Source organism: Agaribacterium sp. ZY112 (assembly GCF_041346925.1).
Classification (GTDB): Bacteria; Pseudomonadota; Gammaproteobacteria; order Pseudomonadales; family Cellvibrionaceae; genus Agaribacterium.
This window is the reverse complement of the sequence record NZ_CP166840.1, coordinates 1,843,734-1,901,404: the sequence shown is the minus strand read 5'-3', so window position 1 is coordinate 1,901,404 and position 57,671 is coordinate 1,843,734. Positions and strand designations below refer to the sequence as shown.

At 44.6% G+C, this 57,671-nt stretch carries 50 protein-coding genes (2 of these 50 cut by a window edge); 12 read left to right on the top strand and 38 right to left on the bottom strand.

Annotation, left to right across the window (positions count from 1 at the left end):
- The 5 genes from AB1S55_RS08305 to sodB all read right to left on the bottom strand — a co-directional run.
- Window positions 1–197, bottom strand: partial view of a 4a-hydroxytetrahydrobiopterin dehydratase gene (locus AB1S55_RS08305; protein ID WP_370981341.1) — the 5' portion only. 154 nt of this gene lie to the left of the window's left edge; the window shows 197 of its 351 coding nt (coding positions 1–197); its start codon is at window positions 195–197; its stop codon lies beyond the left edge, outside the window.
- Window positions 198–215: 18 nt separating this feature from the next.
- Window positions 216–1,736, bottom strand: coding sequence for a fumarate hydratase (locus tag AB1S55_RS08300; protein WP_370981340.1), 1,521 nt, complete (start codon window positions 1,734–1,736; stop codon window positions 216–218).
- Window positions 1,737–1,764: 28 nt separating this feature from the next.
- On the bottom strand, window positions 1,765–2,508 hold the full coding sequence (locus tag AB1S55_RS08295; protein ID WP_370981339.1) for a hypothetical protein: 744 nt from the start codon (window positions 2,506–2,508) through the stop codon (window positions 1,765–1,767).
- Window positions 2,509–2,555: 47 nt separating this feature from the next.
- Window positions 2,556–3,194: a urate hydroxylase PuuD gene (locus tag AB1S55_RS08290; protein ID WP_370981338.1), complete on the bottom strand. Its 639-nt coding sequence runs from the start codon at window positions 3,192–3,194 to the stop codon at window positions 2,556–2,558.
- A gap of 183 nt (window positions 3,195–3,377) precedes the next feature.
- Entirely contained in the window at window positions 3,378–3,959 is a 582-nt protein-coding gene (gene sodB / locus AB1S55_RS08285) for a superoxide dismutase [Fe] (RefSeq protein WP_370981337.1), read from the bottom strand.
- 328 nt (window positions 3,960–4,287) lie between these two features.
- Here sodB and AB1S55_RS08280 point away from each other — a divergent pair, with 328 nt between their 5' ends.
- Entirely contained in the window at window positions 4,288–6,237 is a 1,950-nt protein-coding gene (locus AB1S55_RS08280) for a winged helix-turn-helix domain-containing protein (protein ID WP_370981336.1), read from the top strand.
- 21 nt (window positions 6,238–6,258) lie between these two features.
- Here AB1S55_RS08280 and AB1S55_RS08275 read toward each other — a convergent pair whose 3' ends face one another.
- The 5 genes from AB1S55_RS08275 to AB1S55_RS08255 form a co-directional block, all read right to left on the bottom strand.
- Entirely contained in the window at window positions 6,259–7,341 is a 1,083-nt protein-coding gene (locus AB1S55_RS08275) for a formylglycine-generating enzyme family protein (RefSeq protein WP_370981335.1), read from the bottom strand.
- 209 nt (window positions 7,342–7,550) lie between these two features.
- Window positions 7,551–8,891 carry an ATP-binding protein gene (locus AB1S55_RS08270; RefSeq protein ID WP_370981334.1) on the bottom strand — a complete coding sequence of 447 codons (1,341 nt, stop codon included), beginning with the start codon at window positions 8,889–8,891 and terminating at the stop codon, window positions 7,551–7,553.
- Window positions 8,872–9,567: a response regulator gene (locus tag AB1S55_RS08265; protein WP_370981333.1), complete on the bottom strand. Its 696-nt coding sequence runs from the start codon at window positions 9,565–9,567 to the stop codon at window positions 8,872–8,874. The genes AB1S55_RS08270 and AB1S55_RS08265 overlap by 20 nt, the downstream gene beginning before the upstream one ends.
- Window positions 9,567–9,923: a DUF3019 domain-containing protein gene (locus AB1S55_RS08260; protein WP_370981332.1), complete on the bottom strand. Its 357-nt coding sequence runs from the start codon at window positions 9,921–9,923 to the stop codon at window positions 9,567–9,569. The genes AB1S55_RS08265 and AB1S55_RS08260 overlap by 1 nt, the downstream gene beginning before the upstream one ends.
- A 106-nt stretch (window positions 9,924–10,029) precedes the next feature.
- Complete coding sequence (locus tag AB1S55_RS08255; protein ID WP_370981331.1) at window positions 10,030–10,851, bottom strand: MipA/OmpV family protein; 822 nt, start codon at window positions 10,849–10,851, stop codon at window positions 10,030–10,032.
- A 178-nt stretch (window positions 10,852–11,029) separates the two neighbouring features.
- Between AB1S55_RS08255 and AB1S55_RS08250 the strand changes: the two genes are divergently transcribed.
- Both AB1S55_RS08250 and AB1S55_RS08245 read left to right on the top strand, forming a co-directional pair.
- Complete coding sequence (locus AB1S55_RS08250) at window positions 11,030–13,081, top strand: TonB-dependent receptor plug domain-containing protein (protein ID WP_370981330.1); 2,052 nt, start codon at window positions 11,030–11,032, stop codon at window positions 13,079–13,081.
- 90 nt (window positions 13,082–13,171) lie between these two features.
- The gene (locus tag AB1S55_RS08245) at window positions 13,172–13,834 is read left to right on the top strand and encodes a hypothetical protein (RefSeq protein WP_370981329.1); all 663 of its coding nucleotides are present in this window, start codon (window positions 13,172–13,174) and stop codon (window positions 13,832–13,834) included.
- A gap of 27 nt (window positions 13,835–13,861) precedes the next feature.
- On the opposite strand, the gene AB1S55_RS08240 is transcribed toward AB1S55_RS08245, so the two are convergent.
- The 13 genes from AB1S55_RS08240 to AB1S55_RS08180 all read right to left on the bottom strand — a co-directional run bounded on the left by AB1S55_RS08240 (window position 13,862) and on the right by AB1S55_RS08180 (window position 30,793).
- Complete coding sequence (locus AB1S55_RS08240; protein ID WP_370981328.1) at window positions 13,862–14,488, bottom strand: response regulator; 627 nt, start codon at window positions 14,486–14,488, stop codon at window positions 13,862–13,864.
- Window positions 14,481–15,602, bottom strand: a complete 1,122-nt coding sequence (locus AB1S55_RS08235; protein WP_370981327.1) for a sensor histidine kinase — start codon at window positions 15,600–15,602, stop codon at window positions 14,481–14,483. The genes AB1S55_RS08240 and AB1S55_RS08235 overlap by 8 nt, the downstream gene beginning before the upstream one ends.
- Window positions 15,603–15,621: 19 nt before the next feature.
- Window positions 15,622–16,065: a DUF2141 domain-containing protein gene (locus AB1S55_RS08230; RefSeq protein ID WP_370981326.1), complete on the bottom strand. Its 444-nt coding sequence runs from the start codon at window positions 16,063–16,065 to the stop codon at window positions 15,622–15,624.
- A 111-nt stretch (window positions 16,066–16,176) separates the two neighbouring features.
- Window positions 16,177–17,406, bottom strand: coding sequence for an ABC transporter permease (locus tag AB1S55_RS08225; RefSeq protein ID WP_370981325.1), 1,230 nt, complete (start codon window positions 17,404–17,406; stop codon window positions 16,177–16,179).
- Complete coding sequence (locus tag AB1S55_RS08220) at window positions 17,403–18,497, bottom strand: ABC transporter permease (RefSeq protein WP_370981583.1); 1,095 nt, start codon at window positions 18,495–18,497, stop codon at window positions 17,403–17,405. Before AB1S55_RS08220 ends, AB1S55_RS08225 begins: the two co-directional genes overlap by 4 nt.
- A 65-nt stretch (window positions 18,498–18,562) precedes the next feature.
- On the bottom strand, window positions 18,563–19,276 hold the full coding sequence (locus AB1S55_RS08215; RefSeq protein WP_370981324.1) for an ABC transporter ATP-binding protein: 714 nt from the start codon (window positions 19,274–19,276) through the stop codon (window positions 18,563–18,565).
- Window positions 19,277–19,321: 45 nt separating this feature from the next.
- On the bottom strand, window positions 19,322–20,443 hold the full coding sequence (locus AB1S55_RS08210; RefSeq protein WP_370981323.1) for an efflux RND transporter periplasmic adaptor subunit: 1,122 nt from the start codon (window positions 20,441–20,443) through the stop codon (window positions 19,322–19,324).
- A 191-nt stretch (window positions 20,444–20,634) separates the two neighbouring features.
- Window positions 20,635–24,549 (bottom strand): carbohydrate-binding protein, encoded by a 3,915-nt coding sequence (locus tag AB1S55_RS08205; protein WP_370981322.1) that lies wholly within the window; start codon window positions 24,547–24,549, stop codon window positions 20,635–20,637.
- A 933-nt stretch (window positions 24,550–25,482) separates the two neighbouring features.
- Entirely contained in the window at window positions 25,483–26,961 is a 1,479-nt protein-coding gene (locus AB1S55_RS08200) for a hypothetical protein (protein ID WP_370981321.1), read from the bottom strand.
- A 246-nt stretch (window positions 26,962–27,207) separates the two neighbouring features.
- Complete coding sequence (gene groL / locus AB1S55_RS08195; RefSeq protein ID WP_370981320.1) at window positions 27,208–28,857, bottom strand: chaperonin GroEL; 1,650 nt, start codon at window positions 28,855–28,857, stop codon at window positions 27,208–27,210.
- Between the two features lie 47 nt (window positions 28,858–28,904).
- A complete protein-coding gene (locus tag AB1S55_RS08190) occupies window positions 28,905–29,195 on the bottom strand; it encodes a co-chaperone GroES (RefSeq protein ID WP_370981319.1) in 291 nt (96 codons plus the stop codon).
- Between the two features lie 178 nt (window positions 29,196–29,373).
- A complete protein-coding gene (locus AB1S55_RS08185; protein WP_370981318.1) occupies window positions 29,374–29,796 on the bottom strand; it encodes an FxsA family protein in 423 nt (140 codons plus the stop codon).
- A 43-nt stretch (window positions 29,797–29,839) separates the two neighbouring features.
- Window positions 29,840–30,793: a DUF481 domain-containing protein gene (locus AB1S55_RS08180; protein WP_370981317.1), complete on the bottom strand. Its 954-nt coding sequence runs from the start codon at window positions 30,791–30,793 to the stop codon at window positions 29,840–29,842.
- A 108-nt stretch (window positions 30,794–30,901) separates the two neighbouring features.
- Between AB1S55_RS08180 and AB1S55_RS08175 the strand changes: the two genes are divergently transcribed.
- Window positions 30,902–32,500, top strand: coding sequence for an MFS transporter (locus tag AB1S55_RS08175; RefSeq protein WP_370981582.1), 1,599 nt, complete (start codon window positions 30,902–30,904; stop codon window positions 32,498–32,500).
- Here AB1S55_RS08175 and AB1S55_RS08170 read toward each other — a convergent pair.
- Genes AB1S55_RS08170 through AB1S55_RS08160 form a run of 3 tightly spaced genes read right to left on the bottom strand, consistent with a single transcriptional unit; the run spans window position 32,443 to window position 36,288 of the window.
- A complete protein-coding gene (locus AB1S55_RS08170; protein ID WP_370981316.1) occupies window positions 32,443–33,291 on the bottom strand; it encodes a histidine kinase in 849 nt (282 codons plus the stop codon). The two genes, AB1S55_RS08175 and AB1S55_RS08170, sit on opposite strands and share 58 nt — an antisense overlap.
- Before the next feature lie 26 nt (window positions 33,292–33,317).
- Window positions 33,318–33,872 carry a 1,6-anhydro-N-acetylmuramyl-L-alanine amidase AmpD gene (gene ampD / locus AB1S55_RS08165; protein ID WP_370981315.1) on the bottom strand — a complete coding sequence of 185 codons (555 nt, stop codon included), beginning with the start codon at window positions 33,870–33,872 and terminating at the stop codon, window positions 33,318–33,320.
- Between the two features lie 58 nt (window positions 33,873–33,930).
- Entirely contained in the window at window positions 33,931–36,288 is a 2,358-nt protein-coding gene (locus tag AB1S55_RS08160) for a DUF1631 domain-containing protein (RefSeq protein ID WP_370981314.1), read from the bottom strand.
- Window positions 36,289–36,513: 225 nt separating this feature from the next.
- On the opposite strand from AB1S55_RS08160, the gene AB1S55_RS08155 reads away from it, so the two are divergent.
- Genes AB1S55_RS08155 through AB1S55_RS08145 form a run of 3 tightly spaced genes read left to right on the top strand, consistent with a single transcriptional unit; the run spans window position 36,514 to window position 38,598 of the window.
- Complete coding sequence (locus AB1S55_RS08155; protein WP_370981313.1) at window positions 36,514–37,035, top strand: TIGR02281 family clan AA aspartic protease; 522 nt, start codon at window positions 36,514–36,516, stop codon at window positions 37,033–37,035.
- 22 nt (window positions 37,036–37,057) lie between these two features.
- Window positions 37,058–37,900, top strand: a complete 843-nt coding sequence (gene nadC, locus AB1S55_RS08150) for a carboxylating nicotinate-nucleotide diphosphorylase (protein ID WP_370981312.1) — start codon at window positions 37,058–37,060, stop codon at window positions 37,898–37,900.
- Between the two features lie 32 nt (window positions 37,901–37,932).
- Window positions 37,933–38,598, top strand: a complete 666-nt coding sequence (locus tag AB1S55_RS08145; RefSeq protein ID WP_370981311.1) for a hypothetical protein — start codon at window positions 37,933–37,935, stop codon at window positions 38,596–38,598.
- A gap of 166 nt (window positions 38,599–38,764) precedes the next feature.
- On the opposite strand, the gene AB1S55_RS08140 is transcribed toward AB1S55_RS08145, so the two are convergent.
- On the bottom strand, window positions 38,765–39,298 hold the full coding sequence (locus tag AB1S55_RS08140) for a pilin (RefSeq protein WP_370981310.1): 534 nt from the start codon (window positions 39,296–39,298) through the stop codon (window positions 38,765–38,767).
- Between the two features lie 282 nt (window positions 39,299–39,580).
- Here AB1S55_RS08140 and pilB point away from each other — a divergent pair, with 282 nt between their 5' ends.
- From pilB to AB1S55_RS08115, 5 genes are all read left to right on the top strand, one after another.
- Window positions 39,581–41,284, top strand: a complete 1,704-nt coding sequence (gene pilB, locus AB1S55_RS08135; RefSeq protein ID WP_370981309.1) for a type IV-A pilus assembly ATPase PilB — start codon at window positions 39,581–39,583, stop codon at window positions 41,282–41,284.
- A 3-nt stretch (window positions 41,285–41,287) separates the two neighbouring features.
- Window positions 41,288–42,502 (top strand): type II secretion system F family protein, encoded by a 1,215-nt coding sequence (locus AB1S55_RS08130; RefSeq protein ID WP_370981308.1) that lies wholly within the window; start codon window positions 41,288–41,290, stop codon window positions 42,500–42,502.
- Window positions 42,503–42,505: 3 nt separating this feature from the next.
- On the top strand, window positions 42,506–43,369 hold the full coding sequence (locus AB1S55_RS08125; RefSeq protein ID WP_370981307.1) for an A24 family peptidase: 864 nt from the start codon (window positions 42,506–42,508) through the stop codon (window positions 43,367–43,369).
- Window positions 43,369–43,965 carry a dephospho-CoA kinase gene (gene coaE / locus AB1S55_RS08120; protein WP_370981306.1) on the top strand — a complete coding sequence of 199 codons (597 nt, stop codon included), beginning with the start codon at window positions 43,369–43,371 and terminating at the stop codon, window positions 43,963–43,965. Before AB1S55_RS08125 ends, coaE begins: the two co-directional genes overlap by 1 nt.
- Window positions 43,966–44,043: 78 nt before the next feature.
- Complete coding sequence (locus AB1S55_RS08115) at window positions 44,044–44,238, top strand: DNA gyrase inhibitor YacG (RefSeq protein WP_370981305.1); 195 nt, start codon at window positions 44,044–44,046, stop codon at window positions 44,236–44,238.
- A 55-nt stretch (window positions 44,239–44,293) separates the two neighbouring features.
- Here the strand turns inward: AB1S55_RS08115 and mutT are convergent, their stop codons facing one another.
- The 11 genes from mutT to murG form a co-directional block, all read right to left on the bottom strand.
- A complete protein-coding gene (gene mutT, locus AB1S55_RS08110) occupies window positions 44,294–44,683 on the bottom strand; it encodes an 8-oxo-dGTP diphosphatase MutT (protein WP_370981304.1) in 390 nt (129 codons plus the stop codon).
- A 2-nt stretch (window positions 44,684–44,685) separates the two neighbouring features.
- Entirely contained in the window at window positions 44,686–45,903 is a 1,218-nt protein-coding gene (gene argJ / locus AB1S55_RS08105) for a bifunctional glutamate N-acetyltransferase/amino-acid acetyltransferase ArgJ (protein ID WP_370981303.1), read from the bottom strand.
- A gap of 14 nt (window positions 45,904–45,917) precedes the next feature.
- Window positions 45,918–48,791 carry a preprotein translocase subunit SecA gene (gene secA / locus AB1S55_RS08100; protein ID WP_370981302.1) on the bottom strand — a complete coding sequence of 958 codons (2,874 nt, stop codon included), beginning with the start codon at window positions 48,789–48,791 and terminating at the stop codon, window positions 45,918–45,920.
- A 72-nt stretch (window positions 48,792–48,863) separates the two neighbouring features.
- The gene (locus AB1S55_RS08095; protein ID WP_370981301.1) at window positions 48,864–49,793 is read right to left on the bottom strand and encodes a peptidoglycan DD-metalloendopeptidase family protein; all 930 of its coding nucleotides are present in this window, start codon (window positions 49,791–49,793) and stop codon (window positions 48,864–48,866) included.
- Window positions 49,794–49,980: 187 nt separating this feature from the next.
- Window positions 49,981–50,889 (bottom strand): UDP-3-O-acyl-N-acetylglucosamine deacetylase, encoded by a 909-nt coding sequence (lpxC, locus tag AB1S55_RS08090; protein ID WP_370981300.1) that lies wholly within the window; start codon window positions 50,887–50,889, stop codon window positions 49,981–49,983.
- A gap of 228 nt (window positions 50,890–51,117) precedes the next feature.
- Window positions 51,118–52,308 carry a cell division protein FtsZ gene (ftsZ, locus tag AB1S55_RS08085; RefSeq protein WP_370981299.1) on the bottom strand — a complete coding sequence of 397 codons (1,191 nt, stop codon included), beginning with the start codon at window positions 52,306–52,308 and terminating at the stop codon, window positions 51,118–51,120.
- 41 nt (window positions 52,309–52,349) lie between these two features.
- Window positions 52,350–53,576 (bottom strand): cell division protein FtsA, encoded by a 1,227-nt coding sequence (ftsA, locus tag AB1S55_RS08080; protein ID WP_370981298.1) that lies wholly within the window; start codon window positions 53,574–53,576, stop codon window positions 52,350–52,352.
- Window positions 53,577–53,579: 3 nt separating this feature from the next.
- Entirely contained in the window at window positions 53,580–54,392 is an 813-nt protein-coding gene (locus AB1S55_RS08075) for a cell division protein FtsQ/DivIB (RefSeq protein ID WP_370981297.1), read from the bottom strand.
- A complete protein-coding gene (locus tag AB1S55_RS08070; protein ID WP_370981296.1) occupies window positions 54,385–55,335 on the bottom strand; it encodes a D-alanine--D-alanine ligase in 951 nt (316 codons plus the stop codon). The genes AB1S55_RS08075 and AB1S55_RS08070 overlap by 8 nt, the downstream gene beginning before the upstream one ends.
- The gene (murC, locus tag AB1S55_RS08065; protein WP_370981295.1) at window positions 55,332–56,765 is read right to left on the bottom strand and encodes a UDP-N-acetylmuramate--L-alanine ligase; all 1,434 of its coding nucleotides are present in this window, start codon (window positions 56,763–56,765) and stop codon (window positions 55,332–55,334) included. Before murC ends, AB1S55_RS08070 begins: the two co-directional genes overlap by 4 nt.
- Window positions 56,762–57,671, bottom strand: the 3' portion of a protein-coding gene (murG, locus tag AB1S55_RS08060) for an undecaprenyldiphospho-muramoylpentapeptide beta-N-acetylglucosaminyltransferase (RefSeq protein WP_370981294.1). The gene runs 152 nt beyond the window's last position; the window shows 910 of its 1,062 coding nt (coding positions 153–1,062); the start codon falls outside the window, past its right edge; it ends in the stop codon at window positions 56,762–56,764. Before murG ends, murC begins: the two co-directional genes overlap by 4 nt.

Below are 57,671 nucleotides of genomic sequence, written 5' to 3'. Positions count from 1 at the left end.
TCGGCGACCAAGTTAGTAAACGCTAGAGCCTCTGCGAAATTGTCAAAGTCATAACTCCGACAAAGCTGATTCACCCCCAATTCATTGACAAGCAACCACTCAGGGATAGAAGGCAGCAACTCATTGAGCTGCTCCTGACTCAACAGTGGCGCACCAACTTGGCACGCCTCACAGCTTGAACTCACTAAGGAAGTCATTGGCAACCTAAAGTAAACTCAATCTAGCTTAAGCGTTTGTTCGGCTATTTTAGCCTGCCAAAGCTTAGGTCCACTTTGATGTACCGCATCTCCATGCACATCTACTGCCACAGTTACGGGCATATCTTTGACTTCAAACTCATAAATAGCCTCCATACCAAGGTCTTCAAAAGCAAGCACCTTGGCACCAACAATGGCTTTAGACACCAAATATGCAGCACCACCAACAGCCATCAAATACACGGCCTTGTTATCTTTGATAGCCTGAATGCCAGCCTCTCCACGCTCGGCCTTACCGACCATGCCTATCAGGCCAGTATGTTCAAGCACACTAGCCGTAAACTTATCCATTCGCGTTGCGGTTGTAGGGCCAGCAGGGCCAACAACCTCTTCACGCACAGGATCAACAGGGCCTACGTAGTAAATAAAGCGATTGGTAAAATCAACAGGCATAGGCTCGCCTTTATTGATCATATCCACAAGGCGCTTATGCGCTGCATCACGGCCAGTCAGTAACTTACCACTTAATAATAAGGTTTCTCCTGGCTGCCACTGCACTAAGTCGTCTTTGCTGACTGAGTTAAGATCAACACGACGCACTGAATCACCCACTTCCCAAGTAATTTCAGGCCAGTCATCCAAGCTTGGAGGCGTCTGCAGTGAGGCTCCTGAACCATCAAGGGTAAAGTGTGCATGGCGAGTAGCTGCACAATTCGGGATGATAGCCACAGCTTTATTCGCAGCATGGCTAGGGTAGTCTTTAATTTTGATATCCAAAACAGTGGTCAAACCACCCAAGCCTTGAGCACCAATGCCTAAGCCATTCACCTTATCGAATAATTCAAGGCGCAGCTCTTCGGCGCGATTTGAGGCACCGCGGGCTTGTAAATCATGTATATCAACAGGGTCTAACAAACTTTCTTTAGCCAACAGCATCGCCTTTTCGGCTGTACCACCAATCCCTATGCCCAACATACCGGGTGGACACCAGCCCGCGCCCATTTGAGGCACCATCTTTAAGACCCAATCGACCACAGAATCCGAAGGATTAAGCATCGCAAATTTCGATTTGGCTTCTGAACCACCACCTTTAGCGGCAACGTGGATATCAACGGTATTACCCGGCACCATTTTGTAGTGAATAACAGCAGGTGTATTATCACCGGTATTCTTACGCGCACCATCAGGGTCAGCCAAGATAGATGCACGCAGTACATTATCAGGGTGATTGTAGGCTCGGCGTACACCTTCATTAATCATGTCATCAAAGCTCATATCTCCTTCAACAACACAATCCATACCAACATTGACAAACGCAGTAACAATACCGGTATCTTGGCAAATTGGACGCTTACCCTCAGCACACATACGTGAGTTAATCAGGATTTGCGCCATCGCGTCTTTAGCCGCTTGGCTCTCTTCACGCTGATAGGCTTCATAAATAGCATCAATAAAATCTTTGGGGTGATAGTAGGAAATGAACTGCAGCGCATCCGCTACGCTATCAATAATGTCATTTTGCTTAATAATGGTTGGCATGGATCTGTCCTAAAACTGTGCAACACGCTTATTGCGTGCCGCCTTTTAATTCAAGTAATTGCTGGTTAACACTGCGGCGAAAGCCATTAATGGCTTCAATATCTTGCTCGGTATCACGTGCTTGTTGAGTCAAGGTGGCGATTTCTCGCTCAAGTTTCGCGTTTTTGTCGTTTATCACTTTAGCTTGTTTTGTCAGGTTGGCGTTTTCACGCTCGATCTTAGTCATCACACTCTGTTGCGCATCAACCAGATCACTGATCATCATTAGCTCCGATTTTAGCGGGTCGACCTTAGCCTTAAGTGAATTAGCTGTAACAGAAGCAGACTTTGCCACCTTGGCGTTCGCCGCTATACCCGCTTTGTGCTTACGGTAGGTCCCCCACAGCTTATCAATTTCAGAAAAATGGGTTTTTAAACTGTCGTTAATGGCAGCTACCGTTTGAGTCGATGAACTGTCGGTTAACTTCAGACTTTCTTCCAAGGCGATTAAACGCTGATTAGCTTGCTCCAAATCCATCTGAGCTTTCGTTAACTCCTGATAAAGCCAATAAGCTGCACCGCCAGCAGCCAAAGCACAAAATAAAGCCAATAAAGCCAGTAGCGAAAAGGATGAACTGGGTACATGGTGGTGCGCCGCAGATACCGGAGCCGCTTTACGCGCAGGCTTCTTTGCAGTAGGGCGAGCAGCACTGTGCTCAGCCCCATGCGCGGGTGTAGTGATTGATTCTTCCGGCTCAGGCTTTAAGCCGCCGATGGTCGGTTCTCGTCTCACAAGCAGACTCCAATATACTTAAACAACAAACGTGATAAAAAGAAAACTTACAAAAACAACAATAAGCAGAATACGGCTGCAGCAAAGGCAAGACTCATATGAATCACCCCACGAATCGTTGCAATTGGCCCCATCTTGCCAAACAAAGCGTTAAGCTCTACCAGCAAAACCAAAGCAGCGGCAAGCCAAAAGCCCAAACCAAGGCCATTGATAGCAACTAAATAGTCCGCACTGTAGCCAAGGTGAGACGAGGCCAGCATGCAAAACGCCATTGGGCCACTAAATAAGGTATTTGTACGCGAAGCGATCGCTGCCTTCGGAGCCGCAGCGGCAGCATCACCGTCAGTCAAACCAAGAACAATTTTTTGCTTAGGCCAAATAATAAGCCACACGTTTAATAACATCAGGGTGCCCATCAAAGAGCCCAGCAAAATGTATTCGTTAAGCAAACTGCTGTGGTGTAAGCCAACAAGTAAGATGACGCCTGTGACAAAGGTAAGCATGGCTGACCAGCGAAACCAAGCCAAGGCGCGAGGAGCCAGCTTAGCTTTGGCATCGCTTAAACCTTCGCGACTTGCCTCTTTAAAATATTCAGTCTGAACAAAGTTGAAATAGAACAGCAGGCCGATCCAAGCGATACCAAACAATAAGTGAGCCCACTTAAATAAGAAACTAACGATTTCCACGATATATACCTAATAATTTTATACGCCAAGTATCCCAAAAAAGCCTCGGTAGAGGAAATTAAGAGATCGCAAAGCAAGAAAAGAACATACATAAACGACAAAGAGCGACCTATTGGTCGCTCTTTGTACAGGCCAGAGCCGAATCAAGTGAAACTTGAAACGCCCCTAAAGCTGAGTGCTTACTTAAGCGAAGTTCGCGTTTACGAACTCCCAGTTAACCAAGGCCCAAAATGCGTCCATGTAAGCAGGACGAGCATTACGGTAATCGATGTAATAAGCGTGCTCCCACAAATCAACGGTAAGAAGAGGAGTAACACCTTCTTCAGTCAAAGGCGTCGCTGCATTTGAGGTATTAACGATAGCGACAGAACCATCGGCGTTTTTAACTAGCCAGGTCCAGCTTGAGCCAAAGTTGTTAATAGCTGAGGTGGTAAATGCTTCTTTGAACTTCTCGAAAGAGCCAAAAGCAGCAACAATTGCATCTGCAACCGCACCACTCGCTTCGCCACCAGCACTCGGAGCTAGGCAATTCCAGTAGAAGCTGTGGTTCCAAATTTGAGCAGCGTTATTGAATACGCCACCGCTTGAAGCTTTAACAACTTCTTCAAGGCTTTTACCTTCAAATTCAGTGCCCGGAACCAAGCCATTAAGCTTAGTAACGTAAGTTTGGTGATGTTTGCCGTAATGAAACTCAAGCGTCTCTTTAGAGATATGTGGCTCAAGTGCGTCCATTGCATATGGAAGTGCGGGTAATTCAAAAGACATGGAAGGCTTCCTTTTGAGTAGTGTAATGGGCATTCGCCCCGTAAAATTCCGGCGTAATAATAGCAAACTTATTGCGCTCAATCAGAATTGATTACAGCTATGTGCGATATAGCCCAAAGCAATCACATCACTTAACCTGCAGAAACTAAGCGAGACCAGCCGCACCAAGGCAGTGCAATATTTAACAAAACAGAACAGGCGCCCAGCTCATTCGTACTGTAATATGCCCAAACTCAATTGCAACAACAATCCGATATAGCTTAGGCATCACGAATACATTCCCATTTAGTCGATAAACATCGATTCAGTACTGAGTTAAATACTGTAAATGATCTACCTATTTGATAACTTTCGCTTCGACAGCAACAAACTAACGCTCTACAAAGATGACAAAATTGTAGATATGCGTAGTAATGAAGCGAGTTTATTAGCTTTTCTACTAAGTGCACCAGACACCATTTTGAGCAAGCAAGACATACTCGATACGGTGTGGAAAAACAAAATTGTCTCTGAGCAGGTTGTATTTCAAAACATCAGTAACCTTAGAGCACGCTTCGGCGAAGCGGCTATTAAAACCTACTCTCGCAAGGGCTATCAGTGGCAAATTCCTAGCCAACAAGCCAGCGAAGCCGATATTTCAAACAACGATAAGCCATTCACAACACTAGCCCCAAGATCAAACGCGGGCGGCGGTGAGCAGAATAAAGAGACAAGCAAGCTAAATGCAGGCATCTCCAAAAGCACGATTGCTATAAGTGTACTTGTTATCACTGTACTATTTTTGAGCGCTATAAGCTTAATTGGAATAAAGCTATACAATAATACAAGCAGCCAAACTCAAATAACTACGAAGATCAGCGTACTGCCATTCCTATATACATTTACAAACCCAGAAAAATCAAAAAAAGTGCAGCAAGAATGGCGACTATCGTTAGCTAAAGATATGCCATATACCGTGTTCACAGACAGTTCCGTCACAGGCAAAGAATTTAATAACGCCCCCGATGCTTATTTCAAAGATTTAAACAAAGAAAATGCAAGCAGCTTGATCTTAACGGGTTCATTACGTGAGAAAAAAAATCACTACATGCTCAACTTCAACCTATACGGCCGCCTAAACAAAATAAACGCATACATCTCGGCCCCGACAGCCGAGGCACTGAGCCAGAAACTTGAAACACAACTAAACAACTTAAGAAGCACCGGCATTGCAGAGTCTCTTAATGAGCGGCACGTATTAAATATCGCTCAGTTGCAATTGGCCTATGAAAACAATACAAGCAGCCTTATTTTACTCTCTCTATTTATAGATAGACTCATTCAAACAGAACAAAGGGACCGAGCCCTTATTCTATCGGAAGAATTACAGAAGCAAGCAACTAGCCAAAAAAACGCTTATTACCAAGCTATTGCTCAACTCAAGCAGGGCCAAGTACTTTCTGAAAAAGGCGTTTATGCCTCAGCAGATAAGCACTTACAACATGCTTTAAGCATCGCAACAACAGAAACCAACCACAAGCTGCAATCGGAAATATACACGGCAATCGCCACCTCCTTCCTTTTTCAAAAGCAATACCCAGAGATTAAAAACCATTTAATTAAAGCAAGCGCAAGTGCACAACAAGCAGGAGAAGAGCTACTTGAGATACATGCCTACGCTTATCTTTCTGTGCTTGCGATCAAACACGGTGAATATCAAGACGCTGACACATATCTTGAACAAGCAGAACTGCTCTTAAACAAGTATCGCCTGCCGCAAGAACATTACGCAGTCATCTACTTTTTAGAGGCGAGAAAAGCACAAAACGAACAGCAGCAAGAAAAGGCCTACCAACGAGCCCTCTCTCTTTTTACAAAAGATCAGCATTCTTGGGTAAAAGATGTAGCGACCATGGAATACACAGAGTTGTTAATTAGCCAGCAACGCTTTGATGACGCCCTAGCTCTATATGTCGACGAAAAAACCGGTAAAAACAATTATAGCGGTACTGAACACTACCTTTTAGCTCGCATTTATTACCAGCAAGCTAAGTACGAGCTTGCCAATTCACATGGTAAAGAAGCCTTTAAAGACATTACTTTAAATGGCAGAAAAACGTCCGCACTAAACTCAGCTTTATTGTTATTTAAAATAAACACGGCGCTAAAAAACAGCAACGAAACCTATAAATACAAAGCGTTTATTGAGAAAGAAGCCAACGATTTTTGGCTTAAATATAATAAAAAAACCCTAGAAGAGGCGGGGCTAGCTATCGAACAATTGCAAAGCGGCACTTAAATATAAGTGCCGCTTTGTGCTTTAGCGTTTTTTCATACGACTTAAGCGCTGCTCTGCCTGAGCATTAGCTAGACCTTGCTCAAAAAGCTCATTCTGTTTATCTAAACTTAATCCATTAGCATTAGGCTGAGTTTTATCACGCTTACCTATCACATTCACTGACTTGCTACTTTGCTCACCAACTAAATCAAGAGCCAATCGCGTCCCCTCCAGTGAGCCTATAAAATTAATTGGCAAATAATTAGTGCGTTCAAAAGGCCAAGGAGCCCAGTGCCAACTCCCCCCTTTCAGCCCCACTTTAGAGCAAACAAATTCACGCCGATCGGTTTGATCAGAGTTTAGATCACTAGCCGGCTCACAATCTTTTATATATTCCGTAATATTACCGAGCATGTCGTATAGGCCAAAAGGATTTGGTTTATACATACCAACAATAGATACAAAGCCGACACCATCATCACACGCCAATGTTGGGTTATTGTAAGTCTCCGTTTTATAGAGCGCGCCATAATGTAACCTGGCTTCACGCTCCGCGCTTTGCTCTGCAATATTGGCATAGTCACAAATTGCAGCGTCTTCCCCTTCATCTGTTTCGCCCTTAGCGCTGTGATAGAAGGGGTACTCCAAACCCGCACTTGCAGCATAGGCCCATTCATGTGCCGACAGTAAACGATAAGACTTGCCGGTAACCTGGCTCAACCATGCAGCGTAATCGCTTGCAGCCTGCCAACCAATACAAGTAACAGGGTCATAATCTTTTTTATTCAACGCGTTATTCGACCAACTTCCCTTAGTTGCCCCCAAGGAGTACCAAGTGCCTGTAATTTCATGTACACACTCAGTTGGAGCGGAATAAGCGGTGCTCGCTACAAATAAAGCAAACTCTTTATTTGTTAACTCATATTTTGACACCATAAAACTAGGGATATGCACTTTAGACTTCTCTTCCCCTGGTGCATGAGGCAGGCTCAAGCTACCTTTAGGAATCTTAACCAAAGCAGGCTCGATAAAATATGGGGCAGACCAAGACAACAGACTAACACTGAAAAAAAAGCACAGACTTAGCGCTTGAATATACAACTTAAACATAATGATTATTTCCACTTTTTAACCCTAAATGGCCGCTTGATGGCAACCACAACCATTTCGGAAAAGTAGATCAAAATTATTTATGCAAAGTCCTATCTCTTTTATATCTTCGCCAATATAGAAAAACAATAGAAGTATTAACAATACAGAGAACAGCAAGTCTTAGCGTTTGTATAGGAAAAGCAGGGAAATTTAAGTTAGACCATCTAGCACAGGATTTACGCTTAGCCCTTAAGGCCAAAACCTAAGGTCACTTGGGCTCCAGCTAAGGTCTCCGAGCGTGAAAAGTTCAAGGTAATACCATGCAAACTAGCTATACGCTCAACAATAGCCAAGCCCATACCGTGCCCCCCCTTATCACTACGCCAGAACGGCTTACATATGTGCTCTAGCTCATCAGGGTTAAAACCAGGGCCATCATCTTCAATAATGACCAACACCTTGTTCTTATTTACCTTGAAGCTTATATTCACCCGTGCTTTTGCAAAACGCACCGCGTTACCAATAATATTAACGAGCATCATATTCAAGTAAAACTTATCGCCATCAACCGTATAATCTGCGCTATTAACAGTGGTATCCAATTCAATCTGAACGTGTCTATTCTCATTGATGTCTAGCAAATAACGCTGGCATGCACGCTTCAAAAGCGATTTTAAATCTATTGGTTCAAGCGACAAAGTCAAAGCATGGTCGTCCAAACGAGCAAACTGCAATAAGGTTTCAATCAGCGATTCCATCGCTTCGAGATCTAAGTTGATACGCTCAAGATACTTCTCTCGTTGCTCTGCACTGTCACTTGAAGCCAAAGCCTCAAAACCAAAATGCAAACGCGCTAATGGCGTTTTTAAATCATGAGATACCGCTCTACTTAATAGCTTATTATCACTTAATAAGGCCTGAATTCGATCGGCCATACGATTAAACTCGCGCTCGAGTTCATAAACATAAGACCAAGAGTGACTCGACATACGCGTATCAAGTTGCCCTTGCCCATAAGCCTGAGCGCTGTCTTTTAAGTGCTTAAGGTCACGAATTAAAGGCCACAGCCACAATAAGACAACCAGCGAAATAGAACAGTAAAAAATCAAAGTAAATAATAAACGGGGGGACCAGTGTTGAGGTACTTCAGCAGGAGCCAAGGTAAGCACAAGCACCTCATTACTAGCAGCTAAATAATAATGTGCAAAAATGCCATCATCGCCTTCAAGCACCAAGGGCTGTCCTTGGTAGAAGCTCTTCGATAAGCTCTCTGGAATAGGGAAATCTTGCGCACTCATTAGATAAATAAACCACGAAGGATTTGCCGCTCCCTCATCAACCGGGGCAAACTCTAACGCGGCTTCACTTAGGCGCCTGCGCTCCTGCTCAGGCATAGCAGAAACATAAGCAGCAAGCTGTTCACCAAGCTCAATATAGTGCTGCTGGGAAGAGACAAGATCATCAGGCTTAGCAACACGGTCGTAGAGATAGTTCAAACCCAATCCCAACACCACACAAGCCAGTACGACAGTCAGTAATAAAGAGAAACTTAAACGCCTCATATTACCAAGGCTCTGCGGCAAACAAGTATCCCCGCCCCCAGACGGTTTTTATACGAGCACCTGCTCCAGAGCTGTCTTGCAGTTTTTTCCGAATGCGAGAAACACGAACATCAATCGAGCGATCAAAGCCGTCGTATTCAATACCCCGCAACTGCGCAACTAGATCTGTACGAGAAACCACATTGCCCGCATGCCGAGCTAAAGCCCACAATACATCAAATTCATTTGAACTTAAGGCTTTGTCCTCACCTTTTAAGCTTACCCTTTTCGACAGGGAGTCAATGTTCAAATCACCAAAGATCAAACTAGAGTCGAGCTGAGAAGAGTCCACATTAGAGCGGCGTAAAAGGGCTTTAATACGCGCAAGTAATAAACGCGGCCGCACTGGCTTTTGAATGTAATCATCGGCACCCAGTTCAAAACTTAAGATTTCATCGCCCTCATCACCCGATGCCGTCATCATTAAGATAGGGCTGCTATAAAATTCACGCAGGGCTTTACATACTTCAAAGCCATTCTTTTCAGGCAGACAAATATCCAAGACCACTAAAGCAGGCTTATCTTCCTCAACCAACTCAATCGCCAAATCACCTCGGTTAGCAAGGCTAACAAAAAAACCGTGCTCAGTAAGATAATCAAAAATCCACAAAGCTAAAGACTCATCATCTTCAACAACCAAGATATGTTGCTTTTCCATTAGAACAGTCTCCAGCCAGACGATATTTTTTTACTGCGTTTATACACCCAAACTAAATCTAACTCTGTACTTGCAAGTTCCTCTTTCGTTTCCATATCGACCAAGAAAAACCAACTACTTTGCTCTCCTGAAAACTCATAATGAAATTCTGCAGCCGCTTGTTTCTGCCAACACTTTAAGGATTTTTCATCGGCTAGGCCACCCTGCCTCATAAATAGACAAAAGTGCCCGGTGCGTGTACTTTTCCAGCGAAAAAGAATATCTTGGTAGCAGCGCTGACCTCGGTGCAAAGCAATACAACGCTGCGGATTTAACTCTAAGCTGACAGACTCAAACTCTGAGGCAACAAGTTTCACAGGCAGGAACAAACTACACAGCAATGCTAAGTAAGCACAAATAGAAAGCCCCCTCCTTATAAACACAAAGCGGCGAAAGTCGCTAAACAAGTAACTATGCATAAGCTTAAAAAAAGACATAGTTTAAAGTTAAAAAGGCGTAGCCTTGGTTGTAATCATCAACTAATGGGCTCTCGCGAATAGCATCGGGAAATTGCTTAGCCCCGGCATAAGCTCGAAATACAATTTTTTCACTTAAAGGGTAATCGGCACCAAGCTGTAGACTTAAGTGGGTAGACGCAGGCGCATAAAATTCGGGTAGCGATGACAAGTTTGACTGAGAATCAACACCATACCAATAGTTGTTTGTTTTTTCTGAGCTGTATTGAGCACTAACAATACCGTGAAACAACCAATTTCTGTACTGCCAAGCTCGCCCTGCGCGAAGGGTGCTGACCAAACCATTGTCTTGGTAAATATCATTTAATAAGCGGTACTGAAGTACATAGTCATTTAGATAATGAGTGACTCGAAGGCCTGCACCACTGTACAAGGTATTGCGCGCCAACGGGCCAGCATCGTCATCGATTAACTCCCCCGATATACTCGCTACCAGGAGATCAAACAACCAACTTTCGTTATTCCATAGATTAAAACCAATATTTAAACCATCCTCAGAACCCTGTGCAGCCTCGAGGAAAAGTCGCTTATAACGAAACTCACCAGCAAAACTTAAATCAAGAACCCAAGGCTCTTCATGCTCTTCATAGACTTTCTCGGGCGTACGAACATAACCTAAACCAACACCTAGCTCTAAATAGCCACCATCGGTAAGCTCATGCTGCCCCTGATTGCGCACACTATCGGCAATATCCTGAGCCACAAGAGGAAGGCTTAGGCAGGCGCCCACCAAAAGCAGTGTGGTGTTCAATAATAAAAAACGCAGCATATGCCACCCTTCTGTCTATATAGAAAACGCAGTGTAAATAAGCCCGCAGGGTAATTTGTAACAGATTGTAAACACGAAATAAGCAAAACGAAGGCTTACACACATGTTGTTACAATTTGCCAAAGGCAGTTTAGTTATTCTTTAAACCATACTGCAACCGTTAATAAGGAACTAAACCATGTTCAAAGCCCCGTTACAACTGATGAGCTTTGGCCTGCTTTGTAGCTTGAGCAGCTTCACTAAAGCTCAAGAAGATACGGAGTCCAATACACTAGAAGAAGAAACCATCGTGCTAGGAAGGCTGCGCCAAGGAGACTATAGCTTTATCACCGAAGATACAGAAAAACTAGTTGAAACAGCTGGTGCCTTAGGCGACCCACTGGGAGCCGTTTTTTCCTTACCCGGTGTTGTCTATGGCAGCCAAGGTCAAGAGCCCGCCGTGCGAGGCTCAAGCCCTGCAGACAATGCTTATGTTGTTGACTTTTTACCTGCCACTCATATCTTCCATGAGTTTGGTGTCTCGGTCTTTAGTGAATTTACCTTGCACAGCTTTGACATGTATTCAGCAGGTTTTGGCCCTGAATACGGCAACGCAACCGGAGCTGTATTTGACATCCGGCTACGCAAACCACGCCAGCAAGAGCTAAGCACAGTGATTGATTTCTCCATGCTGCGATCGGGCATTTTTGTTGAAAGCGCTGTCACAGAGAATTCTGCATTTTACTTCAATGTGCGCCGTAGCTTCCTTGATCTTTTTATACCCGCCGATGAGTTCTCGGATGAAGAAGAAGGCATAGTAATGAAGGCGGTGCCCAAAGATCAGGACTACCTACTTAAATACAGCTGGGACATTAACGAGTACAACAACCTCAGTGTCAGCGCTAATGGTGCTGGCGATAACGCTGCCGCAGAACTCACCGAAAATGCAGATTTTGTAGCAAGCAACCCAGACTTCGCCGGTGACGCCACACTAGACAACAGTGCACAGGGGCAGAGTATCGTCTGGCAGCGTCATGACGATCAGGAGCGTAAATTAATTCTGGCTGCAGGCAACCTAGATGATACCGAAAAACTGCGCTGGGGGGACGACTACAAGCAAGATCTCGACTACAGCCAGCAAACTCTGAAGGCAGATTATAGCCATCCACTTAACACTCAATTAGCCTTTAGTGTTGGCGGTCAGTACTCAAATAATGAAATAGCCTATGATGTCGACCAAATTCTATTTGTGTGCACGGAATTTGACCCCAACTGCGATGAAAGCAGGCGTGAGCGAATCAAAGAAAAAGACAGCCAAGGCTACATAGAACAATATTATTTCTTCGACACGCAATGGACTCCTGTTGAACGCCTAAGCATAGAAATCGGCGCTCAATACCAAAGTAATGACTACACCAATGAAGACTTTGTGCACCCTCGCGCCTCTGCAAGTTTTGCTTTAACAGACAGTACTCGCCTTAGTGCCAAAGCAGGTAGCTACAACCGCTTTCCCGACTTCGAAACCGTACTTCCCGAAACCGGTAACCCAGATCTCCCCTCACCCACAGCCCAACATTACACGCTGGGAGTCAGCCAAGACTTTGGTGATAACTGGAATTTAAATATTGAGACCTATTATAAAGAATTGGAAAATCTGCCCTTAGCCCTAGATGCAGACAGCGATACTCAAGACCAGCGCTATATTGCTGATACCAGCGGCACCGCTTACGGTGTTGATATCATGCTGAATAAAAACTTAAGCGATAATTGGTATAGCTGGTTGGCCTTAAGCATGGCCAAGAGTGAACGTACCAATGGCCAAACCCTAAAAACCCAAAATTATAACCTTGATACTCCATTAATTTTTAACTGGGTTATGAACTGGCAAGCCACAAGCGCATTAAACCTAGGCTGGCGCTGGTCAATACGAAGTGGTGAAGCCTATACTCCCATTGTCGGTGTACAAGAAAACCCGTATTTTGAAGACTCTGTCTTACCCATCTATGGCGAAGCATATTCAGAACGCCTGCCTAACTACAATCGTTTAGACCTAAGAATGAAATGGGATTTCCAAAGCTTTGGCAAAGACAGTGCCCTTATTGTCGACATTATCAACGCACTTAATACTCAAAACGTAGAAGAGCGAAACCTAGACTACAAAAAAGTTAACCAACCAGGCGATACCCCCATTACTGTTGACACCATTGGCCTTGGGTTAACACCCGCACTGACCTACCGCTTAATACTGTAAGAATCTCTTCCGCTAGATACTAGTGGCTTTCCAGAGTGACACAAATATTGCTATCGTGTCTCTCTGGCTTTTTTAGCAAAAACTAGCACTATGTTTATTAGCGTACACACTCAAGATCTACTGCTTTATCTTCCAGCAGGCTTAGCGGCCCCTTTACTGCTGTTTTGTTTATACAGAGCCCAGTGGCCAAGCTTATTCCAATCAAATGCTCGTGTGCACTTAGCAGCCGGTTCCTGCTTGAGCCTTGGCTTATTATGGAAAATGCTAGCTCTTAATATCAACGATATATTTCTATTAAGCTTAAACTTTGTAGTAAGCCTAAGTTTAATATTTGGCTTTTTCTTTACTATTATCATCGGTGCCATATCTCTATGTTTCCTGCACTTAATCAGCCCTCTTCCGTGGGAAAATATAGCCTTCCACTTTTTAATAAACGTTACCGTTCCTGCAAGCGTCGCGACACTGAGCTTAGTAATATTAGAACGCACAGCAGCTAAAAATCTATTCCTCTACACCTTAGGGTTAGGCTTTATCGGTGCCATGGCGGCAAGCCTTGCCAGCGGCCTTAGCAGTTTGGCCATTCTATATTCACTCAACTCCACCCTGTTCTGGCCAACGTGGGACCACGCGCAGTACTTTTTCCTGCTTGCCTTCCCACAAGGATTTTGCAACGGCATGCTAATTAGCGCCCTAGCGATATGGCAGCCCGAACTATTAAAAACCTTTGATGAAAAACGCTGGTTTGGGCACTAACCCCAACTTACTAGTGCTACCAATCTCTTAAATTAAACCGTGGTTAAGAGCAGTAAGCACCGCTCGGGTTCGGTCTCTGGTGTGCAATTTAGCGAGGATATTCGAGATATGATTCTTAACCGTGCCCTCGGCTAAAAATATACTCTTAGCTATTTCTTTGTTAGAAAGACCACCTGCAATAAGCTTTAGTATTTGTAGTTCTTTCTGAGTTAAATCTTCAATGGTCGCTGGGCGATCAAAACCTTGATTAAGTTCATTCATCACAACCGGCTCAGCAACAAAGCCGCCATCGGCAAGTGTTTTAACTGCATCAAGCAACTTAATAAGAGAGACGTCTTTTAACAGAAAACCATTAGCACCAGCTTCTAGACTCTGCATAAAAAGATTTTGATCATTAAAGGTGGTTAGCATCAATACAGCAAGCTGATTACCACGACAGCGCAAGATCTGAAGCAGCTCAATACCACTCATTTTAGGCATGCTAATATCAAGCAACATGACATCGGGCTGAGCTTCCTCTTTATTAAGTCTATCTAGCGCCTGCTCACCATTTTCTGCTTGCCAGAGAATATGAATATCCTCACTAAGATCTAATAAACCCGCAATGCCCTGCCTGACCAAGTGTTGATCATCGACTAGTGCAACCTTAATCATAAGAATCCTCCGCCTGAAGCCTTAACAGGCACCCCTGTTTGGATTCCGAACAAAGCTTCGCTTCTCCATTAAACCGAGCCAACCTTTCATTCATTCCTCGCAAGCCGCTACCTAGAGCAAGCTCATTATCTAAATTCAAACCAGAGCCATCATCCAATAACTCAAGCTTTATATGAGTACCATTTTTTTCGCAGCTTAAACTTAAGTTGCTCGCAGCACCGTGGCGAAGGGCATTACTAATCCCCTCTTGTAAACAGCACAATAACTGTTGATTCAAAACACTGGATTTAATCTCTACTTTAGATACAACAACTAGCTCTAAGCTAGGCAGTTGGTCAACTAAAGCCATCAAGCGCTCATATAAATCAAACTGCTCCTCATCGCGAATCTCTTTCACCACCTTGCGGACATCATTTAATAAATCCCTAGCAAGCAACACATTATCTTGTAGCAAGGCTTTATGCTCAGGTGCAACCTTATGACTAGCCACCTCTAAATTCAGCGACAGTGCCGTAAGCTGATGGCCGATAACGTCATGTAAATCCCGAGAGATACGTAGACGCTCTTGTCTTTTAGATGTCTCCTTTAGTATAAAGCGTGTCGCCAAAAGCTCCTGATTTAATAGGCTCAACTCTTCTTTTGCCCTTGCCTCCCTGAGCGCAAGCTCTAATGTTGAATAGCCAAAAAGCTGCAAGACCAAGTACAAAAGAACAGAAAACAAAGCATCCGCCTCATGAAACACATACAAAACAACAAGATGCGCCAAAGATATAGCAGCTATAGATAATAAAGCCTGTTTTCGATTTAGAACTATCGGCAATTGTGCTGCAATCAAGACAAACAAAATAGCAGAAAACTGAAACTGATCATTCGTAAGCAAAAATAGAACCAAAACAAGCTCTAAGACAATAAGCGCTTTATTTCGAGAAATATTCTCCCCTTGATTTGATGATACCAGCAGGGAAAAACAAACAAAAAATAGCAAAAAGGCAAACGCTCTAACTACAAATACACTATTAAGATCTAAGTTCTTTAGCACCAAAAAGCTTACGAGCAACCACGCCACAAAACCAGAAAAGTTTAATAGCCAATTTCTCTTAATATTTTCATACATCTTAGCTGCCTACCTTTACTTAAAATAAGGTGATACTGATGCTGGTGTCGCCGTCGACTGTGAAGCGTGACTTTTCATAACTAGGTTCACCAAAGCGCCCCTTGTTGTTACTAAAGCCATAAGCTTCTTTAGGGATAAACCCCGTTATATTGTAATCAAACTTATTATTATCATTCTCATCTTGATACATTTTAATCGCGTAGTCTCCTGAGGCCAACGCCTCAAAAACAACCAATTCTTGCTCACCCGCCACTTTAACCTTGGCATATTGACTAGCTGTATTCGATTTATACGAAGCTGCATCAGTGTACAGAGCCACCATCAAATGCCCCTGTCCCTGCTTAAGCCCGCTTACATTAACAGTTAACTCTGCTGAAGCAGCTGCTTGAGATAGACAAGTAATGCTAAAACCCATGAGAATAATATTGCTTAGCCTTGAAGATAAATATCCTATAATTTTCATAATAAGCCCTACTTTTGTCTAGTTAGTTAATACAGAGGAATCACCTCCACTGCAGAAAAAGTTTAACTAAGCATGTCTCTAAACGCAGGTGCCAAAAGTCACATATGAAAATTAGTCTCTTAGGGCATCAACAACCGATAAACGCATGGCTTTAATTGCCGGTAACAAGCCACCAATAATACCAATCAACAGTGCCAGTGATAGCGCTTTTAGCAGCAAGCTTAAATCTAGATCAAAATTAAACATTAACTGGCTTAAATTAACGGTATTGTGGGTTGTGGCTGTCCAGCCATCAAAAACGACATACAAAGGCACCATGCCAAATAAAGCCCCTAGAAAAGCAATAAAAATTGACTCGAAAAGTATTGATGCCGCTATGGCAAAAGGACCAAAGCCAATGGCCTTCTGGGTTGCTATTTCCTTACTTCGACTCGCAACAGCACTGTACATTGTGCTTAATGCCGCAACCATAGCGCCAATAGCCATAATAGCGGATACGGGGAAACCAATATAACGAACCAATCTTGTTAAACTGTCAGCCTGATCGGCAAAGAATACGCTTTCTGAAGTGACTCTAATATTTAAACGAGGGTCCTTAGCCCACTCCGCCCTGAGCGCATCTAAATGCTTTATATCTGTTAATGCTAACCTAATAGTTTGCACACTGGGCCCACGCTGATAATCACTCTGCAATACTCCAAGATCAGCCCATAACTCAGATTCAAAAGCACTATTTTGATCAGAGAACACACCAGAAACTTGCCATTGCGCCCCAGCTAAAGTAACCGTAGCCCCAAGCTTAAGGTCGGGGATACGCCGAGCGACCGCTTTACCTATGATGAGCTGCCTTAACCCCGGGGTGAAAAAACGGCCTTGCTCCATATTAAAACCTGGACGAAATTGCAAAGTGCTAAGGCTAAGACCTCTCAGTGCCAAGCTAGTACTTAAGTCATGCCCATCGCTGTCTTCATAGGCTAATTCTGCACTGACGAATAACTCAGCTGAGGCTTTTGCATGCCCCGACTCATCTCGAGCAACGCTTGCATTGTCGGCAAGAATCTTTAGCTCATTGAGAAACATAACACTTTGCAACTCGGATACGGACCCTGCACGCATTACCAAAACGGTATCCTCCATGCCTGAATGGTCTAAGGTTTTCATCATACCCTCGACCATAACAAGCACACTTAGAATCACTGCTGTCACACAGGCAATACTAAGCATACTGATCAACGATGAGCTAAGGCGTAAAGGAAAGCTACGAGCATTAGCCAACGTCAGCACGTACGCTTGCTTAATAAAACCACATACATCACGATCATAAGTATGCTTCATAGTCATAAGCCCTCGCCTAAAGACTGAGTAATTTTTAATTTTTTAATATTAAACGCTGTTAATAAGACACAAATTAAAGCTGTAATATTCACCAAAGAAAAAACAACAAGATAATTAAAGACAGAAATAGACATACCAGGTAAAAAACCATTGCTGTACGACGCAAAAACAACAATAGCAACATGAGCACTGAGCAAACCCCAAAAAGCAGCTGCAGTTAATAGCAGTAACGACTCTAAATAAACCAAACGAATTAAATCAAACGAACTAAAGCCCAAGGCTTTCATCATTGCCAGTTCATTTATCCTATCCCTGACTGACTGCCCAGTAGTATTGCAAACAATAAGCAATAACGTGAAAAAAACCGCTGCACTAACCAAGCGAATCAATACCGCCATATCAACAAACTGCTGAGCTTGCTCTTTTGCAAAAGCTTGCTCGGTAGAGCTTCTTGTTTCATAACTAGAGTGCATAAACTGTTTATCGACGATACTGACAAGCTGGTTGAGGTCCACACCATCATCAACCAGTGATGAAAACCAACTTGCTGTATAAGGCCCATATGCTCTTACGTCATCAAAGTAATCATGCCTTAACAAAACTCGCTCATCATTTGCCAAGTTATTATTCGCTTTAACCACTGCGACTATTTCAAAGTCCCAAGTAAAACTACCTTCTTGAGTCATCCATATAGATGAACCTAAACGCAAACTTTGACCAAGAACCCAACCATGCCTTTCTGCTAGAGCCTTACCAACAACAACACCATTACGTTTCTCTTGCCATCTTTGCAGCGAACCTTCTACAAAAAGGTATTCATCAAACACGTCAAAATAATTGCTATTATCTACAGCCAAAGCAGCCAATCGGCCTTTTTCATCTTTAAAGAAACCGCCAAACCAAGTTGAATATGTAACCAAAGACAAGCCATGTATTCTTTCTAACTTTTGCTTATAGTTAATAGGCAGGCTTTGGGACAGTGAAATTTTGTGACTTGTGATCAGCCTATTCCTATCAATATCTTCAAAACTTGCCGTAAGTGCAGTATTGATCCCAGACAAAGATGAGAACAAAAAAAACGCAACAAACACAGACATACTCGTTAAGGTGAGCCGCGACTTATTACGTTTATAGTTTCGCCAGACCAACATAATTAAACTCACTATCGAACAACCTTTTGATTCGCCTTAGCCTCTTTTAGGTAAGCTTCAAGATCAATAAGTTTTGATACATATTCACTCGCTTTATTATCGTGGGTGACCATAACAATGGTTTTACCAAGCACTTTATTTATTTTCTTAAGCATGGCTAAGATTTCATCTGCCGTTTCTCGATCCAAATTGCCTGTAGGCTCATCACATAGCAGTATCTTAGGGTCGCTCACAATGGCACGAGCAATAGCTACCCGCTGCTCTTGTCCGCCCGAAAGTTCTTTGGGGTAGTGGTTTTCTCGCTCTATCATTGAAACCAACTGCAAAGCGATTTGTGCACGCTGTTTACGCTGCTTGCTATTCAAATTAGTCAAAGCCAAAGGCAGCTCAACATTTTCTCTCGCTGTTAACACAGGAAGAAGATAGTGTGATTGAAATACAAAGCCTATGTTTTCCGAGCGCCACCTCGTCAGCTTTGCTTCACTGAAGGTATCGATTGCCACCCCTGACATCAGCACGTTTCCTTCAGTAGGCCGATCTAGACCTCCCATTAAATTTAAGAGGGTACTTTTACCCAAGCCTGAGGGCCCCATTAATGCGACAAACTCACCCGGCTCTATACGAAGGTTAATGTCTTTATGTACAACGACTGTCGTAGCACCTTTTTTATAACGCTTACAAACATCAATTAAATGAATGTCTGCAACATCTCGCTCTTTATTCATAAGGCTCACTTTTATCTAAGCTTGATATAATCCGACTAAATCGCTTTAGTGACTGTCGCTCAATAAAACTACATTTTCTGACTCATTTTTCAGTTTTATAAAACTGACCTTGACGCCCATATCAGGTAAAACCCTCGAATCAAAATCAGACAGTTTAATTCGAACTTTAATACTGGCTTTGTCACGATTAGCGGTTGGAATAATGGCAGTCACCTCACTTGGAATGGACCACTGAGGATAAGCGTCCAGTTTTACAAGCGCTTTCTGTGCAACAGAAATTAGATGTATGTAGCTTTCGGACACCTCCACTTCGACCTCCAAAGAACTCATATCAACTATTGTTGCCACCCCCGTACGAATAAAGCCCCCCGCTGATGAACCCGCAGAAATCAACTCACCTTCTTGAGCATTTTTACTTACAACCACACCAGAAAATGGCGCTCGTATTTTGTGCTGGCTAAGCTCGTAATCTGCAAGAGCCAATCTATGCTTAGCAAGCTCAACCACAGCCATCTTATTTTTTATCTGCATGCTTAACTGTTCGTGTTTAAACACGCTATTTTCTAACTGTTGAATACTGATCAACTGCTTGGCAGCTAAGACTTTATTGCGCTCTAAGGTCTTATTATGTTGATTCAAAAGAGATTGAAACTCTTCAAGTGCAGAACGCTTTGAGCTGAGCTCGGCCTTAGCTAACTGGTAAAAAATATCGGCTTTATGTTCATTAAGCTCAGCCAGAACCTGCCCCTCTTGCACGCTCTGTCCCTCCTCCACGTGAAGCTTAGTTAAGGTACCGGTTACACGTGACGACACTGTCGCCACCCGCCGCGCAACAATATGGCCACTTGCATCGAGAACCTTCTCTTGCGCCACAGATAAACCTAAACGCCCTAGGCCCTGCTCTTCTTCCCGCTGAATGGAATTTAAATGAAGCTGCTGAAGTGCAGGTGAGGATAACGGCTCATTTTCAAGTAAATCGCTACGATGACTTGCACCAGTACTACTTGGAAATAAAGAATAAACACCAAGAAATACGGAACTAAGAATTAATGAAATAACTATAGAGACGTTGATAATCCAAGATTGATAATCTCTGCTTTTCACCTTGTCTCGATGATGAATTACTAACTGAGAAACATCCAAATCGGGATGCTCGTGCTTAGACATATCATTCTCCTGTAGAAGTTACAAAAGAATAGATAAAAGCGGTAGCACACAACAGTGCCAAAAGTCATAGAAAAACCAAGCGAAAAAACGGCATTAATAAAGCCGATTCAGCTATCCCTCTAATAATTACGCGCATAAAAAAAGGGCCTGCAAAGAGGCCCTTCTAAATCTTTAATTTGGTTTGCTAGAAATTAGTGACCTAATTCCAGCATACCCCAAACTTCAAGATTATTAACAACCACAACTTTATCACCATTAGCATTGGTAGATAGCGTTAGAGGTGTGCTAGTACCGCCAGGCAAGTGCAAGGTGGCTGAAGTTAGCGCTTCTGGGAAGTAATCCGCAGGAATGGCAATTTCAACACCGCTTAGCGTTGGTGTTACACCACCAGCGAACGGACGGTTAACCAAGTGCAGTACATAAGGTGCGCTTGAGTTGCTCTCGTGAACACGAGATACCGCTGTCACTGTTTCATTTGCTTCAACACCGTTAATCGATACGTCAATAGCAATGCCATCAACCGTACCGCGCTGACCAAGATGGCGAACCTTGGCACCTTGAGCATCTAATACAGCTTGTTGCTCAGCAGTTAGGTAACGCAAGTCACCGTCGTAGAAGATGTGATCAAACTTATCAAAGTCTTCTTGACGAGGTACAACAGGGTAGCCTTCATCACCAAATACCAACATATCAAAGTTGATGTTATCGTAAGTGAGGATTCGAGTACTGGCTAGAATCTCATTACCACCATTAAGCAAGTTCGCTTTCATTGAAGAGTACATGGCGTGAACAACGGCGGCTTTTGAGTAAGACTCGTAACCATCAAATAATTGCTCATTGTCACGAACAAAACGATAGATGTCGGCATAGTTCTCAGCGCCTGGAGACCAAGTGTAAGCATCGGCAGCACCGATCCAAACGTTGGCAGGAATCGAGAATAAACCACCGTAGGCATAAGCTAAAGTTACCCAGCCACGACCATAACGAGGTGCATCGGCATCGCGAAGCTTGCTGAACTCAGAAGGATAAGGGAAGAAAGCTAAGGTCTTATCAACCGCTTCAGCAGCTTTAAGTTGAGCAATGATGTTGGTAGGCAACGCGGTAAGAGAGTTACTCATATCTAGGAACAATTCGTTCGCTAGGAAGGTAACATCTTCGTTAAAGAGATAACCACGTGACTCAAACAACTGAGTACTTGCACCGACTTCAATGTTAGGGCGTACGCTGCGGATGTAATCCGTAACTTCAGCAAACTTCTGGTTCCATACATCACGGTTGAAGTAGATGAAATCTTCTTGCATCGGAATGTCGGCATCGAGTGTGTTACCGGCGTTGGTCCACTGAGTATGAGTGATACCTTGGCCTCTTAAGAACTCGCCGTAGTCAAAGCTGTTGATATCAGCAATACCCATCGCAGAAAGCTGAACAGGGCCGTACTTCTTGCTTAACCAAACTCGGAAGTTCTCCATCGCGTAGTGCGAGAAATCACCACCAAAGGTACGCATATCTGTGGTACGCGTTGAGTTAGTTTGAGTATCAAACATTAACTTGTCTGGGTTGGCTTTAAGAAGTTGGTCAACCTGTGACTTCAAGTGTGGAACAAAGGCAGGGCTGTGATTACTTAACCAGTTGTTATTGAAGCCGTTGTAAGAAAGATAACCCATAAAGGTCATTCTTACATTGCGGTCATCAAGCGTTTTCACATAGTGAGGCTCTGAGTGAGTTAGGTATTCAGTTGCCCAACGGAAACCCCAGTCGAATTCACCGCGCGCGGTGTATTCAAGGCCCATGGCTTGGTAACCTTCAACTAGATCAGCCCACTCAACAATGGTGGTTTCATCATAGAAGTCGTGCTCTGGAGGATGACCCCAGAAAGAGCCAGTCGCACCAAATTCTTCAATGCTATAACCTTCCATCTCGTTGTTCTGAGGGTAGGTGTACCACACGTCTGATTTCAATACTTTGTTCGCTGCAGGAATTTCCGTAGGCTCTTTCAGGTACTGAAGGCCAATTGCAGGGCCGTCAACTTCAGAAAGCACATGCTCAGCAGGGTTGTATAGCGCCATTGGGCGTACAGTGTTATCGCCGACTTTAACAATACGAAGGCTGTCACCGCTCCACTGCCAGTTTGAACCACCAACTGCTTCGATGCGTACGTCGTAGGAACCGGCTTGCTCAATAACAAAGTCACCGCCGTAGAGTTCAATTTCAGCAGGAGACTCGTATCCACCAGTGTGGTCAAAGTAACCCCAAGCTGCAACGTAACCGTCTACGTCAACACGCACACCATAGCTACCAGCACTACCTGTTGCGGCAGTAAAGTACGCACGGTAAGTACCGGCTTCTGCAAACTCAACGTTGTTATAGTCACCCCAGTCGCCATTAGTTACCCAGCTAACACCGGTCGCTGTTGCACTGAAGCCTTCAACACTGTCACCACCAACGCGGCCGGTAGTGCCTGTTGCGTCAAAGTCTTCTAGTTCGATGTAAAAACCACCACCGATTCTGCGATTTGGATCGCCGTTAACCGTAACGTTACCTTTTGTATTAAAGATATTCGAGCTAAGGTCAGATGGGTGTACGAAGTTAGTACCACCGTCAACATCGATACCAAAACCGATACCGTCTACAGGGCCACTACCGCCATCGTCATTACCAAGACGTAGTTCAAAGTCGTGAGTACCTGGACTTAGGTTCAAGTTGGCTGTTTGAGACGAGTTTTCCCAGCTGTCATTCGAAAGTACTAACTGACCATCGATGTACAAACGAACACTGTCATCACTGTGCTCATAGAAAGAGATATTACCGTCGGCATCGTAAATAGTACCGGTGAAAATCTCGGTAGTCGCGCCTGCGATGGAATCTTCAGTCTCGAGTAGATCCGCAGTGATTTCGTAGTTGGGGTTTGCATCCGTTTCGTTCATTGCCCCAGCAACATAACCCCAAGATAAACCAGCGCCGTTGTGATTGTACGGATAGTCATCGTCACTAGGGTCACCACTTGGACTTGGTGATGGACTTGGGCTCGGCAACGGGCTCGGGCTAGCACTTGGTGAAGGGCTCGGGCTCGGTGAAGGCGACACAGATGGAGAAGGTGACGGCGATGGTGAAGGCGACACAGATGGTGAAGGCGATGGAGAAGGATCGGTCACAACTCCCTCATAGACAAAGCTAAAGCTATCTGCGTTCCACTGCCAAGTTTGGCTACCAGCACTTTGTAGGCGAACTGTATAGGTACCCGCTGTTGGGATAGAGATCTGACCATCTAAACTAAAGGGAAGGTATGTATCCCAACCACCAGTGGGAGATATTGCTCCACTCGCAGTAGAACCCTCTACACTGACACTGGCGTTTACATCACCCGTCATCGGTGTACCTGCAGCAAGTACCACACTGTAAGTACCTGGCTGCTCAAAAGTCACGTGGTAATCGGCCCAGTCTCCAGAGGTATTCCAATTAATACCTTGCGCTGTCACGCCAAAACCAAAGGTTGCATCACCGCTACCGTCTGTACCTGTGCTGAAGAAAGATTCAGCCTCTACAACAACATCATCGGTAGGCTCGCCTGGGTCTGGATCTGGATCTGGAACAGGAGTAAGAGAGGTCAAGGTCAACGCATCCATATTCCACTGCCAATTAGCTCCTGTGGCTTGAACACGGATTTGTGAGGCACCTGCTGGCAGCGTGACTTGATAGCTGGCAGCTAGAGGCTGGAAATCATCCCAGCTTGTGGTGGGAACGGCTGTTGTACCTAGGCTAACCCAAGCGCCATTTTCTTTTAGAAAAAATTCAATATTGGCATTTGCAGTCACGCTCGTGCCAACAAGATATTCAATATCATAAACGCCACCTGCGGCGTTTATATCAAAATCCATGTAATCGCCATTATTGACGAAATTTACACCGGTAGTACCGTTAACGGCGTAGATGTTGATGGGAGTAGGCCAACTGGGGTTACCATCACTGTAGGTGCCACCAAGGTTGACAAACGATTCAGCTTCAACGGTCAGGGTTTCACCAATAGCAGAGGTGCCAATCGCTAATAGCGACATTGAAGACAGTGCAACGCTGGCGCGACGCAAGGCCTTCTTGGTTTTAAGCTTCATAAGAGCTCCGCATTATTATAAAAATTTGGATTACGATTTCGCTATCAACCGTTAGCTGTCCTTTAAGAACACAGATAATGTATTTCGACGACCCAACCAATACTTATCACAACGCATCATTAAAAAACCACTCATTACCGAGTGAATCCCTTAACCAATTAGTAAACTACGAAAACCCGACTTACATCAGGTACACGCGAAAAATCACGTATATTTTCTAAGAAAACATCACGCCTAGATAACGTAACCATTTGACAAAAAACTATTATTTTTATTTTTCATACACAGCATGCAGATTGTCTACAGCGTGAAACACCAAATTAACACGAAGCAAAATTAAAAAACAAAGGGTATTTCACAAAAATAAAGGCCAATATGAAATAAAAACCCCATCGCCTTATGCATACTTGCTACAACAAAAGAATTAAACATAAAAAAAACACACACAACTGTGTAAGCTGCGTCATTTTCATGAGAAAAACAGTAACAAATATAAATAAATCCAAACTAAAGGACTAGTCCACCCACGGGTAAATATAAAACCCATATATAAATACAGATCTTATTAAAAGCAAGCAAGTGGTAATTTCAGAAATAAAAAAACCAAGCCTCACAACCCCACAAACATCGCTATAAAACAATTCAGCAATTAGATTAACTAATTTTAATTAACGTTTAGGCTTAGGGCTTAGACATAAACCTTCAGAAGAAAAATAAATACACGAAAAGACATAGCAATAAAAACCGAACCAGATCATGAAAGGAATACCACAAAGTACACTTACGGCTCAACACGTAAATACAAAAAGCATTTTAAGCACAACCACCGAGAGACTTCGCTCACCTCAAAGTATTTTTAAAAAAACGTTCCATAATTAGTCCAAAACCACGAAGAAAAGGATAGCCCAGCCCCATTTAAAGACAAGCATTTAACTAATACTGAAAACTTACCCTACCCACTTTATAAGGCGGAAATAAGGAATCTCTATTCATCTTTCGGCGCACGTAAGTTCCATTGCGCTCAATTGCGATGCCCCAATGCGGGCTAATATAAGGGGAAGAAAAGGCTGGGCCCAATTTCATAATACTAAAAACAGCACCAAAATCAGGGGCATCTAGTACATGAAAATACAAACCAACACCACTTGCCCGCTGCTGAATCTGGCCATTGCCTAAATTAATCTCATTTACTCGCCCCAAAGCAACCGAATCCCATAATAAGGACTTTGCTCGTTTAAGTGAGTATTTTGCAGCCCGAGAGTTATCTACCAATGAAAATAGGTCTAGCTTAGTTGAGGTATATAGCAAGTGCCCCTCATCAATAGATGGAGCCAAAAAGAATGAGGCATAACCTTTATCCAGCGGCCAAGATTGACCTAAGTGCAGGTCAGAGTTTTCAAGTCTAAGTTGTTGAATTTGATGTAGTGTCCCGTCAATGAGAGCTAAGGACTCTTTATTATTCAGTTTTTGATAATTCTTCACAAGCCCATCAATAAGCTGACGATGATTGGGACTTAATAAAACCCAAAATTCTGATGCATTCCTAGGGTCGTGAACAAGCCTTACTGCGGACGGTAAGTCATGCCCTGGAGCAACACTCTTAGAAGCGATACGCTTCATCTCCTGTGAGTTAATACTCAATATATCAACCCTATTAGCATAAGCATCTAGCACAGCCAATGTTCCTTTTGTATCTAAAGCCAATATATCGACATAAGAAGTTAAACCCAAGGGGTTGAGCGCCAAACCTTCCTGTAAATACGACTGCATTTTTACCGGATCACTAACGTCGACGACACTCAAACTTTGGGAGCCAAGAATATACAACTGGCCATCAGAGCTCAGCACACTAGTAACAGGGCGACTATCAAGTTCGATATCAATACGACTTAATAACGCAGGTTTATCTGGCGCGGATAAATGGTAGGAGCTTAACTCAAGACTATAAGTACTTGCCCCAGCTACAATGCCTTTGGGTTTTATCTTTTGGCTTACAATGTATAAAAACTGACTGCCCTTACTTATATGACTATACAAGGGGGCCTTATCTTTTTCTTTAATACTTAACCAGTCATCGTCAATACCTTCGTCTTCACGCCGGTTGCTACGAACCAATAAACTCTGTTCGCCTGCAGGGTCAGTAGCGACGACATAGTGGTGGCTATCAAAAAAATAGTTAGCCTTACCAAAAGGACTTTCAAGTATTAACTGATGCTGCTGAAGTGCCTGTAAATGAGTCGGTACACGGATTAATGGCTGCTCATCATAATAATATTCAACCTCAACACTGATGCCATCCATCGTTAATTTTGTTACACCTAAATTTTCACCTTTTAACAACAACCACTCGCCAGGGCTAATACGTTTATCACTGTATATACTCGGAATATCCCCCCCCTCAACAAGAGGCATGGACCCTAAATCCAAGATAGAGCGGATCTGTGGCTTGGCCTTAAGCTCAGGCTGAATTTTAGTAATAACTGGCTTTTCTTTGACTTCATTGCAAGCGGATAAAAACAACAATAGGAATATTAGAAAACAGCGCATAAGATTAAAAAGTAGAAAATATCAGTAAGATTCTGTGGTATGTGGCTCACACAAAAAAGGCTCCCGAAGGAGCCTCTAAAGAGCTTGGAAAGCTGGGCGAAATTTACATCGCTACATCATACCGCCCATGCCACCCATACCGCCCATGCCGCCCATATCAGGCATTGCAGGAGCAGCAGCGTCAGATGGCTTATCAGCAACCATAGCTTCAGTGGTGATCATAAGACCAGCAATTGAACCGGCAGCTTGTAGCGCAGTACGAGTTACTTTAGCTGGATCAAGAATACCCATCGCGATCATATCGCCGTATTCGCCGGTACCAGCGTTGTATCCGTAGTTACCGCTTTCTTTTTTGATGTTGTTAACCACAACAGAATCTTCATCACCAGCGTTAGCAACGATTTGACGAATCGGCGCTTCCATTGCACGAAGTGCAGCAGCAATACCGTGGTTTTGATCTTCGTTGTCGCCAGTAAGGCCTTCGATTTCAGCAGCAGCGCGAACAAGAGCAACACCACCACCGGCAACAACACCCTCTTCAACAGCAGCGCGAGTTGCGTGAAGTGCATCTTCAACGCGGGCTTTTTTCTCTTTCATTTCTACTTCAGTGGCTGCGCCAACTTTAATAACGGCAACACCGCCAGCAAGCTTAGCAACACGCTCTTGAAGTTTTTCGCGATCGTAGTCAGATGAAGTTTCTTCGATTTGAGCACGGATTTGATTAACACGCGCTTGAATGTCGGCAGCCTGACCTGCACCGTCAACAATAACCGCGTTTTCTTTAGACATAGTCACACGTTTAGCTTGACCTAAGTGCTCAAGTGTTACGCTTTCTAAGTCCAAACCCACTTCTTCAGAAATAACCGTACCGCCAGTTAGGATAGCGATATCTTGCAACATAGCTTTACGACGATCGCCAAAGCCTGGTGCCTTACAAGCACTTACTTTAACAATGCCACGCATGTTGTTTACAACCAAGGTAGCTAAAGCTTCGCCTTCAACGTCTTCAGCAACAATAACCAATGGCTTACCGGCTTTCGCTACGGCTTCCAATACTGGCAACAACTCGCGGATGTTGGAGATTTTTTTATCAACCAACAAAAGGAAAGGCGCTTCTTGCTCAACGCTCATGTTGTCTTGGTTGGTGATGAAGTAAGGGCTCAAGTAGCCGCGGTCGAATTGCATACCTTCAACAACGTCAAGCTCGTTTTCTAGGCTGTTACCTTCTTCAACAGTGATAACACCTTCTTTGCCTACTTTCTCCATTGCTTCAGCAATAATGTCACCCACGTGGGTGTCAGAGTTAGCAGAGATAGTACCTACTTGGGCAATTGACTTAGTGTCGGCACAAGGCTGAGCTGCAGATTTTACTTGCTCAACAGCTGCGGCAACGGCTTTGTCGATACCGCGCTTAAGATCCATTGGGTTCATGCCAGCAGCAACTGACTTTAAACCTTCATTTACAATGGCTTGAGCCAGAACGGTTGCAGTCGTAGTACCGTCACCTGCGTCATCAGAAGCTTTAGAAGCCACTTCTTTAACCATCTGCGCGCCCATGTTTTCGAACTTATCTTCAAGTTCGATTTCTTTGGCAACAGATACACCATCTTTAGTTACGGTTGGAGCGCCAAAGCTTTTATCTAAAACAACGTTACGACCCTTAGGGCCCAAAGTTGTTTTAACGGCATCAGCCAGAATGTTTACACCCGCAAGCATTTTTACGCGAGCGTCATTACCAAATTTTACTTCTTTAGCAGACATGTTCTTTTCCTTTGATTACAAGGTTAAATTCAGGAGACCGAGGTGTATTAAGCTACAACAGCTTTGATATCGCCTTCGCTCAGGATAACTAGCTCTTCACCATCAACTTCAATGGTGTCACTACCTGCGTACTTACCAAAAACAACGATGTCGCCAACGTTTACGTCTACAGGGCGAACGTCACCGTTATCCAGTACGCGGCCATTACCAACAGCAATGACTTCACCTTGGTTTGGTTTTTCTTTAGCAGAGCCAGGAAGAACAATGCCACTTGCAGTTGTTTGTTCTTCTTCCTTGCGACGAACTACTACTCGGTCGTGTAAAGGACGGATATTCATGGATTCTCTCCGTAATCATGAGGCCAACATGGCCAAAATTTAAGCAATACCGCAACACAAGTGCGCTGCGGAGAATTTCTGTGAAAGCAAGATGGGGTTGGCTTTGGGCTTTTCAACACCCCAAAGGGAAAAAAACTAATTTTTTAACTGATTTACTTGCTTACACCTGCGTGACAGCCTATTCGCGCCAACTCTCTCCATCAATCGTACGCCCTTTCTCTTCTCTATTAGGGCGCTGTGAATTCGCTCGCATTAAAGAAGGCTGAATCAAGTTAAAAAACAGGGTTTGACGCAGGCCAGGTATAAGCAGCGCAAAGCCTATGGTATCAGTTACAAAACCAGGCAATAAAAGGAATACGCCCGCAATCGCCAAACCAATGCCATCGAGTAATTCACGCGCGGGTGTTTCACCAAGAGCCATTTTCTGCTGTGCGCTCATCAAGGTTTGTACACCCTGAATACGAATTAAGGCTAAACCTATAACGGCGGTTAGAACCACCAAAGCAACCGTGCTTAAACCTCCAATGGCCGAGCCCACACGAATTAAGACCAAAAGCTCAACAAGTGGAACAATAATAAAAAGTAATAACAGGGCGCGCACGGCAACTCCAATATAAATTAGGCAAAGAAACTAAATGGGGGCGCTACCACTTAAAACCAAGGCCCACACTTAGACGAGAATCTAATTTAGCAACACCGTCTGGAGGTAAGTTGTCATAGTTGTAGATAAAATTAATATCTGCGGTTACACCACCAGCTATGGGCATAGCCAAACCCGATTCTGTATTCCACTTCCACTCTTCTTGATCGCGTAAAGCTTGTAGCATTTCAACTTTAGAGTAGAGCTTTATCTCGCGTGGAAGCTCAACTCGACCATCCATAGCTAAACGCCACGTTGCATATTGCTCTTTGGTTTTCATTGAACTGTCTTGAGAGTCTGAAAGCTGTTCTTGTAGATACTGAGGCCCGGTTTCAATAGAGAGGGCTGAACGCTGACTCTCCCAGAACTGATAACCCAAACCAGCACCTAAACTCGCTCGCAAATCGATTAATCGCAGCTCATCACGAAGTACACTAGCAGAAGACGTTAAATAGGTCTGAGGCGCAAAAAACCAATCAAACTGATAGCGTGGCTCCCAGCGCTGGTAAAGTTTATCGTCACTATTGGACGATTCCGCACGAAACTTATAAGTTAACGAATGACGCATATCTAAATGGCGAATATTGATACCCGCCTCAATATTCCAGTCCTGCTTAGTCACTTGACCAGCTTCTTGATAGCCCGTAGCCCGCAAGTAACCATTGTGGTCAAAAGGCGCTAAGGCATAACCTTCGTACATTAAAGCTTCTTTAACTTCCAGAAGCTCCAGCACAAAATAGTTGCCACCTTCACATTCAAAGGTGACACGTCGCTGCTCAAACCCAGCCCAATAACAAACCCCATCGTAGCCGCGTAACTTCATTGGTACTGAGCTTACTAAGTCAACAACACTGTTTTTAGGTACGGTGATTTCACCAAACACTGGTGATGCCCAGACAATCCCCACTGCCGTAATCGCACTCAGCTCTCCCTCAAGATGATCACCGTTATCCAACACAAGCTCACCCGCATGGGATAAACTGGCGCAAACCAAGTAAAAAAGAAAACATGTGTGTGAAATTAAACGCATGAAGAGCAATAACAAGTAAAACTAGCGAGCGACAATATCAAAAGCCAGATCAAAAATACATTAAGCGCCTATAAGGACCGACGAATAGCCAGTGTATTCTTACTTGGCATTGCCAGTGGTTTACCTTGGGTCATGACTGGTTCAGCTCTAACTCTCTGGCTTAAAGACAGCGGGGTCAGCCGCAGCGCTATTGGTTATGCCGGCCTTATTTTTAGTGTGTACGTGTTTAATTTCCTGTGGGCACCACTGATTGACCGCTTCCACCCCTTTAAGTCTATCTTAGCTCATCGCCAAGCGTGGATTACTCCGTGCTTATTACTTATCTGTGCAGCCTGCCTGTTGATGAGCCTGCAAGAAAGCAGCTCCGCAACACAAACCTTGGTGCTCATTGCCCTTGTTATTGCCGCCTCTTCGGCCACTCAAGATATTGCCATTGATGCCTATCGCATTGATAGCTTTGCCAGCGAAGAACAAGATAAGCTCGCCACGGCTTCTGCGGCTGCAACAGCAGGCTGGTGGACGGGCTACGCTGCCCTAGGTTTTGTACCTCTTGCGCTATCGGATCACGGCTGGAGCTGGCCCCAACTCTACACTCTGCTGGCAGCCCTTAGTGCCATTATTGCTCTGCTTAGTACCCTACTGCCAAAACCCGAGTTTGGACAGAGCAACCCCAATAAAGCCAAAGAAGTGCAGCGCTGGTCGGCAGCATCGGCAGCACTAGGAGCTAAACGTAAAACAGTATTGCTCCTACTTTTGTTAAGCCCTATTGCACTGGTGACTTGGAGCTTGATGGACATGCCAGGTGCGCCCAGTGAAATAAGCACACATGCGGCGACGGTGCCTCTATTAATTGCGCTTGGCTTAAGCCTTGCCGGCGCTACGGCCCTATTCTTAGCCCGCTCCTTACAGGGCACAAACAAGCAAGCGGCAACGAACTACCAATACGGAGACAAAGCACTCGGCCATATTCTGGCTGGTGTCTGCGCTCCGATTCAGGACTTCATTCTTCGCAATGGCTTAAAACTGGCCTTACAAATCCTTTTGTTTATGTTTTTATTCAAAATTGGAGAGGCCTTTCTCGGGCGAATGAGCATCGTTTTTTATAAAGAGGTCGGCTTTAGTAATACCGATATTGCCAGCTACAGCAAGATGCTCACATGGTGGGTCACCATAGCAGGCGCCCTTTTTGCCGGCGCACTAAATGCTCACTTTGGTGTTATTAAAGGGTTATTGTTAAGTGGTATTGCCATGGCCGCAAGCAATCTTATGTTTGCTTGGATAGCTCTTGTTGGCCCTAGTATCCCGCACTTTATTGCGGCGGTGGTGATCGACGGCTTAGCAACCTCATGGTCTCTTGTTGCTTTTGTCGCTTTTATTTCAGCACTGTGTAACCACCAATTCTCTGCCACACAATACGCCCTGCTCGCATCGTTAGGCAACTTAGGGCGCACGACGCTCTCTTCGCTAAGCGGTCAACTGGTCGATACTCTTAATGGCAACTGGACCCTGTTTTTTGTTATTACCTCACTAATGGTGATACCGAGCCTTGCCTTATTGTTAAAGCTTGCCAAACAACTTCAAACAAACAATGACCACAACGCGGCTGCGGCGATCCAAAACCATAAGGAACGCTGAAAGAGCTTACTCATAAGGGTGAGTTCTTTACGAGTCACTTCACAGCTTTGTTCAAGGTCATCACGAACGGAAAGCGCCCCCAAAATCATAGGGCTCAAAATATCTATCGTACGACGTCGTGCACACAACACACAGTCACGCCAGTGCTCCATGCAGCCAGAAAAGTTGCCTGTAAGGGCAAAGGTCAAACCCAACAAACGAACTGCCGGCCACTCTAACAACCACAGCCAGCGCGCTGCCAACTTCTCATTTGGATTCTGCTCACCCTGTATAAATACCAAGCGGTACATAAGCGCTCCCACCGGCCCCAAAACAAAGAACCAGAATAGTACTGCAAACATACGTTCAAACCCCCGATAACCGGCTTGATCCAACACATGCCTATGCAAGCTTGACCAATCATCTTGCTCTAGGTGTTCAACATCAACCTGAAAACGCTGAGCACGCTCACAGGCACTTTCCCAGTCTTCTATATAACAAGCCTGAGTGTATTCACGAACAATTTCAAAAAACTCACCTCGGCCGAGGCTATAAAGCAAAACCAACACCGCTACAGGTAAAACAATCCACGGGCTCTGCCAAAGTAATAACTGAAAGACGGCTGAAAATAATAACAGCGGTACAAAAACGACAAGGAAACTATAAAGTTCCCTCGGTGGCGATGCCCCCCCCCCTAGCTTCTCTAAAGCAAAACGAGACCAAGCTCGAAACCAACCATCGTGATGCAAGGGGTTTCTTGCTCCCCAAACCTGCAGAAAGGCAAGCGCCAGTACAACAACAATAATTTCCATGTAAACGCCTTTTTATTAGTATGTTGCTACTCGTTATTGGCTAGCAGTTGTCGAAAATAAGACCAGTCAAATAAAGGCCCTGGATCAGTCTTGCGCCCCGGCGCGATATCACTATGGCCACATATGCGCTCAGGGCTAATATCCGAATAATAACTCATTAAACAGCGGCTGAGCTTAGATAATGCAAGATATTGTTCATCTGTATAAGGCTTAGTCTCACAGCCTTCAAGCTCAATACCAATAGAGTAGTTATTACAATCGGCCACACCATCAAAACTTGATTGGCCAGCATGCCAAGCCCTATCACCTGTAGCAACAAACTGGACAATATGGCCAGAGCGCTCGATAAAGAAGTGCGAGCTCACTTGTAGCTCTGAGATTTTCTGGAAATAAGGGTGGGCAGAACAATCTAAAGAATTGCAAAAGAAGTCCCTGATCCAAGGGCCACCAAACTCATTGGGCGGTAAAGAGATACAGTGAACAACAAGCAAAGAAACAACAGCCCCTTCTGGACGCTGATTAAAATTAGGGGAAGCAAGCTGCTCGGCAGGCGTAAGCCAGCCGCTATCTAAGGAATACATGCCAGACAAATGGCCTTCAACGCGGAAAGGCAAATACTAACCCGCTAAGACACAGGCCTCAATGCGCTTGTTTTCTAAGGCCAGTAACAATGGTCTCTAGGGCTCGATCAAATAGAAGGCCTGTATCTAGGGCCTTTAAACGTTCCTCAGCTAATAAGGCGACCAAATCTTCTTCAGTGAACTCCGCAACCTTCTTACCGCTCCTATCCACAAAGATATATTTGCCCGTAGGTTTAATAAACGCGGCCAGACGAGCGCGCAAGCTACTGTCTTCAACAGCAAGCTGTAATTCAAACCACGCCCCCTGAACAAAAGCCTTAACCTGCTCACACAAGACATTCATACGCTGAGCTTCCGCGATAGCCTGCTCTTTTTGTAAGCGCAGGGCTTCTTGCTCAGCTTTAGAGGGTGTTGAAGAGCCTTTATCCTGTTGAATCTGCTGCTGAACCTGAGCAGTCTCGAGCTTAGACGGCACTTTTTTCACATCAAGTGAGCTTGCTTTAGCAGTGACAAGCTCTTGCCCAATACCTTTATCATTGGAACGAAACCTTGCTTTAACAGGACTTTGCCCACGAATACATTGCAAGTGAACCGCTTCAAGGCCTTTAAAAAGAGCCGACATTTCATAAGGATTGTAAGAAATGGTATCTAAGCCTTTGCGTATCTTTTTCAATAAGGGGGGGACCGACTTAATTAACGCAGTACGTTGAACACTGTCACTTGGCGTATGCAGACTAGCAACAAGTTGCTCTAAAGTAATTAGAGCCTCATCCCACTCGTCGCTCTGATAGCCATGTTTTAAAGCGCAAACAAACAAAACATTATTCCACGCCTCGTTAATTAGCTTATCGATGGCATCGGGAAATTGATATTCTGCACAACGGATTTCAATTTCAATAGCTACAGTAGTCCTCGCTAGCTCAGCCTTAGCCTTACCGCCCTCAGCATCAACAGTTCTGCGCTCGAAAAGGGCAACGCGCTTGCGCTCCTTCTCCAAGAAGGCGGTAAAATCTGCAAGTAGCTCACTATAAGTCTCTAAGCTACTGTCACCTTCAGACACTAAACGCTTAACAATGCTATTGATCTTGCTGTAAAGCGGATCACGCTCACGACTACCTTTTGCCGACCAACCAATAGCTGCTGTCGCCATTTCATTCAACAAGCGGCGCGCAACATGGCCGCTCTTAGTAAAAAAAGTCTTATCTGCGATCGCCAACTTAATGATTGGAATTTGCATACGGCTAATGAGGGTCTTCATTAAAGCCGGTAAATTGCCATCATCGAGTATCACATCAAACAAGCTGCTGACTAAGCTCATCACTTGCTCGTCTACAGAGTTCACGGAACGCGAACCCGCTTTCTGCTTTAAACGATCGATTAAAGTGCGCAAGCTCTGCCCAGTTAAAACACCGTCACCTTGTAAAGCTGGCATTTTCTGTGCGACATTTAACAGCTGCACGACTTGACGATTCGATAATTGCTCCGAATCAACAAACAGCTCCGATTCATCAAGCACATCACCACCAAACAACTGCGCAAGTGAGTTTTGCGCTTCACGGCTCAAGCTTAGTGCTGGGGCAGCCTCAGACTTAGGCCTCTGTCCAGCAGGCCCAGACTGACGCGAAGCAAGCATAGGGGCGCGACGCTCCTCTCTTACTATTCGATTCGAAGCAGCACGGTTCGATAAGGAGGGCAAAATATTATGCTCAATAAGCACTTGGTTCACAGCTTCGTACAAGCCAGACAGTGCTTGCACAACAATACGATCAAAGAGGTTAAATAAAACCAGCTTAACTTTAAGGTTAACGTCAAGCACCCTAACCTGGTCCATAAAGGCTTTACAGACCACATCAGCACCAAGAGGCATGTTCTTTTGATAAACCTTGACGGGTAAGAGGCTATCCAAGCGCAATGATATAAGCTGCATTGCCTCACCAGCATTAGCATTGGCACGCGCCACAGCCGTATCAACAGCAACCAAGGTGTCGAGATCCTCATTTTCAACAAGCGACAACGCATCCGCTTTAATACTGCTGAAGCTTTCTTGGCGGGCAGAGTTGGGGTCGGTTAGTACTGCAAAGGCTTGTATTAGTGTGTTATGGAAGCGCTTTTCCATCTGTACACGACGCAAGCGCAATTCACGCATAGATTCAAAATATACGTTCTGCTCTTCGTTTGTAGCTGCCTTATCGGCCAACTCAAACAACCTATCATCGGCTTTATCGAAGTATTGACGAAACAGCTTGGCAAACTGCCTCAACGCCTCATCCTTCACTGCTATAACAGGCGCAGGTAAACGACTCAAGCGAGAACGCAACTGTGTTTCGGTATCAGCATCCAGTGCTACAATTTTGTCATCCATCAGGGTGTCATTTGATGAGTGCGCTGAGACCGGTTTGTTAATCTTTTGAATCACCTTAAATCTCCTCAAGCCGCGCATTTATGAATCTTATTAACATCGAGTATAAGAAACAGCCAAACCAGAGGAAGCACTTTCAGCTCAAAGTGTGAAACTGGTCCGTTTTAACACAATAAAGCCGTGTTTAAGTCAAAAGAATTGCGTTATGAATTAGAGTAAAAGAACCTGTAAATTTGAGCCACTATTCGATACAGTTATACGTCCCTCTTACAAGCCAATAATATGAGTAACAAGCCTGAATCAACACAACGTGCCGGTCGATTTATGCTCAGCATATTCTGGGTCTTGGTACTAATCAGCCTTAGCTTCGCCTTTGGCTTCTGGGAGGAAAAACAGTACAACCCAAATCAAAATGTAAGCTCAGAACAAAGTGATAGCCAACGAATAGTCAAACTAAAGCGCAACCGAGCTGGCCACTACGTCGCATCAGGAAAAATCAACGGCCACGATGTGCGCTTTATGCTCGACACTGGCGCCACTAATGTTGCCGTTCCAGAAGTGCTAGCTAAACGCATAGGCTTACTAGCAGGACGCCCTCACCAAGTACACACCGCCAATGGTATAGCTACAGCCTACCAAACCAATATACCCAGCTTGCAACTTGGCAGTATTCAGCTAAAACAACTGTCAGCCTCAATAACAACGGGCATGAAAGGTGAAGATGTTCTACTCGGCATGAGCGCACTAAAACAACTCGATTTCAGCCAAAGCGGCGATGTACTGACCTTAATTCAGTACAAATAGCTAAATCAGATACACTGGACCCATGAATATTCAACTTAACGATATTAAAGACGACATTACTCGCGCTGTTCGTGAAGCCCTTGCAGAAGACATCCGCGATGGTGACATTACCGCCTTACTGATTCCCGAGCATGAAATTAAAAGCGCCCATATCATCACTCGGGAAGACTGCACTTTGTGTGGCGTCGAATGGTTAAATGAGACGTTTAAACAACTAGGCGGGCTAGAACAAATAACATGGCACGCCAAAGACGGTGATCAGCTAAAAGCTGGCGCCACCTTGGTGGACCTTAAAGGACGAGCTCGAACCCTATTAACAGGTGAGCGCAGCGCCCTTAACTTCATTCAATTACTCAGCGCCGTAGCCACCAAAGCCCAAGCCTATAAAGACGCACTAGGAGAAAGCAAAATCACCTTGCTCGACACAAGAAAAACCATTCCCGGTATGCGACTAGCACAAAAATACGCCGTTACTTGCGGCGGTTTGAGCAATCACCGTATCGGCCTATACGATGCATTTATGCTAAAGGAAAACCATATTGCTGCTTGTGGCAATATCGAAGGAGCAGTAAAAAGAGCTCGTGAATTAGCCCCGAGCAAAAAAGTAGAAGTAGAAACCGAAAACATTGATGAACTCAAACAGGCTATTTCAGCCGGTGCCGATGTCGCCATGCTAGATAACTTCTCCAAGGCTATGCTTGAAGAAGCAATACAACTAGATCGCAAGCAGACTAAATTTGAGTTAAGCGGTGACCTTAAACTAGAAGATTTAGCCCAAAATCGTGATTTGGCCATCGACTATTGTTCATTTGGCGATTTAACTAAGAATATTGAAGCTATCGATTTATCGATGCGGATAGACTAACCCCTCAAAAAAAGACCGGTCCCCCCCCCTAAATGCTTACTTTAGATTTAAAAAAATACACGCGCTGGCAAGCCTTTATCTCTCATCTCGCTATTAGCTTTATCATTTTTTTAATACTTTTAGCGATCATTGTTTTTGCTTGGTTTCCCGGCCCACTTATTCACGTAGGCGGGTGGCAGGGAATCAAGATTGTCGCAGGTATAGATTTGGTTTTAGGCCCTCTATTAACCCTTATTGTGTTTAACCCAAATAAAAAAAGCCTACGTATGGATCTGAGTATTATCGCCCTATTTCAGGTAAGTGCGCTTTGCTACGGAAGTTGGATTATCCACAACGAACGACCATATATCATTAGCCTATCCCACGAAGGGGTAACCACAATAACAAAAAAAGAAGCCATCGCAGGGAAAATAAACCTAGAGCAACTAATAGGAAAAGCGCCTTATAGAGTAGTCATTGACCTACCAAAAGATCCTGAGCTAATTAAAACAGCTGCATTTACAACAAGCTTCTTCCAGGAACACTCCATGGATTACAGGCAGGACCTATACCTTAATTTTCCAGCTACAAATGACAACCTTCCCTATAAGGAACTATTTCCTCAAAATCCAAATCGTAAGTGCTCACCAATAACGATTACAAGTAAACACGGCGATATTGAGGCATGTATAGATCTAGAAAGTGGAGCACTGCACTAACAACTATAGCTATCGGAGAATGCACGTATAGAATAGATAAACACTAAAGCTCTTAGCAAAAAGCGCTTAACAACACACCCCGAAAACAAAGAAGAGCAGAAGTCTACAAGCATAAAAAAACCGCCACGAGGGCGGTTTTTTTATGCTCACAAGAACTTATCGCATATTAATAACGACAGTTAGAAGGCAAGTACTTAAATGCAGTTACAGTAGTATTAGTTGTTGTACAACCCCAAACAATTGCTGCACCAGGAGTCATCGCACCACCAGGAAGGCCAGTAACCTCACTCACCACACCAGAACCAGGAATTAATGCAACACTATCAGCCAAAGCAGTACCAACCTGCCCCTGATAAGTCACAGTCACTGTTGCTTCGCCTGCAGCAGGCGTAGCAACATCAGCAATAGCAGCAATAGCAATAGATGCAACATTGGTAGTCGGAGCCAAGAACTCATAGCCATAAGAGCCTGCTACATTATTACCTGTACCAGCATAAGCAGCAACAGCACCAGTGCTTCGGCTTGAGAACGTTTCGACTACAGCAGTTTTAGCCGACGCAGCCAAACCCAAGCCCTCTGATACTTTAGTTCGAATGGTGTAATCCTGATACTGAGGCAAGGCAACAGCTGCAAGAATACCAATAATCGCTACAACGATCATAAGCTCGATAAGAGTAAAACCTTGTTGAACCTTTTTCATAAAATCACCTTAAATATAGGGTTTGTTAAATTCACAAAGCGACATGCATATCGCGGGCCAATCCAATAAACCACCTATAAAACAACAAGATAACTCATGCAAACTACAATTCACACTCATGTAGGCGACAATAAATGTCACTGACTTACAAACATCGCCCTAACATTAAACAGTGATCGCTCCTCCCTATTAACAATAGGCGGTTTAATCTAACTCAATAAAAGCCCAAACTAGGTTACACTTGGCATATAACCATTATTGATTCATACGGATTAACATACAGTGATATTAAGTGGCTTAGCCCGAAGACTTGTAAATGACGAGCTATTAACCTTAGAACAGGCCGAAGAGCTTGAATCTGCAGCTAAAGCTAAAAAGCATCCTTTTCCTATTCACCTAGCACAAACCAGTGAATTGAGTGCCTTAAAAGTCGCCCAGATAGCATCGGAAGAATTTGGAACTCCGCTGTTAGACTTAAGCGCACTTAATCCTGACAGCCCGCCTAAAGACCTTGTAGATTCAAATTTAATTCAACAGCATTACGCACTTCCCATTCTAAAAAGGGGGAATCGTTTGTACATTGCTGTTTGTGACCCCACCAATCTCCACGGCCTAGACGAGATTAAATTTAACACTGGACTAAACACTGAAGCCATTCTCGTAGAGGCGGAACAACTTCAAATGGCCATTGAGGCCTACCTAAATGCGGCAGAAGACAACCTCGGAGACTCCTTTGGTGGCCTCGACGATAACGACCTAGACAGTTTAGATATTGAAGCCGTCGATGACTCATCAGAAAGCGGGGACGACAGCTCAAACGATGATGAGGCGCCAATTGTTCGGTTCGTCAATAAAGTACTCTTGGATGCTATTAAAAGTGGGGCCTCAGACATTCATTTTGAGCCTTATGAAAAAGTCTATAGAGTGCGATTTCGTACTGATGGAATATTACAAGAAGTCGCTCGCCCACCAATAAATCTGGGCACCCGCCTTTCTGCTCGCTTAAAAGTAATGTCTAAAATGGACATATCAGAGCGGCGCGTCCCCCAGGATGGGCGCATCAAAATGAAAATAACCAAAAGTCGAGCAATTGATTTTCGTGTCAACACCCTACCCACTCTCTTTGGTGAAAAAGTTGTTTTACGAATTCTGGATCCTAGCAGCGCCAAACTTGGTATTGATGCGCTTGGCTATGAAGACTTTCAAAAGAAACTGTTTATGGATGCTCTAGAGCAGCCACAAGGTATGATTCTGGTTACTGGACCTACCGGCTCCGGTAAAACGGTCTCCCTCTATACTGGGCTCAACATATTAAATACCGTTGAGAGAAACATCAGTACAGCTGAAGACCCAGTGGAAATAAATCTCGAAGGAATCAATCAGGTTAACGTTAGCAACAAAGTAGGGCTAACTTTTGCTGAGGCGCTTCGCTCTTTTCTTCGTCAAGACCCTGATATAGTGATGGTTGGCGAGATTCGAGACCTAGAGACTGCCGAAATTGCCATTAAAGCAGCACAAACGGGGCACTTGGTACTATCTACACTGCACACCAATAGTGCCCCTGAGACCCTTACTCGACTCATGAATATGGGCGTACCTACATTCAATGTAGCGACAACAGTCAGCCTTATTATTGCGCAACGCCTAGCGAGACGCCTTTGCTCTGAATGTAAAAAACCAGTAGACCTACCTGACGAAGTGCTAAAGGAAGAGGGCATAGATGACATTGGCCTAGAAGAGATTAAACTCCATGAACCTGTTGGCTGTAAAGCATGTAATAACGGCTACAAAGGCCGCGTTGGTGTTTATGAGGTGGTTCGCATCACCCCTCCTATTAGTCGTATTATAATGGAGGGAGGCAACGCAATTCAGATTGCTGATGCAGCTAAAGAAGCCGGCTTCTTTAATTTACGAACTGCTGCATTACGAAAAGCAGCTATGGGCGTAACCAGCTTGGCAGAAGCAAACCGAGTTACCAAGGATTAAAAAATGGCCACTAATGTTACACAATTATACTTATACAAAGGCACCGATAAAAAAGGTAATAAAGTTTCAGGCGAGGTATCTTCGACTTCTCCATCTTTAGCAAAAGCCCAGCTAATAAAGCAAGGCATTAGAGCTAAAAATGTACGAAAAAAACCAAGTCCTCTTTTCGGCAATGGCGGGGCTAGAATAAAACCAATGGATATAGCTTTATTTACTCGTCAATTAGCAACCATGATGAAGGCTGGCGTCCCACTTGTTCAAAGCTTTGACATTGTGGCTGGAGGTTCGGACAATAAAAATTTAGCCACACTAATCACAGAAATTAAAAATGAAGTAGCATCCGGCACGAGCTTTGCCGCCTCCCTTAGGAAAAAACCAAAATATTTTGATGATCTTTTTTGCAATTTAATTGAGTCGGGCGAACAAAGTGGCGCGCTTGAAACAATGCTTGATCGCATTGCCACCTATAAAGAAAAAACCGAGCAACTCAAAGCAAAAATTAAAAAAGCAATGACATACCCTACAGCAGTACTTGTAGTAGCCGCAGTTGTTACAGGGATTCTTCTTGTAAAAGTTGTCCCTCAGTTTGCTGAAACTTTTGCCAGCTTCGGAGCAGAGCTTCCCGCTTTTACACTTTTTGTACTTAACTTATCAGAAATGGCTCAAGCCAACTGGTTGAAAATTTTGATCGGAAGCGGTATTGCCGCTTTTTGTTTTAGTAAAGCCAAAGAAAAAAGCAAAGGATTTAGGATATTCCTTGACCGCCTTACACTAAAACTTCCAATTGTTGGACAAATTGTTTACTTATCTATTATCGCTCGCTTTTCCAGAACCCTATCCACCACTTTCGCTGCAGGGGTTCCGCTAATTGACGCCCTAACCTCTGTGGCGGGCTCAACAGGCAACTATATATACGAACAAGCAGTCCTACAAATACGAGAAGAAGTTTCTACAGGCACCCAGCTAAATACTGCAATGACTCAAACTAAAGTCTTCCCCGCAATGGTGATACAAATGACCTCTATTGGAGAGGAGTCAGGAGCTTTAGATGAAATGCTAGACAAGTCTGCAGGGTATTATGAAGAGCAAGTCGACAACATGGTTGACAGCTTAACCGCACTCCTCGAACCCATGATTATGGCCGTACTTGGAATTTTGGTAGGTGGACTAATGGTTGCCATGTATCTCCCAATCTTCCAAATTGGTCAAGCGATATAATAGATGCTAGAAATCATCCTCCTCTGCTCTGCCGGCGTTTTTTCTTTACTCGTCGGCAGTTTCCTAAATGTGGTTATTTACCGCCTGCCTATTTCCATGATGAAGGGCTGGCGCAAAGAGTGCCGCGAGTTTTTAACAGAAAACGACGGTCTGAGCTTTGAGAAAGAGCCTGAAGAAGAAACATTTAATGTCGCCTTCCCCCGCTCTCACTGCCCCTCCTGTAAACAGCTTATCCCTGCCTGGTGCAACATTCCGCTTATTAGCTACCTACTATTAAAAGGGCGCTGCTTACGCTGCAAAACCAAAATCAGTTTTCGCTACCCCTTTGTTGAGCTACTAACCGCAGCTACAGGGGGTTTCTGCTTCTGGCACTACGGCTTAAGCTATGAGACAGCAGTACTAATGTTGTTCTCTTGGACTCTGATTTGCCTAACCTACATTGATATTGACCACCAACTTTTACCCGACCAACTAACCCTACCCTTACTGTGGTTAGGTCTTGCACTCAATATCAACGGCACCTTTGTCGATTTAGAAAGCGCCGTGTATGGCGCTATGGCAGGTTATTTAAGCCTTTGGAGTATTTACTGGCTGTTCAAACTACTTACTGGCAAGGAGGGCATGGGCTTTGGTGATTTCAAGCTTTTAGCTGCGCTAGGAGCGTGGGCCGGCTGGCAAGTATTGCCGACTATTATTTTACTATCCTCTTTAGTTGGTGCTATTTTTGGTATCGCCAACATTTTAATGTCAGGTAAAGATAAAAACACACCAATGCCCTTTGGTCCCTACCTTGCCATTGCTGGCTGGCTGGCTTTTTTCTGGGGCACTGACATTCAAAACTGGTATTTAGGCTTACTGGGCAGCTAATGCTTAAAGTCGGTCTCACTGGCGGAATTGGCTCCGGAAAATCAAGTGTCAGCAATGAACTAGAGCGCCTCGGCATTACTGTTGTTGATGCCGACATAGTCGCTAGAGAAGTCGTTGAGATCGGACAACCCGCACTTACGAGTATCAGCCAGCGCTTTGGCACTGATATCCTACTTGAAGATGGAAACTTAGATAGAGCAAAGCTACGAAGTCTGATCTTCAGCGATAGTAAGCACAAACTATGGCTAGAGAACTTATTGCACCCCTTAATTCGCAAAGAAATTGAAAAGCAGCTTGAGCAGGCGCATTCTGATTACTCCGTACTAAGCTCTCCACTACTTTTAGAAACCCAGCAAAGCAACATGATCGATACCATTGTTGTAGTCGATGTTGACGAGGCCACACAACTTCAACGAACTTGCCTTAGAGACCAAAACAGCCGACAACAAATTGAAGCCATTATGGCTACACAACTAAGCCGTAAAAGCCGCTTAGAGCATGCCCAGCATGTTATTAATAACCAGGGCCCAATTGAAGAAACCCTCAAACAAGTGCAAGCACTTCATCAACAGCTACTTAAGCAAACCTGTATCTAAACTTAGCCTGCTCAATATCACAGTTCACACTTAAGCCATCTTTTCTTACAATACAGAAAAGCATACGAGAACACGGAAATGAATGTCAAAACAGCCAGCATGCCCTGTCCAAACTGTAAAAAGACAGTGCTAATGACCAAGGATTTTCCTGAGCGACCATTTTGCAGTAAACGCTGTAAAGATATTGATTTTGGCGACTGGGCTACAGAAAGCTACCAGATTAGTAGCAATGAAGAAGAGGTCGATAACTGGTCTGAAGATCAAAGCTTCTAAAACTAGGATTGAAGGCCCACTGCCTCTTAAGCTAGACCACCTCCCCTACTCTTGCTCAAGACTGCAGCCATTCGACTATGGCTTTATTTGCAGGCGGCAGCTCTACTGTATCGATATCAGCTCGAGCAAGCCAGCGTAAAGGCTGCCCCTCTAATCCCTGCTCAACACCGCTAAAAGCCTTGACGTGAAATATATGTAAACAAACGCTCTTTTCAGGGTATGTATGCTTGATATCAAATAGAAAATCGGCCTGTAAAACCTCTATACCCAATTCTTCTTTTAGTTCACGACTCAATGCTTGCTCTGCAGACTCGCCAGCATCCAGCTTGCCACCGGGAAACTCCCATAGGCCTGCCAAATGTTGCTGACCTTGGCGCTGACTAATAAGGATTTGGCCGAACTCATTTTCAATCACGCCAACCACAACACGGATATGCTTAGGCATAATTAACTACGATATTCAGCGTTAATACGCACATAGTCATGGCTTAAATCACTGGTCCACAGGGTTTCGTTACAGCTGCCTCGAGCAAGCTCAACCCGAATAGAAAACTCGGCTTTATCAAATACAACCTGGCCAGCCTCTTCTGTATAAGACTCTGCACGACCACCGTTCTCAACAATAAGTTCGTTATCCAACCAAACTTTAACGCGGCTAACATCCAAATCTTTAAGGCCTGCATAACCTATAGCTGCAACTATGCGCCCCCAGTTAGGGTCACAAGCAAAGAGCGCGGTTTTGATAAGAGGGGAATGACAAATAGCGTAAGCCACATCAATACTTTCCTGTGCGGTATTACCGCCTAGAACATCGACCTGAACACACTTAGTTGCGCCCTCGGCATCTCGTACCATTTCTTTAGCAAGCGCTTGGCATAAATCACTGACAGTCTGCTCTAGCTTTAGAGCAGTATCTGAACCGGCTAGCACAGTAGGGTTTTCGGCTTTAGCCGTTGCCATCAAGATCAGAGCATCGTTAGTGGAGGTATCACCATCGACCGTAATACGATTAAAGCTCTTATTAGCGGCGTTAAGCACTATCGTATCTAACAAAGCTTGCTCAATAGCCGCATCCGTTGCCACATAAGCCAACATTGTACCCATATTTGGCTTGATCATACCCGAGCCTTTGGCAATACCACTTAGCGTAATTGGCACCCCATCAAGCTCTAGTCTTACACTCAAGCCCTTAGCACGAGTATCGGTTGTCATAATCGCTTTGGCTGCATCGTGCCAAGCATCTTGATCTAAGGCTTGACACGCTGCAGGTGTTGCATCAATTAACTTAGAAGCCGGTAGTACCTCGCCAATTACACCGGTAGAAAAAGGCAAAACTTGGTTTAACTGAACTCCAGCTGCATCGGCAACAGCTTGACATGTTTGCAGAGCAGCCGCTCGGCCAGGCTCACCGGTACAGGCGTTGGCATTACCCGAGTTAATAAGTAAGTAGCGAGGCTTCGCTTGCGCTAAGTGCTCACGGCAGATCTTAATAGGTTCAGCGCAAAACGCATTTTGGGTAAAAACACCGCTAACACTTGCGCCCTCACAGATTTCAATCAGAGCCATATCTAAACGATCTGAATGCTTCACACCTGCAGACACGGCCGCCAAACGAACACCATTAATGGCTTTAACACCCGGCCAATCAAAGCTACCAACTGCCATAAATCCAGCCCCTGTTACGCTAACTTGCCGTGGCAAGCTTTGTATTTTTTACCAGAACCACAAGGACAAGGATCGTTGCGCCCGACCTTCTTACCATCACGCACATAAGGACGCTCGGCGCTCATATCTTTAAGTTCTTCTTCGTCAGCCTGCAGGGCATTTTTACTCTCATGCTGTAGCTGCTGCTGTTGTTTTTGAGCTTCGGCTTCGGCCAGCTGACGTCGCTCGATTTCAGCTAACTGCTCTTCGCTCATTGGCTCGACACGATAAAGTACCTTTACCACATCGTATTTCAAGCTCTCCAACAAGGTCTGAAATAACTCAAACGCTTCACGCTTATATTCCTGCTTAGGGTTCTTCTGGGCATAAGCGCGCAAGCCAATACCCTGACGAAGATGATCCATATTCTGCAGGTGCTCTTTCCACAAAGTATCAAGCACTTGCAACATGATTTGTTTTTCAAGCGAACGCATTACTGAACCTATACGCTCAGCCTTCTCTTGGTAACGTGCTTCCAAGGCTTCGTGAATCTTAGTACGCAGTGTTTCTTCATAGAGCTTGTCGTCATCATCAAGCCACTTTTGCACAGGTAAATCTGCACCAAAATCGACTTCTAAGGCCTGCTCCAAGCCGGGCACATCCCACTGCTCGATAAGGCTCTGAGGTGGTATATAACTGCTGACGACACCGTCAATCACATCGTCTCGAATGCCAGCCACAATGCCTTCGATCTCTTCAGACTCAAGCAAGTCATTACGCTGCGAATAGATGACCGTACGCTGATCATTAGAAACATCGTCGTATTCAAGTAGCTGCTTACGGTAATCGAAGTTGCGTGCCTCTACCTTACGCTGAGCTTTTTCAATGGCGTTGGTCACCATACGGTGCTCAATGGCCTCACCTTTTTCCATGCCCAAGGCCTGCATAAAGCCGCGCATACGATCCGAGGCAAAAATACGCATCAAGTTATCTTCAAGGGACAGATAAAAACGGCTCAAACCAGGGTCACCCTGACGACCAGCACGACCTCGCAGCTGATTATCAATACGACGGCTTTCATGGCGTTCGGTACCAATAATATGTAAACCACCGGCCTCTAGAACAATGTCGTGACGCTTTTGCCAATCGGCTTTTACCGCTTCTTTTTGAGCTTCTGTAGCGTCTTCACCAAGCTGTTTTAGCTCCACATCTAAGTTGCCACCAAGCTTAATATCGGTACCACGGCCAGCCATATTAGTGGCAATGGTAACAGCACCAGGGCGTCCAGCCTCAGCAATGATATCGGCCTCACGACCGTGATGCTTAGCGTTTAGAACCTCATGTTTAATGCCCGCTTTTTTCAGGCTTTTACTCATTAACTCCGAGCTTTCAACCGAGGCCGTACCAACAAGTACAGGCGCCTTTTGCTCCATAAGCTCTTTAACGTCTTTCACAACCGCATCGATTTTTTCCTCGAAGGTCATAAATACAAGGTCGTTAAGATCTTTACGAGCAACCGGCAAGTTAGTAGGAATAACAAGTACTTCTAAGCCATAAATATGCTTGAGCTCAAACGCCTCGGTATCAGCAGTACCGGTCATTCCACTCAGCTTTTTGTACATGCGGAAGTAATTTTGGAAAGTGGTTGAGGCTAGAGTCTGGCTTTCAGCCTGAATCTGCACACCTTCTTTTGCCTCAATGGCCTGATGCAAGCCCTCACTTAAGCGACGCCCCGGCATAGTACGGCCGGTGTGCTCATCAATAAGCACGACTTGGTTTTCTTGAACAATATATTCAACATTACGATTGAATAAAGTGTGAGCCTTAAGTGCACTGTGTACGTGCTGAAGCAAGCTTAAATTGGCCGCTGAATAGAGGCTGTCATTTTCAGCCATCAAATCGTTTTTGCTTAACCACTTCTCAACAAGCTCATGACCTTCCTCGCTCAGCTCAACCTGACGCCCCTTTTCATCAAGAGCAAAGTGGCCTTTTTCAGCCAAGCGGCACAGTGGTGGTTTGGCTGCGCTGTCAACAATAACGAGGTCTTTATTCTCTGCTTGCGCGCGACTAAGAGCGGCAGGTACTGAGCAGGCCTTATCATCACCTTCAAGCAAAATTTTGCTGAACATGATTTTTTCATTGCGCTCACCGTCCGAGTCAGCCACTTTCTTTAATGACGGCACTAGCTGATTAATAACACGATAGAGCGCAGAGCTATCTTGCGCAGCGCCAGAAATAATAAGCGGCGTTCTAGCCTCATCAATTAGAATGGAGTCAACTTCATCGACAACAGCAAAGTTCAAACCGCGCTGCATGCGGTCTTCTTTACGTAAGGCCATGTTGTCCCGCAAGAAATCAAAGCCAAATTCGTTGTTTGTGCCATAGGTAATATCGGCGCGATAGGCTTCGTACTTCTCATCCTGAGGCTGCATTGACACGATAATGCCAACCGACAGGCCTAAGGCTTCGTAAAGTGGGCGCATCCAGTTAGCATCTCGTGTCGCGAGATAATCATTTACGGTAACAACATGCACACCGTCGCCGCTTAAGGCATTCAAATATACAGGCAAGGTTGCCACAAGGGTTTTACCCTCACCGGTACGCATCTCGGAAATACGTCCCTGATGCAATACCACACCACCGATCATCTGCACATCAAAGTGACGCATACCCATAACGCGTTTAGAAGCTTCACGTACGGCGGCAAAGGCTTCTGGAATTAAAGAATCAAGACTTTCACCATCTTGATAGCGTTTTTTAAACTGCTCGGTTAACTCTTTGAGCCCATCGTCACTCAATTTTTCGTATTCGGGCTCTAATGCATTGATTTTGTTGACAAGCTTTTTAATACGCTTGACTTCTCTATCATTTCTAGAGCCAAAAACCAGCTTTAATACCTTGTTTATCATGCAGTTTATCCAACCAATAAAGAGAATTCTCCGACCGAGGCCGAAGTATACAGAAAAGAGAGGGAGCTGGCCTTATCGGCTAGCGCGATGGATATAAGAAGCTGGGTCGACGACGCGACCATGCTTGTGCACTTCGAAGTGCACGTGTGGGCCAGTCGAACGACCGGTAGAGCCCACCAGGGCTATGTTTTGCCCCTTTTTAACAATGTCACCCGCTTTAACAAGTAGCTCTTTACAGTGCCCATAACGAGTAACAAAACCATTGCCATGGTTGATTTCAACCATCTTGCCATATTGATAGCGATCTGCGGACCACGTCACAACTCCAGCAGCAACAGCGACAATATCGGAATCTTCTTTGGCTGCAAAGTCGACCCCCTGATGCCAATCAGCACCACCGGTAAAGGGGTCCGTGCGACGACCGTAGCGAGAGCTCATCCAACCTTTCTTAATTGGTCGACCAGCAAGAAAGACATCACTTTGTAGTTTTTTATCAGCCAGCAAGGCCTCTAAAGTATTGAGCTGCTGCTGCCTGTCATCAATTTGTTGAGCTAGACGCTCTAAGGTATGTATAAGCGTCTGGCTATCCACCTTATTGGGTGAGAACTCTGTCTCTGGACCACCTAAGGCTGGGGCTTGGCTAAAATCGAATTCACCACTATCAAGTTTTGCCATCGTTGTCAGACGCTCACCTAGAGCATCAATTCTCACTAGGCGCGCCTGTAGCTGAGATACTCTTAGGGTAAGGGCAGCCAAGCGCTTTTCGGCTTCTCGCCGGGCCAACTCAACTTCATCTTGCTGAGACTCTAGCGTTGCCACCCAGGCTTCACGGCTTTGAGAGTCAAGGAGCCCCTCACCACTTTGAGCAAAGAGCTGGTAGGCCATCACCCCCATGCCAACAGGAAAACCAACCAAGCAGACACCAATAAACGCCCGAGCCCAACCACCTAGGTTGATGCAGCGAGTGCTACCGTGACGCTTGCTGACAAGGATTAATCTCATCGATTCCCGTTACTGCTATGAACAACTTTAGACAAGAGCGATTGCACGCTTCTTTTATTATAGAGTAGACATGAAATACTAAGCATAAACCCGAAACATTCTACTCATTCCGTGGAATATGTCATAAAAATCGACATTTGCCAAATCTGATGAGCACAATAACTGTGCTCAATCAAAACAAGGAGTCTTAAGCCGCGAGAGGTTTGAGGTAGGAAATGGGCAGTTGCTCTTCTTCATCAAAACTTACAAATTCCCAAGCATCGCGTTGCTCAAGCAGGGCTCGCAAGGCTTTATTATTTAAGCCATGGCCACTTTTATAAGCGCAATATTCGCCGATTAGGCCATAACCCAATAGGTATAAGTCGCCAATTGCATCTAAAATCTTGTGTTTAACAAATTCATCATCATAGCGCAGACCATCCTCATTAAGGATTTTGTACTGGTCAACAACAATGGCGTTATCAACACTTCCGCCTTTAACAAGCCCCTGTGAACGCAAGTATTCAAACTCATGCATAAAACCAAAGGTTCGAGCACGGCTAATTTCTTTCACAAATGAGGTGGTTGAAAAATCCACGCTTGCATCAAGCTTGCGATCTTTAAACACGGGGTGATCAAAATCGATGGTGAAATTGACCTTAAAGCCGTCATAAGGCTTAAACGTCGCATATTTATCGCCATCTTTCACAGTGACAGGCTTGAGTATACGTATAAACTTCTTCGCTTCACTTTGCTCAATAATGCCAGCGCTCTGAATCAAAAACACAAATGGACCGGCGCTGCCGTCCATAATAGGCACTTCTGCCGCGCTCAACTCAACAATGGCATTATCAATACCTAAGCCCGCCATAGCGGACATTAAGTGTTCGACTGTTGAAACCCGAGCCTCACCCTGACCAAGGCTAGTCGATAAAGTAGTATCAAAAACATTGGTTGCCTGAGCCGGTACATCAACGGCTGGACTCAAATCGGTACGACGAAAAACAACCCCAGTATTCACTGGTGCAGGTCTCAGCGTTAAAAACACTTTTTGGCCTGTGTGTAATCCCACGCCTGTAGCGCGAATCTCATTTTTTAGTGTGCGTTGTCTTACCATTATTCCAGCTCTCGTTAATGCGGCGCGGATTCTAACATCAAGGCCGCCATTGCTTCAATTTTGTGCAATACATCGCTGCACAGTTTCACAAAGATTGCTTACCTGCGCGCAAATTCCTTTTCTTTTTTAGACTGGGCACATCTATGTGCTCAGTTTGACCTCACACTAAAGATGAGGTTCCGCCCTGCGGCAAAGGAGGGGTCCGCAGGGCGTAGGCGATACGAGTACTTAGTCTGCCTGACGACGCAAGAAGGCAGGAATATCAAGGTACTCAATATCCTTATCGACTGCACTCACTGCAGCACTGCCCGTTTTCACATCAGCAGTAACCGCACTTGCTGAGCTACGCATGACAGTTGGCTTATCTAGCTCGCTGTAATTTGGCTCTGCATCAATTTTACGAGTGTTATCAACAACAACTTTGGCTTGCTGAGGTTCAGCAGGACGCTCTTCAACACGTGCACTCTGACCAAGACCTGTAGCAACAACCGTCACACGAACTTCACCACTCATTTCAGGGTCGATAACGGTACCAACAACAACAGTTGCATCATTAGAAGCAAATTCCTCGATGGTATCGCCCACATCACTGAACTCGCCAAGACTTAAATCTGGGCCAGAAGTGATATTCACCAGCATGCCACGAGCACCTTGAAGATCTACATCCTCAAGTAGAGGGCTGCGAATTGCCGCTTCAGCAGCCTCAATTGCGCGATCTTCACCGGTTGCACAACCGGAGCCCATCATCGCCATACCCTTCTCAGACATAACAGTGCTCACGTCTGCGAAATCGACATTGATCGTACCTGGGCGAATGATTAAATCAGCGATACCTTGAACCGCGCCCAAGAGGACATCATTGGCGGCTTTAAATGCATCCAATAAACTTGTGCTTTTTCCCAAAACCTCTAATAGCTTTTCATTAGGAATGGTAATTAAAGAATCAACACGGTCTGTTAATTGTTTAATGCCTTCCTCAGCGATTTTCATACGCTTGCGGCCTTCAAAAGGAAAAGGACGTGTAACAACAGCAACCGTCAATATACCCATTTCTTTTGCCACTTCCGCAACAACAGGTGCACCACCAGTACCTGTGCCACCACCCATACCTGCGGTGACAAATACCATGTCTGCGCCCTGTAAAGATTCAGCGATACGCTCTCTATCTTCCATTGCGGCTTGACGACCCACTTCAGGGTTGGCTCCTGCACCCAAGCCCTTAGTAATACCGTGGCCGAGTTGCAATACCGCTTTAGTATCTAAATCGGTAAGCGCCTGTGAATCCGTATTAGCGCAGATAAACTCAACACCATTAACCTCACTCTCGATCATATGACGTACGGCATTGCCACCACCGCCACCAACACCGATTACTTTTATTACTGCGTTCTGTGGAACGCTGTCTACCAGTTCAAACATAGTATTCCCCTCTTTTTGGAACTATGACATTAAAAACATATTTAAAAATTACGAATAAACCAAGATTTAACACTGCTAAACCAGCTTTCACCTTTAGGTTGAGGTGAAATACTTTCTCCGACTTTATCTTTACCAAAGTGCAACAAACCCACACCGGTTGAATAAATAGGATTATTAACAATATCTTTTAAACCATTAACATTTTGTGGTGCACCTAAGCGCACTGGCATATGGAAAATTTCTTCAGCAAGTTCAACAACACCCTCCATTTTTGCTGTACCACCCGTTAAAACAATACCGGCAGCAATAAAATCTTCATAACCACTTCGGCGAACCTCAGCTTGAACTAAAGAAAACAGTTCTTCATAACGAGGTTCAACCACTTCAGCCAAGGCTTGGCGACTTAAATCACGCGGAGGTCTATCACCAACACTTGGCACTTTAATTGTTTCATCTGCACCCGTTAGTTTTGCCAGCGCACAGGCGTAACGAATTTTAATTTCTTCGGCGTGCTGGGTCGGCGTACGCAATGCCATAGCAATGTCATTTGTTACCTGATCACCCGCTATTGGAATAACACCGGTGTGTTTAATCGCACCCTCTGTAAATATTGCGATATCAGTCGTGCCACCACCAATGTCGACAATACAAACACCCAGCTCTTTTTCATCATCGGTTAAGATAGAGTGGCTAGATGCCAACTGCTCTAAAATAATATCTTCGACTTCTAAACCGCAGCGTCGTATACATTTCTCAATATTTTGAGCTGCATTAGCTGCGCCAGTTACCAAGTGCACCTTAGCCTCTAAACGAACACCACTCATACCTAAAGGCTCTTTCACACCTTCTTGTTCATCAATAATGTATTCTTGCGGTAGCACGTGCAGGATTTTCTGATCGGCAGGAATAGCAACAGCTTGTGCGGCATCTAGAACTCGCTCAATATCCGTTTGATAAACTTCTTTATCCTTTATCGCAACGATACCGTGAGAATTTAAACTGCGAATATGATTACCAGCGATGCCAGCAAAAACAGAATGAATCTGACAACCAGCCATTAATTCAGCTTCTTCTACCGCACGCTGGATACTTTGCACAGTTGATTCGATATTAACTACAACGCCCTTTTTCAGGCCAACACTCTTATGTGAACCGATGCCAACAATAGACAGTTCACTCTCGGCGTTTATTTCGCCCACCAGTGCAACCACCTTGGATGTACCGATGTCGAGCCCGACGATCATTTTACCTTGTTCCGAACTGGCCATAATTTACCTACTAGCAATTTCCGTTACTGACTCATCTTGCCACTGCACTGCAACGCCATTGTCATAACGCAAATCGACAGATAACAAACGTTGCTGATGTTGAGCCAGCTGCTCTTTATATAAAAATAAAAACTTTTCCAAACGCTCTTTAAATTGGTACTCACCTAATAGCAGTGAAAAACCTGAATCAAACTCGATATAGCGAGCTCCTTGAGCACTTACTCTTAATTCGTTTATATACAAACCCGCTTCATTTAATAATTGCGACATAAGCAAATAACTACGCGCAATTTCATAAGCCTCACTAGACTCCCCTTCCAACAAAGGAAGCTCAGACAATGCTGATAGCTCATCTAACAATACCAATTCACCATAGCGATTAACAAAACCCTCATCACCCCAGCGAGCAATTGGTTGCTGCTCTTCAATTTCAACCTTCAATGTTGAGGGCCACTTGCGAGCAAGTCGAACTGTTTTCAACCAAGGCTCCGCTTCAAGCTCAGCTCGCATCTCATTCAAATTTAAACGCACAAAATCATCTTCCAAGAATGCTTTAATAAGGGCCTGTAATTCTTGGCGATTGCTATAACGAAGCTCCCCTTCAATAACGACATTACTAATCTCAACTTCGTCATCAAAGCTCACACTAGGCAAGCTCACATTCACAGTTTGTAGAAACTGAAATGGTTTTAAAAACACAGTCACAGCTACCAGTGCAAACACCAAGACGATGTAACGCCCGAGCTTGCGCCTAGGTTCTTGACTGGGGCGAACTCGCTTTGCTAGAGCTTGTTTTTTAGCTGCTCGTCTAGCCATTGACTGCCATCGCTAAAATCTCTAATACCAGCTCATTAAAGCTAATGCCCGCAGCTTGTGCAGCCATTGGCACCAAACTATGGCTGGTCATACCTGGTACTGTATTAACTTCCAACAAAAAGAATTCACCACTTGAATTACGCATAAAATCCACACGCCCCCAACCACGACAGCCCACAGTACTAAAAGCACGTGCAGCCAGTGCTTTTAGAATTGATTCATCATCTTGAGATAAAGGCGCTGGACATAAATATTCAGTCGCATCCGACTGATATTTGGCATTAAAGTCGTAAAAATCGCTTTTAAACTGAATTTGAACAGGAGGCAGCACGGTATTACCCAGCACACTAACGCTATACTCTTCACCGTGAATTAATTTTTCTGCAATAACTAGAGAGTCATATTTATGGGCCAGATCTGCAGCTGCTTGAAGCTCCTCTAAGCTACGAGCAGGACTCACTCCATAACTAGAACCTTCGTGCACAGGTTTAACAAAAACATGGCCCAAAGTATCTAGTACAGTTTCTAAACTTTGCTTCCCCTCTAAAGTAACGTAAGGCGGCGTAGGTAAACCCCAGCTCTGCCAAACCTGCTTGGTATGCAATTTATTCATAGCAAGTGCGGATGCAGCGTGATCACTACCCGTATAAGGTTTAGCCATCAAATCTAATAAGGCTTGAACCTTGCCATCTTCACCACCTATTCCGTGTAGAGCAATAAAAGCACAATCAAATTCAGCCTTATTTAACTGCTCGCATACGTCTTTATTAACATCAACACCAAAAGCATCTACGCCACTGGCTTGCAAGGCAGATAAAACAGCCGCTCCACTTTGTAATGACACACTGCGCTCAGCAGAATTACCACCCATCAACACCGCTACGCGACCAAATACGCTTGGGTCTCCCTGATAAGTCTTGTGATAATTAAGCTCACTAATCATTTGGCTACTTCTCCAAACACTTGCTTTGCTAATGATGCTGCCAATGTGGTCACGTTACCCGCGCCTTGAGTAATGACAATATCATCAGGCTTTATTAACTGACTCAAAAGCTGAGGCACATCTTCAACTTTCTCAGCAAATACAGGGTCGACAGCTCCGCGGTTCCGAATACTTCTAGCTAAACTTCGACTATCAGCACCTACAATGACTTGCTCTCCTGCTGCGTAAACATCAAGCAGGATCAAAACATCAACACGAGATAAAACGTCAGAGAAATCTTCGAATAAATCGCGAGTTCGCGTATAACGATGAGGCTGAAAGACCATAACTAAACGACGCTCAGGCCATCCCTGACGTACACCATTAATAGTGGCGAGTACTTCTGTTGGGTGGTGACCATAGTCATCCACTAACATCGCCGAACCTTCGCTCAAGTTAATATCATCGTAAACCTGAAAACGACGGCCAACACCTTGAAATCCTACTAAACCGCGCTGTATTGCTTCATCACTTACACCTTCATCGGTAGCGACGGCAATAGCAGCGGTCGCATTAAGCGCGTTGTGTAAACCCGGCATTGGTAGTTCAATAGATAAATCCTGCTCATGACCACTTCGCTGAACCTTAAAGCGTAAAACTTTGCCGCTTTGCTCCACGTCAACACAGCGGTAATCATTACCTTCATTAAAACCGTAAGTCAGAACTTGTCGACCAATACGTGGCAATAACTCTTGTACAGTTTGATCATCACCACACACAACCGCCAAGCCATAAAATGGCAAATTATGTAAAAACTCAACAAAGGTGTCTTTAAGCTTTTCAAAGCTACCTTCGTAGGTTTCTAAATGATCTGCATCAATATTGGTAACAATACTGACCATAGGCTGAAGGTGTAAAAACGATGCATCACTTTCATCTGCTTCGGCCACCAAATATCGGCTTTCACCTAAACGTGCATTAGTACCTGCAGAATTTAATAAACCACCAATGACAAAAGTTGGATCTAGCTTAGCCTCAGCTAGTATCGACGCCGTTAAACTGGTCGTAGTGGTTTTACCGTGTGTACCGGCAACAGCAATACCATGGCGATAGCGCATTAATTCAGCCAACATTTCTGCTCGACGAATGACAGGAATACGTTGCCCTAAAGCCGCTTGTAACTCTGGGTTATGCGCATCGATTGCAGTTGACCGCACAACCACACTGGCGCCCTCAATATGCTCGGCTTTATGGCCAATAAAAATACGGGCCCCAAAACCCTCAAGACGCAAGGTTGTGCTTGAAACCTTAGCGTCAGAACCTGACACTTGATAACCTTGATTTAATAGCACCTCGGCAATACCACACATACCTGCGCCGCCAATACCGATAAAGTGAATTTGTTTTACGCGGCGCATTTCCGGCACCTGAAATGTTGTATTCAGAGTCATGCGCAAACTTCCTCACAAATGTCAGCGGTTTTTTCTGTGGCTCCACGCTGCCCGGCTCTTACACAAGCAGCTGCCATTTCTTTTAATTTGTTTTTATCTGCACATAAATTCTGTAACGCTTGTACTAATGCGCCACTTTCAAACTCAGACTCCTGCACCATCAATGCCGCACCCGCATCAACTAGGAATTGGGCATTAGCACGTTGGTGATCATCTATTGCATAAGGATAAGGAATAAATAAAGCAGGCAAACCAACACTCGCAACCTCTGAAACAGTTAGGGCGCCAGCTCGACATACCATGATTTCAGTGCAATCGAGCAACTCATCCATGTTGTCAACAAACTCCACGATAGTCGCTTTTATGCCCGCCGCCTTATAGGCGTCTTGCGCCTCCTGCAAACGCCCCGAACCACACTGATGCCAGATCTCTAGCAAGTCAGAAACACCCGACTCAAGTAAGGCCTGAGGTAACTTGGTATTTAAGCTTCTCGCGCCCCTTGAGCCACCAAGCACGGTTAGTTTTAAAGGCTGGCTACTGTATTCAGACTCATTACGCAAATTTTCTAAGCTGCTACGCAGAGGGTTTCCCACTACTTGAGCCCCCGGTAATGCACCAGGAAACGCACAGAGAACACGAGCCGCAATTTTGCCAAGTAATTTGTTCGTCGTACCCGCAACTGCATTTTGCTCATGAATCACTAAAGGCACACGAGCCAACCAAGCAGCCAAACCACAGGGGCCTGCAACAAAACCGCCCATACCAATAACCAAACAAGGTTTTAGCTTAAGCATTAATCGCAAAGCACAAAGCAGACTTAAACAAAGTTTAAATGGAGCCAGCAACCAAGCCAGTGCCGACTTACCGCGTAGTCCACTTACAGGAAAAATATTTAACTTAATTCCT

Coding starts and splice junctions, on each gene's coding strand:
- AB1S55_RS08235 (WP_370981327.1), bottom strand. CDS start 15,602: ATGTATGAAAATATTAAGAGAAATTGGCTATTAAACTTTTCTGGTTTT.
- nadC (WP_370981312.1), top strand. CDS start 37,058: ATGAATATTCAACTTAACGATATTAAAGACGACATTACTCGCGCTGTT.
- argJ (WP_370981303.1), bottom strand. CDS start 45,903: ATGGCAGTTGGTAGCTTTGATTGGCCGGGTGTTAAAGCCATTAATGGT.
- AB1S55_RS08225 (WP_370981325.1), bottom strand. CDS start 17,406: ATGACTATGAAGCATACTTATGATCGTGATGTATGTGGTTTTATTAAG.
- AB1S55_RS08190 (WP_370981319.1), bottom strand. CDS start 29,195: ATGAATATCCGTCCTTTACACGACCGAGTAGTAGTTCGTCGCAAGGAA.
- AB1S55_RS08230 (WP_370981326.1), bottom strand. CDS start 16,065: ATGAAAATTATAGGATATTTATCTTCAAGGCTAAGCAATATTATTCTC.
- AB1S55_RS08155 (WP_370981313.1), top strand. CDS start 36,514: ATGAGTAACAAGCCTGAATCAACACAACGTGCCGGTCGATTTATGCTC.
- ampD (WP_370981315.1), bottom strand. CDS start 33,872: ATGTATTCCTTAGATAGCGGCTGGCTTACGCCTGCCGAGCAGCTTGCT.
- AB1S55_RS08280 (WP_370981336.1), top strand. CDS start 4,288: ATGATCTACCTATTTGATAACTTTCGCTTCGACAGCAACAAACTAACG.
- ftsA (WP_370981298.1), bottom strand. CDS start 53,576: ATGGCCAGTTCGGAACAAGGTAAAATGATCGTCGGGCTCGACATCGGT.
- AB1S55_RS08115 (WP_370981305.1), top strand. CDS start 44,044: ATGAATGTCAAAACAGCCAGCATGCCCTGTCCAAACTGTAAAAAGACA.
- AB1S55_RS08200 (WP_370981321.1), bottom strand. CDS start 26,961: ATGCCTCTTGTTGAGGGGGGGGATATTCCGAGTATATACAGTGATAAA.
- AB1S55_RS08215 (WP_370981324.1), bottom strand. CDS start 19,276: ATGAATAAAGAGCGAGATGTTGCAGACATTCATTTAATTGATGTTTGT.
- AB1S55_RS08075 (WP_370981297.1), bottom strand. CDS start 54,392: ATGGCTAGACGAGCAGCTAAAAAACAAGCTCTAGCAAAGCGAGTTCGC.
- AB1S55_RS08220 (WP_370981583.1), bottom strand. CDS start 18,497: ATGTCTGTGTTTGTTGCGTTTTTTTTGTTCTCATCTTTGTCTGGGATC.
- mutT (WP_370981304.1), bottom strand. CDS start 44,683: ATGCCTAAGCATATCCGTGTTGTGGTTGGCGTGATTGAAAATGAGTTC.
- AB1S55_RS08145 (WP_370981311.1), top strand. CDS start 37,933: ATGCTTACTTTAGATTTAAAAAAATACACGCGCTGGCAAGCCTTTATC.
- AB1S55_RS08265 (WP_370981333.1), bottom strand. CDS start 9,567: ATGGAAAAGCAACATATCTTGGTTGTTGAAGATGATGAGTCTTTAGCT.
- AB1S55_RS08170 (WP_370981316.1), bottom strand. CDS start 33,291: ATGGAAATTATTGTTGTTGTACTGGCGCTTGCCTTTCTGCAGGTTTGG.
- sodB (WP_370981337.1), bottom strand. CDS start 3,959: ATGTCTTTTGAATTACCCGCACTTCCATATGCAATGGACGCACTTGAG.
- AB1S55_RS08300 (WP_370981340.1), bottom strand. CDS start 1,736: ATGCCAACCATTATTAAGCAAAATGACATTATTGATAGCGTAGCGGAT.
- AB1S55_RS08070 (WP_370981296.1), bottom strand. CDS start 55,335: ATGATTAGTGAGCTTAATTATCACAAGACTTATCAGGGAGACCCAAGC.
- AB1S55_RS08250 (WP_370981330.1), top strand. CDS start 11,030: ATGTTCAAAGCCCCGTTACAACTGATGAGCTTTGGCCTGCTTTGTAGC.
- murC (WP_370981295.1), bottom strand. CDS start 56,765: ATGACTCTGAATACAACATTTCAGGTGCCGGAAATGCGCCGCGTAAAA.
- AB1S55_RS08125 (WP_370981307.1), top strand. CDS start 42,506: ATGCTAGAAATCATCCTCCTCTGCTCTGCCGGCGTTTTTTCTTTACTC.
- ftsZ (WP_370981299.1), bottom strand. CDS start 52,308: ATGTTTGAACTGGTAGACAGCGTTCCACAGAACGCAGTAATAAAAGTA.
- AB1S55_RS08095 (WP_370981301.1), bottom strand. CDS start 49,793: ATGAGATTAATCCTTGTCAGCAAGCGTCACGGTAGCACTCGCTGCATC.
- AB1S55_RS08240 (WP_370981328.1), bottom strand. CDS start 14,488: ATGATTAAGGTTGCACTAGTCGATGATCAACACTTGGTCAGGCAGGGC.
- coaE (WP_370981306.1), top strand. CDS start 43,369: ATGCTTAAAGTCGGTCTCACTGGCGGAATTGGCTCCGGAAAATCAAGT.
- AB1S55_RS08140 (WP_370981310.1), bottom strand. CDS start 39,298: ATGAAAAAGGTTCAACAAGGTTTTACTCTTATCGAGCTTATGATCGTT.
- groL (WP_370981320.1), bottom strand. CDS start 28,857: ATGTCTGCTAAAGAAGTAAAATTTGGTAATGACGCTCGCGTAAAAATG.
- AB1S55_RS08130 (WP_370981308.1), top strand. CDS start 41,288: ATGGCCACTAATGTTACACAATTATACTTATACAAAGGCACCGATAAA.
- AB1S55_RS08255 (WP_370981331.1), bottom strand. CDS start 10,851: ATGCTGCGTTTTTTATTATTGAACACCACACTGCTTTTGGTGGGCGCC.
- AB1S55_RS08205 (WP_370981322.1), bottom strand. CDS start 24,549: ATGAAGCTTAAAACCAAGAAGGCCTTGCGTCGCGCCAGCGTTGCACTG.
- lpxC (WP_370981300.1), bottom strand. CDS start 50,889: ATGGTAAGACAACGCACACTAAAAAATGAGATTCGCGCTACAGGCGTG.
- secA (WP_370981302.1), bottom strand. CDS start 48,791: ATGATAAACAAGGTATTAAAGCTGGTTTTTGGCTCTAGAAATGATAGA.
- AB1S55_RS08210 (WP_370981323.1), bottom strand. CDS start 20,443: ATGTCTAAGCACGAGCATCCCGATTTGGATGTTTCTCAGTTAGTAATT.
- AB1S55_RS08245 (WP_370981329.1), top strand. CDS start 13,172: ATGTTTATTAGCGTACACACTCAAGATCTACTGCTTTATCTTCCAGCA.